The organism is Thioalkalivibrio sp. AKL12 (genome assembly GCF_000377925.1).
In the GTDB taxonomy this organism is placed as follows: Bacteria; Pseudomonadota; Gammaproteobacteria; order Ectothiorhodospirales; family Ectothiorhodospiraceae; genus Thioalkalivibrio; species Thioalkalivibrio versutus.
In genome coordinates this window covers 1-55841 of record NZ_KB898890.1, presented here as the reverse complement: position 1 = coordinate 55841, position 55841 = coordinate 1, and the positions used below count along the sequence as shown (strand labels likewise).

Sequence of the window (55841 nt, the reverse complement as noted above, 5' to 3'; positions counted from 1 at the left end):
AGGCACCGAGGACGGCATGGAATACAGCACCCTGTTGCTCGGCCTTGCAGTGATCTTCGGCCTGTTCATGGCCTGGGGCATCGGCGCCAACGACGTTGCCAATGCCATGGGCACCTCGGTGGGCTCACGCGCGCTGACGATTCGCCAGGCGGTGTTTGTAGCCGCGATCTTCGTGTTCTCCGGGGCCTGGCTGGCCGGCGGCGAGGTCACCCAGACCATTCGAAGCGGGATGGTCGACTCCAGCCTGATGGCCGACAACCCCGAATTGCTCGTTTACGGGATGCTGGCGGCCCTGGCAGCCGCCGGGACCTGGCTGATGGTCGCCTCCTATTTTGGCTGGCCGGTCTCCACGACCCACTCCATCATTGGCGCCATCGTCGGCTTTGCCGTGGTCGGCCTCGGCTTCGAGGTGGTTCGCTGGGAACGTGTCGGCACCATCGCGATGTCCTGGGTGGTCTCGCCGCTCGTCGGCGGGATGATCGCCTTTGCCCTGTTCCGCAGTGTGCAGATCCTGATCCTCGATACCGTCGATCCGCTGAAGAACGCCAAGCGCTGGGCGCCGCTCTATATCTTCCTCACGGCCTTTGTCACGGCACTGGTAACGATGTTCAAGGGCCTGACCCACGTCGGCCTGGACCTCACGCCCGTGCAGGCCTATGGCTTCGCGATCCTGATCAGCGCCATCGTGGTCGTGCTCGGGATGATGGCAATCCGGCGCCTGCGCTTTGACGATCCCACCGGCGTGGGCGAGGAAGGCTCCCATTTCGCCAATGTCGAGAAGGTGTTCGGCATCCAGATGGTGGTGACCGGGTGCGCGATGGCCTTTGCCCTGGGCTCCAACGACGTCGCCAATGCCGTCGGCCCGCTGGCTGCAGTCGTGGACGTGATCCAGACCGGCGATGTGAGCACCGAGACTGTCGTGCCCATGTGGGTGCTGCTGCTGGGTGGGGTCGGCATCGTGTTCGGCCTGTTCACCTACGGCCACAAGGTGATCGCGACCGTGGGCACCGGGATCACCCAGCTCACCCCCAGCCGCGGCTATGCCGCCACCGCCGCGGCGGCGGCCACCGTGGTCCTGGCCTCCGGCACCGGCCTGCCGATCTCCACTACCCATACCCTAGTGGGCGCGATCCTCGGCGTGGGCCTGGCGCGCGGGATTGCCGCGATCAATCTGGGGCTGGTGCGGATGATCTTCCTGTCCTGGATCGTGACCCTGCCGGCCGGCGCGATCCTCGCGGTGGTCTACTTCTACATCCTGCGCGGCATCCTCGGATAAGTTGGCCCCGGTCTCCGGACGTTCCAGTCCGGGGTCCGGCCTGCACGCCCTCTCAGGACGAACAGCTTAGCTGGATCCCGCTCGCCCACTCCGGCGGCAGGTCCGCATAGGCCTCGTATTCCGGCTGTTCAGCGAACGGACGCGCCAGGATCTGCTGCAGACGCAGCACCTCGGATGCATCCCCTGCCTCGGCTTGCTCGATCGCGGCCTGGGCCAGATGGTTGCGCAGGATGTACTTGGGATTGACGGCATTCATCGCCGCGCGCCGCTCTTCAGGGGGCAGCCCCTCCCTCGCCAGCCGCGCCTGATAGCGCGACCACCAAGCCTGCCATGCGGCCCCATCCTCCAGTTCCGATTCCAGTTGCGCCCGGATCTCCGCCTGCTCGAGATCCGGCAGCTGGCGGAAGAAGCGGGTGTAATCCACACCCTCGGCTGCCATGCGCGCGAGCAGATCCTGGATCAATGCCTCGTCGTCCTCCTGTTCCACCTGCAGCCCGAGCTTCGCGCGCATACGCGCCAACCAGGCCTGCCGGTACTGCGGCTGGAAGCCCTGCAGCAGCGCCTTGGCGCGCTCGATCGCCGCCTCGCGAGTGGCGTCGGCGAAATGGATCACCAGGGTCTCGGCCAGGCGGATCAGGTTCCACTGCGCGATCTGCGGCTGCTGGTCGAAGGCATAGCGCCCGCCCTGGTCGGTGTGGTTGCAGATGTAGCCGGGGTCGAAGGCATCCATGAACGCGAACGGGCCGTAGTCGATGGTCAGGCCGGCCAGGCTCATGTTGTCGGTGTTCATCACGCCGTGACAGAAGCCGATGGCCTGCCAGTCGGCGACCATCTCCGCGGTGCGGGCGATCACCGCCTCCAGCATCGCGGCGACGGGATCATCGGCACCCTGGAGTTCCGGGTAGTCATGCGCCAGGGCGTAGTCGATCAGCTCCTGCAGGCGGGCGCTGTAGCCGTTGTAGTGGAAGTATTCGAAATGGCCGAAGCGCAGGAAGCTGGGCGCGGCGCGCAGCACGATGGCCGCCGGCTCGACGCGCTCGCGGTACACCGGCAGGCTGGAGCCAAACAACGCCACCGCGCGGGTAGTCGGCACGCCCAACGCGGCCATCGCCTCCGAGACCAGGTACTCGCGCACCGAGGAACGCATGACCGCACGACCGTCCGCGCCGCGCGAGAAGCGCGTCGGGCCGGCACCCTTGACCTGCAACTCCCAGGTCTCGCCCGTTGGCGTGCGAACCTCGCCCAGGAGCTTCGCGCGACCATCGCCCAGTTGCGGCACGAAGACGCCGAACTGGTGTCCCGCGTACACCGAGGCCCGCGGCTCGGCCCCCGCCAGCTCGCTACCGTGAGTGCAGGCCCCGAGCCACGGGTCGCGGCCCAGGGCCGCAGCCTCCAGGCCCAGACGCTCGCACATGGCCGGGCTGCTCGCCAGGCAGGTCGCATCCGGAAACGGGGCGGGCGCCGGGCTCTCGTGAAAGGCCTCCGGCAGCCGGGCAAAGTGGTTGATCCACTCCAGCTGGCTCTCGGATGCGGTGGCGTTGACGGGCTCGGGGACCGACATGGGGCATTCTCGGCAGGTTGCGGTGTCAGGGGTTATCATGCGCGTCGCATCGACCCGGGTTCAGGAACCCACGGCGGTCGCGCGTTCATTTTCCGGCCGGATGCCCCACGGCAAACGGCACCCTGCATTCCGGAGGCAAACCCCGTGTCCGAACAAGACAACCCCAAGCCGCAGAACCTGAAGACCAACGAACGCCTGGTCTGGCTCGGCTTCATGCTGTTTTTCGTGGTCGTGCTGGCGATCTACATCGCCCGCGGCAACGGGCTCGAACAGGATCTTTCGGAGGCCAACCGCGATCTGCTGCAGGCGCAGATGCAGCTGCAGCAATACACCCGCCACGAGATCCCGCGTCCGGTGGAACTGGGCCTGACCAATGCCCATCTCCAGGACCTGCAGCGTCGCGGCATGGTGCGCCCGAACGAGCGTCTCGCCGATGACCTGATGCAGCAGACCGGCCTGATCCCGCACGAGGCGCCGGAAGGCGACGCATACGCGTTCCGCCGCGACGGCATCCACGTCCTGAACCACCAGTGGGTCCTGGCGAACTTCGAGGGCGACTCGGCGCACGGCCAGCTACTGCTGGCCTACGAGGTCGTCCACGGCAACGTCCACTGGGAAGTGCTGGAGTCCACGCTGGACCGGATCTGAAGGCGGGCCAGGCGGCACACAGACGCGCCCCGCCCCCGGGAACCGGAGTGCGGGGTGAACTAACTCAGCGGTCGGCGCGGGCCAGCGCGGCCAGGTGCTCGCGGGCGGCCGCAGCCTGGCGGCGCACCTGTTCCGGGGCGGTCCCCCCCGTGAGGTTACGCGCGGCGGCCGAGCCCTCGGGCGTCAGCACCGTGAACACGTCCTCGCCCACCGCCGGGCTGATCGCCTGCAGGTCCGCCAGCGGCAGCTCCGCCAGGTCCACCCCGCGCTCCTGCGCAATACGCACCGCGCGCCCGACGACCTCGTGGGCATCGCGAAAGGCCACACCGCGCCCGACCAGGTAGTCGGCCAGATCGGTCGCCGTGGCGAAGCCCTTGCGGGTTGCCGCCAGGGTGTTCTCCCGCCGCACCTCAAGGTTCGGCACCATGTCGCCGAACGCACGCAGCGAGCCCAGCAGGGTGTCGACGGTGTCGAACAGCGGTTCCTTGTCTTCCTGATTATCCTTGTTGTACGCCAGCGGCTGGCTCTTCATCAGGGTCAGCAGCGACATCAGGTGGCCGTAGACCCGGCCGGTCTTGCCCCGCACCAGTTCGGGTACGTCCGGGTTCTTCTTTTGCGGCATGATCGAGGAGCCGGTGCAGTAGCGATCCGGCAGCTCGATGAAGGCGAACTGGGCGCTGGTCCACAGCACCAGCTCCTCGGCCTGACGCGACAGGTGCATCATCAGGGTCGCGGCGGCTGCGGTGAATTCGATGGCGAAATCACGATCGGAGACCGCGTCCAGGGAGTTGCGGGTGACACTGTCGAAACCCAGCAGTTCGGCGGTGTATTCACGATCCAGCGGATACGGCGTACCAGCCAGCGCGGCTGCGCCCAGCGGCAGGATGTTCACCCGGCGCCGCGTATCACGCAGACGCTCGGCATCGCGCTCCAGCATCTCGTACCAGGCCAGCATGTGATGGCCGAAGGTGACCGGCTGGGCGGTCTGCAGGTGGGTAAAGCCGGGCATCACGGTATCCGCCTCACGCTCGGCCAGGGCCACCAGGCCATCCTGATAGCCGCGGATCAGGCGCAGGACATCGTCGATGGCCGCGCGCAGCCACAGGCGGATGTCGGTCGCGATCTGGTCGTTGCGCGAACGCCCGGTGTGCAGCTTCTTGCCGACGTCGCCGATGCGCTCGATCAGCCGCGCCTCGATGTTCATGTGGACGTCCTCGCGCCCGACCTGCCAGTCGAACTCGCCGGCGGCAATCTCATCGCGGATCGCGTCCAGCCCCGCGAGGATCTCCCCGGCCTCGGCCTCTGTCAGCACCCCGACCTTGGCCAGCATGCGCGCATGCGCCTGCGAGCCCTGGATGTCCTCGCGGTACAGACGCCGGTCGAAATCCACCGACGCGGTGAAGCGCTCGACGAAGGCATCGGTCGGCTCGGAAAAGCGCCCGCCCCACAGCTTGGCCTCACCGGAGGCGGCAGGCGTGGCGGCTGGCTTGTCGTGCGGGGAATCCTGCGTCATGGTGCATCCTGAAGCGGGTGGGGAAAGACACGGAAGTATACGGGCACAGCCGGGGAGTGAACATGGCGCGGTCCTGCGCCCGTTTGTGCACGGCAACAGGGGAGAGTGTTACGCATGGCCCAGGGGGAAACCACCAGGGACACCACCGGGGAGCTCTCGCCGCTGCCCGATTTCTGCAGTGCGGAGACGTTGCTGCGTGTGCTCATGGTGGCCGTGCTGCTGGCACTGGCCGTAGCCCTGTTGCGCGGCGGCGGCCAGGACTGGCTGTCGGCCCTGGCGCTGCACGCGCTGTTCATCTTCTGGGTGGCGCTGACCAGCCTGTTGATCCTGTGCGGGCTCAAGAGATCGCTGCACCGACTGCCGCTGACCGCGCAGATCGTGCTGCCGCCCCTGGTTCCCATCGCCAACACCGCCATCGTCTATCGCCTCGCGGAGGAACTGGTGCTGGCCGACCCGGCGCTGCGCTGGCCGGTGATCGGCGTCGCCACCATCCTCAGCCTGATGGCCATGCACTACCTGTACCTGCAGGCGGCCTGGCAACGCGAAACCCGGGCCGTGGCAGCGGCCCGGGAACAGGCCATGCGCGCCCGCCTGCGCCCGCATTTTCTCTACAACAGCATGAACACCATCGCCGGGCTGTGTCGCAGTGATCCTGCGCGTGCGGAACAGGTCACCCTGGATCTGGCGGATCTGTTCCGTGCGACCTTCGCCACCGGGGATCGCCACTCGCTGCGCGAGGAGCTGGACCTGGTCCGCGCGTTCCTCGAGATCGAACAGACCCGTTTCGGCGAACGCCTGGTACTCGACTGGGACTGCCCCGACCATCCGGGCCTGGATCTCGATGTGCCCACGCTGATCCTGCAACCGCTGGCGGAGAACGCGATCCAGCACGGGATCGCACCCGCACGCGGCGCAGGGCGCATATGGGTGCGCTGCCGCATGGATTCCGGACGGGTCACGGTGACCATCGGCAACACCGTGGATCCACACGCACGCGGCGAGGGGACCGGCACCGCCACCGATGCGGTACGCCTGCGGCTGCAGCACGCCTTCGGCGGGCAGGTACACTTCGAGGCCGAGGCCGAGGTCGAGCGGTTCGAGGTCCGGATCCGTTTGCCGCTCGCGAACCGGGGGGAAACCACATGAACACCGCTCGACTGGAGTTATTGATTGCCGACGACGAGCCGATTGCCCGTCAACGGCTGACCGCGCTCGCGCAGGAGTTGGGGCATCGGGTGGTGGCGCAAGCTGCGCATGCCGGCGAGGTCGAGATGCAATTGCAGGACCACGCGCCGGATGCCCTGCTGCTGGATATCGACATGCCCGGGGAAACCGGGCTGGAACTCGCGCGGCGTCTGCATGCAGAAGATCCCGCGCTGACGGTGATCCTGGTCACCGCCCACGACCGCTTTCCGCTGGAGGCGTTCGAGGCCGGGGTGCGCGACTACGTGCTGAAGCCGGTGCGCCGCGAACGGCTGGAACAGGCGTTGCAGCGTGCGGTGCAGCAAAAACAGGACCGGCCCGAGACCTTCCCGAACGAGGTCCACATCACCGTCGGCCGGCGCGAGGAACGCGTACCGCTGGAACAGGTGGACATCTTCATCGCGGAGGGCGGTTACGTCATGGCGCGTTCGGCACGCCTGGCCGGCTTCGTCGACGCCCGCCTGCGCGAACTGGAGGGCCGGTACGGCCCCGCCCTGTTGCGGGTGCACCGCGGCTGCCTGGCGGTGAAGGCCTCGATCAAGGGCGTCGAAAGCCTCGGCCAGACCGACCACCGCCTGCTGTTCCACGATGACCTGGACCCCATCCCCATCAGCCGCCGCCAGCTGCCACGAGTGCGCGATTACCTGCGCAACGGGACCTGAGAGGGCCGCACACCCCTGCGGGATTCGGGGCGCGAAGCATTCGCCGTTATACTAGTCCGTTTGAACGCCCGGCCGCTCGCGCCGTGGCTCGCCCGGACAATCCATGAAGCCTGTACGCATCGCCACCCGAAAGAGCCCGCTTGCCATGTGGCAGGCCGAACACGTCGCCGCCCGTCTGCGCGCCCGTGATCCGGAACGCCCGGTTGAACTGGTGGGCATGACCACCCAGGGCGACCGTGTCCTGGACTCCCCGCTGGCGCGGATCGGCGGCAAGGGCCTGTTCGTGAAGGAGCTGGAGATCGCGCTGCTGGAGGACCGCGCCGACATCGCGGTGCACTCGGTGAAGGACGTGCCGATGGAGCTGCCCGAGCAGCTCGAACTGCCGGTGATCCTCGACCGCGAGGACCCGCTGGATGCGTTCGTGTCCAACCAGTACGCACATGTCGACGAGCTGCCGCAGGGGGCCCGGGTTGGCTCCTCTAGCCTGCGCCGGCAGTGCCAGCTGCGCGCGCGGCGACCGGACCTGGAGGTCCGTGACCTGCGCGGCAACGTGAATACCCGCCTGGGCAAGCTGGATGCCGGCGAATACGACGCTATCCTGCTCGCTGCAGCCGGGCTCAAGCGCCTCGGGTTCCATGAGCGGATTCGCAGCTGCCTGGAGCCAGACGTCAGCCTGCCGGCGGTTGGTCAGGGTGCCATCGCCATCGAGTGTCGCGCCGGCGATACCGCCATCGGCGCGCTGATCGCACCATTGAACGATGCGGATACCGCCGACCGCGTGCGCGCCGAGCGGGCCTTCAACCGTCGCCTGGAAGGCGGCTGTCAGGTCCCACTGGCTGCCCATGCGACGCTGGTCGGGGATCAGCTGCACCTGGACGGCCTGGTCGGCGCGGTGGATGGCAGTCGCCTGTTGCGCCGCCAGGTCGAGGGGCCGCGCAGCGACGCCCAGGCCCTCGGGATCCGCCTGGCGGACATGCTGCTGGAACTCGGGGCAGGCGAACTGCTCGCGGCCGCACATCGCGAACACGGCCAGGACACGAAGGGGTAGACGCATGACCGCATCCGCAGACGACAACACGGTGGTCGACGAGGCCTGCGGCCCGCTGGCCGGCCTTGGCATCCTGGTCACCCGCCCGGCCGCCCAGGCGGAGCCGTTCTGTACCGCCTTGACGGCCGAGGGCGCGAGCGTGATCCGCTTTCCCGTGCTGGAGATCCTGGCCCCCAGTGATCCCACCAACCTGCGCGAGGTGCTGGACCGGCTGGCGGACTTCGATATCGCCGTGTTCATCAGCCCGAACGCCGTCCAGCGCGTGCTCAATCTGGCCCTGGCGGAACATTCATGGCCCGCCACCACAAAGATCGCGGCGATCGGCAACCGCACGGCGCAGGAATTGAAGGGCTTCGGGCGCCCGGCGGACATCCTGCCGCCGCGACGCTTCGACAGCGAGGCCCTGCTGGCGCAGGAGGCGATGCAGGAGGTGGCCGGCAAGCGCGTGGTGATCTTCCGCGGCGATGGCGGCCGCGAATTGCTGGGCGACACCCTGAAGGCCCGCGGCGCCGAGGTGACCTTTGCCGAAGCCTACCGCCGCGGGCGCCCCGAGGGCGATACCGGCGAGCTGATGTACGCCTTCTCGCGCGGGCAGATCGGCGTGATCACCATCACCAGTGGCGAGGGGCTGCGCAACCTGTACGAGATGGTCGGCAAGCTGGGGCGCATGTGGCTGCGCAAGACCCCGCTGGTGGTCGGCAGCGAACGCATCGCGGAGATCGCGCAGGAGCTGGGCTTCAAGGCCGCCGTCGAGACCGCCGAGGACCCGACCGACGCGGCCATGCTGGCGGCAGTCCATCAACTCGCGGAACGCCTGCGCGCCGATGGGGCTTAGGTTTTTTCTGGCACGAAGAAGGGCGGTTACACCACAAGTGTTGGCCCGTCGTCCCCGTGCGGGGCTGTGGTGAGCAGACCCATCGGGCATCGAGGTCGGGGATCAGCGGTTCGCAGAGGGACTGATGCGATTCGCTGCGCTCATCCGCATCCTACCGTCCTTATGACGCCATCCCCGGTTTTCTCCGTGACCTCAGTCTCCTCTGTGGTTCAACCGATTGTGACCTTGCCTTTCTTCGTGTCTTCGCGCCCTTCGTGGTGAACAAGCGACGCGGGCGCCGCGGTGTTACTCGGCCGGGGTGGCCGGTTCGAAGCTGTCGTAGTACAGCTGCTCCGGCGGCAGACCGGCCGCCTGGAAGGCCTCGCGCGCGGCGTGGATCATCGCCGGTGGCCCGGCCATGTAGACATCAAAGCCGGACAGGTCCGGGTACTCCGACAGCACCGCATCTTGAGGCCAGCCGCTGACGGCGGCAAAGCCGGCGGCGGTCTCGGCCGGGGCATCCGACAGCACCGGCGTGAAACGGAACGGTCCGGCGTGCTCGGCGGCCATCTGCTGCAGCCAGTCCGGGGCATAGATGCCATCGGCGCTGCGGGCGCCCCAGAACAGGTGGTGCGGTCGATCCAGTCCTTCGGCGGCCAGATGGTCCAGCATGCCTTTCAACGGACCAAAACCGGTGCCCCCACCAACGAACAGGCGCGGGCGCGGGGATTCCTCGTCGACGAAAAAGCTGCCCAGCGGCCCCTCGATACGCAGCAGCGCCTTGGTCTTGAGCTCCTCGAACACCATGGTGGAGAAACGCCCGCCCGGCATGTGCCGGACATGCAGGGACAGCTGCGCGTCATCGTGCGGGGCGTTGGCCAGGGAATAGCTGCGGCGCTCGCCCCCCTTGAGCAGGATGTCCAGGTACTGCCCTGCGAGGAACTGGAGGCGTTCGGCGGCCGGGAGCTGCAGACGCAGCTCCATCACGTCGTCGGCCAGGCGGTTCAGGGCCGCCACGCGACACGGCAGGGTCTTGACCACGATGTCCCTGGCCGCGCCGATCTCTTTCACCTCGATCTCGAGGTCGTCCACCGGGACCGCCTGGCAGAACAAGGCCATGCCGTCGGCCAGTTCCGCCTCGCTGATGCCTGGTGGCTTGTTCGGCCCGTGATCAACCTCGCCCTGCAGCACCCGCCCCTTGCAGGAGCCACAGGCGCCATTGCGGCAGCCGTAAGGAAAGGCGAAGCCCTGGCGCAGGCCGGCCTCGAGGACGGTCTCGTCGTCTTCGACCTCGAATACATGGCCACTGGGCTGAATGGTGACATCGAACGCCATCGGAAACCCTCGGTCGCGGAAAGGCCGTTATTCTCGCCGCTGCCGCCCCGAACGCAAGCAACCGCAGTCCGGCCGGGTCGTCGGCGTAGGGGTTCCCTCGCGCGGACGGGTTCGGCAGAATCGGGACCGAACCATAAAAACGACAAGGGAATGCCATGCGTCATCTACTGATTGCCGCCGGGGCCGGGCTGCTGCTTGCAAGCGGCTGCGCCTCGAACGAGACCCGGTCCACCGATTCCGGGGATGCGGCGGCCACGCCGACGGACACGCCGGCCGCTACCGTCGAGGTCGCGGCGGATGCGCCGGTGATCCGGGTTGCGCACGCGGTGCCCTACAGCGCCGATGCCACCATCGCCAACAACATCCGCCAGGAGTGCAACCTGGAGGAACAGTTCTCCGAGTTCATCGAGCACTACGGGGCCGATCAGGGCATCCGCTTCCAGCGCAGCCAGGATCTCGAGCCAGCGTCCAGTGGCCAGGTGCTGATGGTCGAGCTGACCGACGCGGTCAGCGGTGGCAATGCCTGGATCGGCCACCGCAAGGTAACCGAGGCAGCGGGAACGCTGTACGCGGACGGCGAGGAGCAGGCCAGCTTTACCTCGCGGCGTTTCTCGGGCGGCGGCGCGTTCGGCGGCTTCAAGGGCTCGTGTTCGGTGCTGGGACGTACCGTGCAGGTGATGGGCCGTGACATCGCGGCCTGGTTGGCGGCGCCGGAGGACGGTGCCCACCTGGGCGACTAATCGTCGCAGGGGTCGGGCCTTCGCGCCGTGCGGGCGCCGACCTCGTCGCCTGCCAACCGCTGCATCCAGTCGACCAGGCGGGCGGCCGTGGTCTGCCAGTCGGGGGCGTGCAGAATGAGATGCGGCCAGTCGGCGTCGGTCCAGACCTCGGCCTGGCCCCGTGGATGGGCACGGGCGGCCATGCAGACCGACTCGCGCTGGATCGTCCCGTCCTGCTCGCCCCACAGGTACACCACCGGGGCTGCGACGTGGCCGATATGATCCGTGGCGTACTGGGCCAGCCAGACCACGCCGGCATAGGTATCCATGCGCACGCGGCGAATGATGCGCGGATCCGTGGAGAAGCGTTCGACCGCGGCGGGCGCGAGGCTGTCGGAGTAGTCGGGGTCGATGGTCAGCGTGAGCCCGCCGGCAAGGACCTCGCCGGTGCGTACGGCAGCATCCCAGAAACCGCGTGCGGGGATCCCGCCACGCAGGCCCGGGGCAATGGCCATCACCCCGGCGACCTCCAGCTCTGGGTGGGTGGCGAGGCTCGCCAGCGCGGCGGAGCCGCCCATGCTCTCGCCCAGCAGGAAGATCGGCCGGTCGGGGTCCTCCGCTTGCGCCGCGCGGACCATTGCAGCCACGTCGCTGATCAGGGGTTCGGCACCCGGCCAGCGGCCGTGCGGCTCGCTGGTGCCATGGCCGCGCTGATCCAGCGCCTGGACACTGTAGCCGCGATCGGCCAGCCAGGGGCCCAGGGCGTCATAGGCACCGGCGTGATCGCGGAAGCTGTGCAGGGCGATCACCACGGCGACGGGTTCTGCGGCCGACCAGCGGCGGACGCGATCGGGGGCAATCGCTGCGCCCGCGGGAACTTCCTTCACTGGGGTCCCCGCCGCGCGCACGGTTTCACGCTCCGGGGCGGCCGCACAGGCGGTCAAGGCCAGCAGCAGTACAGCCAGGAGCCCGACCGCGCCCGGGATTCGGCGGCGCGTCACGCCTCATATCCCCAGTTCATCCCAGATCTCGTCCACGCGGCGCTTGACCGCCTCGTCCATGGCGATCGGCCGGCCCCACTCGCGATCGGTCTCGCCCGGCCATTTGGAGGTCGCGTCCATGCCCATCTTGGACCCCAGACCCGAGACCGGCGAGGCAAAGTCGAGATAGTCGATGGGGGTGTTTTCCACGAGGGTGGTGTCGCGGGCCGGATCCATGCGCGTAGTGAGTGCCCAGATCACGTCATTCCAGTCCCGGGTGTTCACGTCGTCGTCGACCACAATCACGAACTTGGTGTACATGAACTGACGCAGGAAGGACCACACCCCCATCATCACGCGCTTGGCGTGGCCCGGGTACTGCTTGCGCATGGAGACGACGGCCAGACGGTAGGAACAACCCTCGGGCGGCAGGTAGAAGTCCACGATCTCCGGGAACTGCTTCTGCAGGATGGGAATGAACACCTCGTTCAGGGCCACCCCGAGCACGGCGGGCTCATCCGGCGGGCGACCGGTGTAGGTGGAATGGTAGATCGGCTGATCACGATGGGTGATGCGGTCGATGGTGAAGACCGGGAATTCGTCCACCTCGTTGTAGTAACCCGTGTGGTCCCCGAACGGACCTTCCGGCGCGGTGTCGCCCGGGTGGATGTGCCCCTCGAGCACGAACTCGGCGGAGGCCGGGACCTCCAGGTCGGAACCGATGCAGCGGGTGACCTCGGTTCGACTGCCACGCAGCAATCCGGCGAAGGCATATTCGGACAGGGTGTCCGGCACCGGGGTCACGGCGCCGAGGATGGTGGCCGGATCGGCACCCAGGGCGACCGCGATGGGAAACGGCTCGCCGGGGTGGGCCTGGCACCACTCGCGAAAATCGAGGGCCCCGCCACGATGGGACAGCCAGCGCATGATCACGCGATTGCGCCCAATGACCTGCTGGCGATAGATCCCGAGGTTCTGACGCGACTTCTCCGGGCCACGGGTGACCACCAGGCCCCAGGTAATCAGGGGGCCGGCGTCTTCCGGCCAGCAGGTCTGGACCGGGAGTTGGTCGAGATCAACCGCATCGCCTTCCAGCACATGGCGCTGGCAGGGCGCCCCGCGGATCTTCTTGGGCGCCATGTCCAGCACCTTGCGAAAGATCGGCAGCTGTTCCCAGGCGGCCTTGAGCCCCTTGGGTGGGTCCGGCTGCTTGAGGAAGGCGAGCAGGCGCCCGACCTCGCGCAGGGCTTCGACCGAGTCCTCGCCCATGCCCATGGCCACCCGCTCCGGGGTACCAAACAGGTTGGCGAGCACCGGGATGTCGGAACCGGTAGGGTTTTCGAACAGCAGGGCCGGGCCGCCGGCGCGCAGGACGCGGTCGGCGATCTCGGTCATCTCCAGGTTCGGGTCCACCTCGCGGGTGATGCGGCGCAGCTCGCCGCGCTGTTCGAGGCCATCAATGAAATCGCGCAGATCCTTGTACTTCACGGGGTCTCCCTCGGGAATGGCCGGTTGGTGCGACCCGGGCCAGGGTTAGGCGGAGAATTCCGCCCAGACCGGCGCATGGTCGGACGGACGCTCCCAGGCACGCGGGTCGCGGTCGATGCCAGCGGCCTGCAGACGGGCCTGCAAGGGAGCGCTGGCGAAGACCAGGTCGATGCGCAGGCCCCGATTGCGACGGAAGGACGCAGCCCGATAATCGAACCAGGAATACTCCTCCGCGGGCTGCTCGAAGGTGCGGAAGGTATCCGTGAGGCCGAGATCGGTCAGCGCGGCCAGGGCCTCGCGTTCCGGCGTGGAGCACAGGATGCGCTCGTGCCAGGCCTCGGGGTCGTGCACGTCGCGATCATCCGGGGCGATGTTGAAGTCACCGAGGACCACGAGATTCGGGTGCTGCGCAATCTCGTCGGCCAGCCAAGCGTGCAGCCGCGCCAGCCAGTCCAGCTTGTAGGCGTATTTCTCGGTTCCGACGTTCTCGCCGTTCACGACATACAGGTTGACCACGCGAACCTCGCCGATGGTGGCGGCGAGGATACGGCGCTGGGCGTCCTCGAGCCCGGGCGGGTCGGTGACCACGTCGGTGGCCTCGGTGCGGGAGATGATGGCCACGCCGTTGTAGGTCTTCTGCCCGGAGAACACGACCTGATAGCCCGCATCGCGGATGGCCGCCGCCGGAAAGTTCTCGTCGGTCAGCTTGGTCTCCTGCAGGGCCAGGACGTCGGTCCGCGAGCTCCCCAGCCAATCGAGGACCTGCGGCAGACGCACCTTTAGCGAATTGACGTTCCAGCTGGCGATCTTCACGCGGCTTTCTCCTCCAAGCCGCTATGGCGCAACAGGGCGTCGATCTGCGGATCGCGCCCGCGGAAGGCACGGAAGGAATCCGCGGCCGGGCGCGAGGCGCCGGCCTCGAGAATCTCGCGCAGGTAGGCCGCCCCCACCTCGGACGAAAACAGACCTTCCTCTTCGAAGCGCCCGAATGCGTCAGCCGACAGGACCTCGGCCCACTTGTAGCTGTAGTACCCCGCGGCGTAGCCGCCGGCGAAGATGTGGCCGAAGCCGTGGGCGAAGCGATTGAACGCCGGCGGATGGACCACCGCGATCTCCTGACGCACGGTCTCCAGGAGCTGCTGGATGTCCGCGGCCTTCGCAGGGGCGGGCCCGGCATGCAGGCGCATGTCGAAGAGGGAGAACTCGACCTGGCGCAATAGCTGTAACGCCGCGTGGAAGTGGCGCGTGCCCTGCAGGCGCTGGAACAGGTCCTCGGGCATCGCCTCGCCGGTCTCGTGATGGCGCGCGAACAGATCCAGCGCCTCGCGTTCCCAGCACCAGTTCTCCATGAACTGACTGGGCAGTTCGACCGCATCCCATTCCACGCCGTTGATGCCGGCGATATCGGGTTCGTCCACCCGGGTCAGCATGTGATGCAGGCCGTGACCGAACTCATGGAACAGCGTAATCACTTCGTCATGAGTGAAAAGGGCCGCCTTGCCGTCCACCGGCGGGGTGGAGTTGCAGGTCATGTAGGCGACCGGCAGCTGGGCGCGGTCCTCGGAGATGAAACGGTTGCGGCATACATCCATCCAGGCGCCGCCGCGCTTGTTCTTGCGGGCGTAGAGATCGAAGTAAAAGCCAGCGCGTTCGGTACCATTCGCGTCAAAGATGCGATAGAACCGGACGTCGTCGTGCCAGGTCTCGATGCTGTCATCGGGCTCGAAGCGGACCTGGAACAGGCGCTGGACCAGGCCGAACAAGCCGTTGACTGCCTGGTCAGCGGGGAAATAGGGCTTCAACATCTCCTGGCTGAGACCCAGGCGCCGCTCACGCATCTTCTCGGCCGCGAAGGCCATGTCCCAGGCCTCCAGGGTTCCGAGGTCGAGCTCGTCGCGGGCAAAGGCGCGCAACTCGTCCAGGTCGCGCTCGGCCCGGGGGCGCGCGCGGTGCGCCAGATCCTGGAGGAAGCCTTCGACCTGCTCGGCGCTATCGGCCATCTTGGTCGCGAGCGAACGCTCGGCGTAGTGGCGAAAGCCCGTCAGATGCGCCTTCTCCTCCCGCAACTGGAGGATCTCGACCATGATCTCGCTGTTGTCGTGATTGCCGGCGCCGGGCCCGAGGTCAGACGCACGCGTGGTGAAGGCCTCGTACACACGGAAACGCAGGTCGCGATCCTCGGCGTGGGTCATGACTGCGAGGTAGCTGGGGATATCCAGGGTCACGACAAAACCCGTCTGGTCGTGATCGCGAGCGTTCTGCGCGAGCATGGCCCGATCGGACTCGGAGATGCCGGCGAGCGCGGCCGCATCATCGGTCTGCCAGGTCCAGGCCTGAGTGGCGTCCAGCACGTTCTCTTCGAAACGTGCAGTCAGCTCCGAAAGGCGGGCGTTGATGGCGCGCAGGCGGTCACGCTCGGCCTCGGGGAGATCGACGCCGCTCAGATGGAAATCACGCAGCATGTCATCCAGCACCTTGCGCCGCTGGGGCGAAAGCTGCGCGTACTCTTCACTGTCTGCCAGGCGGCGGACCGCCCGGTACAGGCCCTGATGCTGCGAAACCCAGCTGCCGTAATCCGACAACAGGGGAAGGCTGGCGTTGTATGCCTCCCGAATCTCGGGACCGTTCATGACCGCATTGAGGTGCCCCACCGGGGACCAGGCGGCATCCAGGCGCGTGTCCAGCGCCTGCAACGGCTGGATCAGCGTGGCCCAGGTCGGTTGATCCCCGACGGCCGCGACCAGCCGATCAATCTCCGCGCGATTCTCCACCAGGACGGTTTCCACCGCGGGCAGGACATGTTGGGGCTCGATGGCACGAAAGGCGGGCAGCCGGTCGGTCTGCAGCAAGGGGTTGGACACGGTATCTCCAGGGGTCGGGCCAGCAGTGGATTATGCCATTCGGACAGAAAGCCCGGCAGGGTGTTCCCGGCAACGGGGTGGTCGGGGCGAAGCTTATGGGCTCGGCGGGCGAACGGGGTGAAAGACGGCATGGCCAGCGAGACGGGCGAGGAGTCCGTAGGCCCACTTGCAGCGCAGCCCGGCATAGGCATCCACAGCAGCATTGTAGCGGCCGAGGGCCTCAGTAATTGCTTGGTCCAGTGCCGCTACGCGAGGGGGCAGTCGATCAGTCGAACCCTGAAAAGTATGATAGTTATCATGGAGTTGCGTTCGTATATGGTCCCATTCGGCGCGGATGGCGCGTTCGCCCCGGGCCAGACCGGGGAGATCGCCGCAGCGTCGCGCTCGCTCCTGTGCCTGGACCACCTGCTCGAGCGCCCGCAGGTCCAGGGACGGATCGGCCCGGGTCGCGGAACAAGCCCGCTCCAGCAGGCCATTGCGCTGGGTGAGCAGGGTATCGAGTCGATCCCAGGCCGCGACGACGCGGCGTTCATGGACCGCAAGATGGGTGTACAGGCGAAACGCGACCAGCGCCAGAATCACCAGGACCAGGAGTGCGGCCAGGACCTGCATGGTGCCGGCGGGATTCGTCGTACCGTGGCAGCGAGTACGTCAGATATCGACGTTCTCGGCACTGAGGGCTCGCGACTCTATAAATTCGCGACGCGGCTCGACCTGATCGCCCATCAGGGTGGTGAAGATTTCATCGGCCCGGATGGCATCTTCGACCCGGACCTGGAGCAGGCGGCGGGATTCGGGGTTCATCGTAGTGTCCCAAAGCTGGTCGGGATTCATCTCGCCTAGGCCCTTGTAGCGCTGGGTTGCCAGCCCGCGGCGGCCTTCCTGCAGGAGCCATTCCATGGCTTCGGAAAAGCCCTCGATCACGTGGACGCGTTCTCCGCGCTTCATGTACGCACCTTCGTCGAGAAGGGCGTTAAGACGGGCGGACAGGTCGAGTACTGCCTGAAAATCACGCGATGCCAGGGTGTCATCGGTGATGTACTGCGACAGGGCGGCGCCGTGTTCGATGCGGTCCAGGCTCAGCTGTGCAGTGCCTTCATGCTGGGTCACCGGCCCCAGGCTGTAGCGGGTTGCACCCGCCTTGTCGCTGGACAGATTCTCCAGGATGCGGGCAAACCATGCCTGAACCGCAGCGTTGGTCACGCTTCGGGGCTCGGGGATCGCATCGGCCTCGAGCATCGCCCAGAGGATGCGCGAGTCGTACATCCGGCCCAGGCGCTGCACGGCGCGCGCGGCCTTTTGATAGCCCTTCACGAGGTCTTCGAAGGCCTCGCCGGTAATCGGAGGTGCATCCGGGCTGGGATAGAGCGCGGCGCCGTCTAGGGCGAGGGAGATCACGATCTGGCCCATTTCCGCCTCGTCGCGCACGTACTGCTCGCGCTTGCCACGCTTGATCTTGTACAGCGGCGGCTGCGCGATATACACGTGGCCGCGCTCGATCAGTTCCGGCATCTGGCGGAAGAAGAATGTCAGAAGCAGGGTACGGATATGGGAGCCGTCCACGTCCGCGTCAGTCATGATGATAATGCGGTGATAACGCAGCTTGTCCGGATCGTACTCTTCCTTGCCAATACCGCAGCCGAGCGCCGTGATGAGCGTGCCCACCTCGGCCGAACCCAGCATACGGTCAAAGCGCGCCCGCTCGACATTCAGGATCTTGCCCTTGAGCGGCAGGATCGCCTGAAAATGGCGGTCACGGCCCTGCTTGGCCGAACCGCCGGCGGAGTCACCCTCGACCAGGTAGAGCTCGGACTGAGCCGGGTCCTTCTCCTGACAGTCGGCCAGCTTGCCCGGCAGACCGGCAATATCCAGCGCGCCCTTGCGGCGGGTGACCTCACGCGCCTTGCGGGCGGCCTCGCGCGCTCGCGCGGCATCCAGCACCTTCTCGGTGATGGCCTTGGCTTCCTGCGGGTGTTCCAGCAGGAAGTTGTTGAGGGCATCGGACAGCACGCTTTCAACGATCGGCTTGACCTCGGAGGAAACCAGCTTGTCCTTGGTCTGCGAGGAGAACTTGGGGTCCGGCACCTTGACCGAGAGCACGGCCGTGAGGCCTTCGCGCATGTCGTCGCCCGCCGTGGCGACCTTGGCCTTCTTGATCAGGCCCTCGTTCTCCAGGTACTGATTGATCGTGCGCGTCAGCGCGGCGCGAAAGCCCGCCATGTGCGAGCCACCGTCGCGCTGCGGAATGTTGTTGGTGTAGCAGAAGATGTTCTCCTGGTAGGAGTCATTCCACTGCAGGGCAATTTCGACTGCGTAGTCCTCGCGCATCTGGTCGGCGTAGACGACCGTGGGATGCAGCGCGGTTTTCTTCTGGTTCAGGTGTTCGACGAAGGCACGGATACCGCCTTCGAAGACAAAGGTCTCCTCGCGGTTGTCCCGGTGGTCGCGCAGCGTGATGCGCACGCCCGAGTTGAGGAACGACAGCTCCCGCAGACGCTTGGCGAGGATCTCGTAGTGAAAATTGATGTCGGTGAAGATGGTCGGGCTGGGGCGAAACCAGATCTTCGTTCCGTTGCGCTCCGTGGTACCGGTCACCGCCAGCGGCGCATCCGGGACACCGAGGTGATAGGTCTGTTCGTGGCGCTGACCATCCCGGTGGATCTCCAGGCGGAGCTCTTCCGACAGGGCATTCACCACCGAGACACCCACGCCGTGCAGGCCGCCGGAGACCTTGTAGGAGTTGTTGTCGAACTTCCCGCCTGCGTGCAGGACCGTGAGGATGACCTCGGCGGCCGACATACCCTCTTCTTCGTGGATATCCACGGGAATGCCGCGACCGTTGTCCGTAACGGAGACCGCATTGTCCTCGTGGATCGTGACCTCAATACTGTCGCAGTGACCTGCCAGCGCCTCGTCGATCGAGTTATCGACCACCTCGAAGACCATGTGGTGCAGGCCTGTGCCGTCATCGGTGTCACCGATGTACATGCCCGGTCGCTTGCGAACGGCATCCAGGCCCTTGAGGACGCGGATCTGAGAGGAATCGTAGACGGAGGGATCTTGGGCTTCAGTTTCGGACATGCGGGTCAGTCATCCGGCCAGTTGCAGACACGCCAGTATAGCGCAAAGGCGGGGGGCACCGGTGAGGTCACGTGCGGGGGTCCAGGAGGGCCACGAGACCCAAGGCCCGGGCGCATCAGGCTGGGGATTCGGGTGTTACGCGACCATGTTTCACGTGGAACAATTGCCCTGCGGTATCCCCTGCCAGCCCCGGGATGTCATCTCCCACAGCGGTCACCAGGATCTGCCAGCCCGACGCACACAACCCGGACATCAACCCCTCCACTGCCTCGCGATCCAGCTCCGACACTACATCGTCCAGCAACATCACCGGCGCCCGCCCGGTCTCGGCCTCGAGCATCCATGCCTGCCCGCCCACGAGAGCCGTAACCAATCGCTTTTGCTCGCCCCGGGAGGCCTCGGCGGCGAGACGACCCGATAGCCGCAAATCAATGTCGGCCCGCTGCGGCCCGGCCTGCGCGAAGCCCCGTTCTTCGTCGCCCTCCCGACTACGCTCCAGCGCCTCGCTCAGGCTCCTTTCCCGGTCCCAGCCCATACGCGGATTCAAGTTCAAATCGGCTAACCGCTCGCCGAATCCGAACTGCCGGGCGGCCTCCATAGTCGCCGCCTGCCAGGACTCAACGTAACGACGCCGCGCGTCACTGATCGCCTCGCCGAATTCCAGCCAGGGTCGCTCAAACTCGCGAGCCCCCGCGCGGTCCCCCACGCGCAAGGCGGCATTACGTTGGTCATGGGCCCGCTTCCAGCGCTGCCACTGGCCCCGGTACCCCGGGATCGCATGGAAGCACCCCCAGTCCAGCAAGCGCCTGCGCTCTTCCGGTCCACCCGTCAACAATTCGAAGGAGCCCGCATGCAGCGTACGCGCCGGCAACCACTCGGCCACCGCCGCGTGGCCTTCCATCCAGCGGCCATCAAGCCGCGACCGGCGAGTACCATCCCAGCTAATCCCCAGCCGATGGGAGCCCCCGGCCGGATCCTTCACCACTGCCCCAATCCACAACCCGTCGGCTCCGCTCCGCCCAACACGCCGTAATTGCTGAGTACGAAACGAGCGACCAGCCGCGAGGATATGCACTGCTTCGAGTATCGAGGTCTTGCCTGCACCATTCGGGCCGACCAGCCGATTGATTCCCGGCCCCAACGTCAAGGCCTGTTCCTCAAGGTTGCGGACCCCCTGCCACCACAGCGACTCCAGCACGCAGACCCCGGAACTACAGGCGCATCGGCATCACCACGTAGCGCGCCCCGCCCGGTGGTTCCGCCTGAATCAGGATCGACGAATTCCCGTCACGTAGCCCGATCCGGACCTGCTCGGTCTCCAGGACATTCAGCACGTCCGCCAGGTACCCGAGGTTGAAACCGATCTCCATTGGCCCCCCATCGTATTCCGCCTCGACCGACTCCTGGGCCTCTTCACGATCCGCGTTGTGGGTCATCACCTGGCAACCGTTCTCCCCCAGGGCCATGCGTACGCCGCGATACTTGTCACTCGCCACAATCGCGACCCGGCCCAACGCCTGTTTCAGAACTTCCCGGTCGACCCGCAACGTGGAGGGCAGATCCGAAGGGATGACCCGTTCGTAGTCCGGGAAGCGCCCCTCGATCACCTTGCTGCGCAGGACCGCTTTGCCGAGTTCGAATACGACCTGGTCTTCCCCGAAGCCGATCCGGACCGTCGATTCGTCGTCGGCCAGATTTCGTCGCAACTCCGCGACGGCCTTGCGCGGGACAATGCGTTCAACTCGCCCCTCCACCGGGTGCTCGAGTTCCACCTCGGCCAGCGCCAAGCGATGCCCGTCCGTCGCGACCGCCCGCAGACTGGTCCCGCTGGCTACCAGGAGCAAACCCTGGAGGTAGTAACGCACGTCCTGCTGCGCCATCGAAAACATCGTCGCTTCCAGCAGACGCCGCAGCCGGTTCTGGGGTACATCGAGCACGACCTCCGACCCTCGCGCCTCCCAGTCGGGGAAGTCCGCGCCGGGCAGGGTCGCCAGGCTGAAGCGCGAACCGGCGAATCCCACGGTCATGCGTTCGCCTTCCACCCGAGCCCGAATCTCGCTGTCCCCTGGGGCCGCCTTCACGACGTCCAACAGCTTGCGCACCGATACGGTGACATCGCATTCGCCCGGGATGGTGCCTTCCGCACCCGCCTGCCAGGCGAGTTCGAGATCGGTGGTATCCATCCGGATCGCACCGTTGTCGTCCGGTCGCAGACGCACATTCCCGAGGATCGGCATCGTCAATCGTTTTTCGGCCGCGCCCACAATCCGTTGCAGCGCTTCGGTCATCGTCTCGCGATTGAAAGACAGTTCCATGGCGATGTCCTGTATCTAGTGTTTAGATATTTAAATAGTAGTAATAAGGGGCAGGTCGACCTGTGCAGGAAACCCCAATTTCGTTTTAAATTCAGTTATTTGTCGAAACTTTTTGGCTCTCCCGAACCTCTGTGAAGCCTGTTCCCAACCTGTGGACAGTTTCGCGGTCCGTGTTTTCCACCTTTCCATACCGCAGTTGCACCCAGCTTATCCACAGCTTTGCCGAGCAGTGGACAGCCACTTCAGCTACTGAGAGTCCGCAGAAGATTCGAGTAGTCCTCGTCCAGGCTGGCGTCCGCCTCGCGGAGTTCGGCGACCTTCCGGCAGGCATGGATGACCGTGGTGTGATCGCGACCGCCGAAGGCCTGTCCGATCTCCGGCAGGCTGTGCTGGGTCAGTTCCTTTGCCAGGGCCATCGCGATCTGCCGCGGACGGGCAATCGACCGGCTGCGCCGGCTCGACAGCAGATCGGCCACCTTCACGCGATAGTAGTCCGCGACCGTCTTCTGGATATTCTCCAGTGTAATCAGTTTGTTCTGTACCGCGAGAAGGTCGCGCAGCGCGTCCTTGGCAAACTCGACGGTGATCGGTTTCCCGGTAAAGTGCGCGTTGGCGATCACCCGCCGCAGCGAGCCTTCCAGTTCGCGGATGTTGGAACGGATCCGCTTGCCCATGAAGAATGCGACCTCGGAGGGGAGCTCGATCCCCGCCTGCTCGGCCTTGCGCTGGAGGATGGCCACCCGGGTCTCCAGTTCTGGCGGCTCGATCGCGATCGTCAGCCCCCAGCCGAAGCGAGACTTCAGGCGTTCCTCCAGCCCCTCCACCTCTTTCGGGTAGCGATCCGAGGTCAGGATGATCTGCTGCTGGCCCTCCAGCAGCGCGTTGAAGGTGTGGAAGAACTCCTCCTGGGAACGCTCCTTGCCGGCAAAGAACTGAATGTCGTCGATCAGCAGTGCGTCGGCGGAGCGATAGTGCTGCTTGAACTCGTCGATCGCGTTGTGCTGCAGCGCCTTGATCATGTCCGCCACGAAGCGCTCGGAGTGCAGATAGATGATCCGCCCTTCGGGGTGCCGGGCCAGGATGCTGTGACCGATGGCATGCATCAAGTGGGTCTTGCCAAGCCCGACCCCGCCATAGATGAACAACGGGTTGTAGGCCACCCCGGGGTTTTCCGCGACCTGGAGGCTGGCTGCGCGCGCGAGCTGGTTCGACTTGCCCTCGACGAAGCTGTCGAAGGTGAAGGCCGGGTTCAGGTTACTCACGGGCCCCTGCGGGCGTGGCGCAGTGCTGGCGCTCTTGTCTGCAGCACCGCGTTCATGGCGGGACTCGCGACCACTGGGGGTCGGCGGGACCGGAATCTGCGCACCACCAATCCCGAGTCGCACGCGGCGCCCGTCCTGCCCGCCCACCGGCTGCAGCTCGCCCACGGTCTGCTCGATCGATTCCAGCAGGTGATCGCGCACGTGCTCGAACACAAACTGGTTCGGCGCGAGCAGTCGCAGCCCGCCTTCGGACTCTTCGGCATGCAGCGGCCGCAGCCAGGTGTTGAGTTGCTGTTCGCTGACCTTCCCCTGCAGGCGATCCAGACAGGCTGTCCACAGGGCATTGGCTGACACGCGTTCGTCTCCGGGGCGACGGGGGAATTGGAAGCCACCGAGTCTACGCCGATGGGGGTACCCGGTGCCAGCGACTTGCCGACCCTCGAGATTGACTTTGCGTCCGGATGGCGCTAGTTTTCACCGCCCTTTAACCAAGCGTCACGGGAACTCTCATGAAGCGCACTTTTCAACCCAGCCGGCTCGTTCGCGCCCGCACGCACGGCTTCCGGGCCCGCATGGCCACCCGTGGTGGTCGCAAGGTCCTGAACGCCCGTCGCGCCAAGGGCCGCAAGCGCCTCTGCCCGTAGTCCGGGCGGCGCGCCGGCTCCCGTGACCGCGGCGCCAGCTAGCGAGACCTTTCCGCGCCGCGTCCGTCTGTTGACCGGTGCGGATTATCAGCGTGTCTTCAAGGATGCCCGGCGCCAGCGCGGTCGCGATCTGACCCTGCTCTATCGCCATTCGGCATCTGGCGAGGCGCGCCTGGGCCTTGCGATTGGCAAGCGGCATGTCCGCCAGGCAACGGACCGCAACCGGATCAAGCGCATTGTCCGAGAGGCCTTTCGCCAATGTCGGATCTCACTGCCGCCGGTCGACATGATCGTGCTGGCCCGAGGCGGCGCGGCGACCACGGATCGCCGGGCCCTGCGCGCCGAGATCGACAGCCTGCTGGAACGCCTGCAATGAGCCTGCCACGCAAGATCGCCCTGTTGCCCGTCCGGGCCTACCAGTACGGCATCTCGCCGTTCATGGCGCCCCATTGTCGGCATTACCCGACCTGTTCGGCCTATACCGTCGAGGCGGTCGAGACCCACGGGGTCCTGCGCGGCTTCTGGCTGGGCCTGCGGCGCATCCTGCGCTGCCACCCCTGGTCGCCGGGCGGTTATGATCCGGTCCCGGCTCCGCGTTCCGCTTCTCCCAGCACCCGACCCTCAAAGTAGTCGCGCTCATGGATAACCTTCGCCCCCTTCTGTGGCTCACCCTGGCCTTTGTCCTGTTCCTGATGTGGCAGGCCTGGAACCAGGATTACGGCACCCCGAGCCAGCCGGACCGCAGCGCCGAGCAAGCGGCCGAGGACCCGGATGCCCGGCCGGAGGACGTGCCGGACGCCCCGCAGTTCGAATCGGAGGCGGATCCACGGGCGGCTGACGCGCCGCAGGTCAGCACCCTGCAGGAGCCAGACCGCCAGCAGATCACCGTGCGCACCGACACCCACGAGATCCTGATCGATACCCGTGGCGGGACCCTGCTGCGGGCGGACCTGCTGCAGTACCCGCAGGACCTGCAGGACGATCCGCTGGTGCCGGTCCGACTGTTCGACCACCGCGTGCGCGGCTATGTCGCGCAGAGCGGCCTGACCCATGACCGGGTGAACGACCAGTCGATGGAGGCCCGCGCACCTTCGCATCACGCCAACTTCCAGGTCGATCAGGACCGCTTCGAACTCGCCGACGGGCAGGACACGCTCGAGGTCCCGCTGCGCTGGACGTCCGACGATGGCGAAATCGAGGTCACCAAGACCTACACCTTCACGCGTGGCTCGCATCTGATCGAAGTGGACTACGAGGTCCACAACCGCTCGGATTCCACCTGGAGCGGCCGCCAGTACCGACAGCTGCGTCACGGTCCGACCCCCGACCGCGAGTCGTGGTGGCTGTACACCTTCACTGGCGCGGCCTATTTCGATGGCAGCTACGAGCGGGAACGCTTCGAGTCATTGCGTGACGACCCCATCCAGGCGCGCATCCAGGGGGGCTGGGTCGCGATGATCCAGCACTACTTCGTGTCGGCCTGGGTCCCGGGCGAGGACGAGGTGAACGCCCTGTACGCCCGCGCGGTGCCCGGTGAGGTGGGCGATGAGTACCTGATTGGCCTCCATTCCGAGTCCGTTCAGATCCCGGCGGGCTCCAGCGGCGGGTTCTCCACCCGCTTGTGGGTAGGTCCGAAGCTGCAGGACGAGCTGTCCCAGATTGCCCAGGGCCTGGAGCTGACAGTCGACTACGGTATCTTCACCTTCCTGTCCAAGCCGTTGTTCTGGCTGCTGGACAAGATCTACAGCGTGGTCGGGAACTGGGGCTGGGCCATCGTGCTGCTGACCATCCTGATCAAACTGGCCTTCTTCAAGCTGTCCGCGACCAGCTACCGTTCTATGGCGCGCATGCGCAAGGTCGCGCCGAAGCTGCAGGCACTGAAGGAACGCTACAAGGACGACAAGCAGCGCATGAACCAGGCGCTGATGGACCTGTACAAGAAGGAGAAGATCAACCCGCTGGGTGGCTGTCTCCCGATTCTGGTGCAAATCCCGGTGTTCATCGCCCTGTACTGGGTGCTTCTTGAGAGTGTCGAACTGCGCCAGGCGCCCTGGTGGCTGTGGGTGCAGGATCTGTCCTCGCGCGATCCGTACTTCATCCTGCCGATCCTGATGGGCGTGTCGATGTTCGTGCAGTACAAGCTGAACCCGCCGCCGATGGACCCGGTGCAGCAGAAGATCTTCATGGCGCTGCCGTTCGTGTTCACCGTGTTCTTCGCCTTCTTCCCGGCGGGCTTGGTGCTGTACTGGTTCACCAACAACCTGTTCTCCATCGCCCAGCAGTGGTACATCACGCGCAAGATCGAGAGCGGCGAGGACCCGGACAAGCAGAAGAGCTGACGCTCCGTGACCGTGACGGACACCATCGTCGCGGTCGCCACCCCGCCGGGGGTGGGCGGTATCGGTGTGGTCCGTCTGTCGGGTCCGCAGGCCCTGCCCATCGCCCAGCGCCTGACCCGACGCGCGCAGCTGCTTCCACGCCACGCCCACTACGGCAGCTTCATTGATCCGGCGACTGGCGAGTCGCTGGACGACGGTCTGATCCTGTCCTTCCCGGGCCCGCACTCCTACACCGGTGAGGACGTGATCGAGCTGCAGGGCCACGGCAGCCCGGTCTTGCTGGAGGCGATCGTCGCCGCCGCGGTGGATCTCGGCGCGCGTCGTGCCCGACCGGGGGAGTTCACCGAGCAGGCCTTCCTCAACGGCCGACTCGACCTGGCGCAGGCGGAGGCGGTGGCCGATCTGATCCACGCCCAGACCGAGCAGGCCGCCAGGCTTGCGCGATCCAGCCTGGACGGCGCCCTGGCGACCGAACTCGAACCGGTCTCGCGCGCCATCCGCGACCTGCGTGTTGTCATCGAGGCGGAGATCGACTTCGGCGAGACCGATCTCGAGTCGGAGGCTGCCGCCGATATCGCACGCCGTGCCGACACCCTCCACACGACCATCCGCGAACTCCTCGAACGACTGCGTCCGGCGCGTTACTTTGCCCAGGGCTTGCGCCTAGCCCTGGTCGGGGCACCGAATGTCGGCAAGTCCAGCTTGATGAACCGTTTGGCCGAGAGCGAGGTCGCGATTGTCACCGATCGCCCCGGGACCACTCGCGACGTCCTGCGTTCGCCGATTGCGATCCACGGGATACCGGTCGAACTGATCGACACCGCCGGGCTGCACGCGAGTGAGGATCCGGTGGAGAAGATCGGCATGGAGCGGGCGCGGGAGGCGGCCACCGGGGCTGACTTGATCCTGGAGCTGCGCGATCTCACGCGTCCGGATGCGGCCCCCGACTTGGCGGCCCCGGCGGAAATCCCGCGACTGACCGTCTGGAACAAGATGGACTGCGTCGCCGACTCCACCCGAGCGGACCACGGGCTCAGGATCTCTGCACGGACCGGGGCAGGGGTCGACGCGCTCAAACAGGCGATCGTCGAGCGCCTGGGCGTGAGCGAGGGTGGCCAGCAACGCTTCAGCGTGCGCGCGCGTCATCTGGACGGCCTGCGTACGACGGCCACGCATCTCGCCGCGATCGACGCCGCCGCGCCCCCGGACCTGATCGCCGAGGAGTTGCGTCTGGCCGAACGCGCCCTGGACGCGCTCCTCGGTCGCCAGGACCACGAGGCCCTGCTGGGCGAGATCTTCGCCGGCTTCTGCATCGGCAAGTAGTCCCCGTCATTGCGAGGCCCCGAAAGGGGCTGCGGCAATCGCCCGCCGCGACCACCGGATTTCGCGGCCCGACGTCATGCCAGCTTCCGGAGATTGCTTCGCTTTGCTCGCAATGACGGGGGGCGCTGGATGCGGCCTCTGCTGCCCATCACGGCCGAAGCCGCCGCGGCGCAACGAACCAGGCGAACAGGCCGCCGCGGCACGCCCGGAAAACCATTTGGCCCGGGGGCCGCTTCGCGCTCGCGTAACTCCCTGCTAGAATTCCGATTTTCGTGCCCGGACCATACGCGGCGCGAATTGCACTCACAGGCCGGACCGTCGGCCGGGATAGCAGGACCATGGCGAACTCCTTTGATGTCATCGTGATTGGCGGCGGGCACGCCGGCACCGAGGCTGCCTTGGCCGCGGCGCGCGGCGGTGCGCGCACCCTGCTGCTGACCCACAACCTCGAGACCATCGGCCAGATGAGCTGCAACCCGGCCATCGGCGGGATCGGCAAGGGCCACCTGGTCAAGGAGATCGATGCCCTGGGGGGCGTCATGGGCCGCGCAGCGGACGCCGCCGGCATCCATTTCCGCATCCTCAACCGACGCAAGGGCCCGGCCGTGCGCGCCACCCGCGCCCAGTCGGACCGGCAGCTCTACCGCCAGGCCATCCGCCAGTTCGTCGAGGCCGAGCCGAACCTGCAGATCTTTCAGCAGCCGGTGGCCGATATTACCCTGGACGGCGACCGGGTCACCGGCGTGGTCACCGAGGGCGGCATTGCATTCGACGCCCGCGCCGTGGTGCTGACCGTGGGTACCTTCCTCAATGGCCAGATGCACACCGGGCTCACCCAGCAGCCCGGCGGGCGCGCGGGCGATCCGCCGAGCACCCGCCTGGCGGCGCGCCTGCGCGAGATGGCCTTTGCCGTCGGGCGGCTCAAGACCGGCACGCCGCCGCGCATCGACGGGCGCAGCGTGGATTTCTCGCGGCTCGAGCCGCAGCCGGGCGATGACCCGCGCCCGGTCTTTTCCTTCATCGGCTCGACCGACGACTACCCGGCGCAGCGCCCCTGCCATATCGCGCGCACCAGCGAGAAGACCCACGACCTGATCCGGGCGAACCTCGACCAGGCGCCGATGTACTCCGGCCAGATCGACAGCACCGGCCCGCGCTATTGCCCCTCGATCGAGGACAAGGTGGTGCGCTTTGCCGACAAGACCAGTCACCAGGTCTTTGTCGAGCCGGAAGGCCTCACCACCCACGAGCTGTACCCCAACGGGATCTCCACCTCGTTGCCGTATGCGATCCAGGTCCCCCTGGTGCAGAGCATTGCCGGCTTCGAGAACGCGCGCATCACACGCCCCGGCTACGCGATCGAATACGACTACTTCGATCCCCGCGGCCTGCGCCCGACGCTGGCCACGCGCGAGCTCGGAAACCTGTTCTTTGCCGGCCAGATCAACGGCACCACCGGCTACGAGGAGGCCGCTGCCCAGGGTCTGGTCGCCGGGCTCAATGCCGCGCGGCTGGTGCAGGACGCCGCGCCGTGGATCCCGCAGCGCTCCGAGGCCTACATCGGTGTGCTGATCGACGACCTGGTGACCCGCGGCACCCAGGAGCCCTACCGCATGTTCACCTCGCGCGCCGAGTACCGGCTGTTGCTGCGCGAGGACAATGCCGATCTGCGCCTGACCCCGGTCGGGCGCGAGTACGGGCTGGTCGACGACGCCCGCTGGACGCGCTTCGAGACCCGTGCCGCGGCCATCGAGACCGAGATGACCCGACTCGGACAAACCCGCCCGGACCGCGACCAGCGAACCCGCCCGGCCCTGATCGACTTGCTGGGCAAGGCGCCGGATCCGGATGCCACGCTGCTCGACCTGCTGCGCCGCCCCGAGGCCGATTACGATGGCTTGATGCATGCGCTCCCCGACCTGGATGTCGGCTGCACGCCCGACGTGCGCGAGCAGGCGGAGATCCAGGCCAAGTACGCCGGCTACATCGAGCGTCAGCAGGCCGAGATCGACCGCCAGGCGAAGGCCGAGCAGACCGCACTCCCGGACAGCCTCGACTATGCCCGGGTCCACGGGCTGTCGAACGAGATCCGGCAGAAGCTGGCGGAATTCCGCCCCCATACCCTGGCCCAGGCGCAGCGCATCCCGGGCGTGACCCCGGCCGCGCTGTCGGCGTTGGCCGTGCACCTGAAGCAGCGCGCCAGTGGCGAGTAACGACTGGCGCGCGGCCCTGGCCGCCGTGGCCGGGGACTGGGCGCTGGACCCACCGGCCATCGAGGCCCTGGCGATTTATTTGGAACAGCTCGGGCGCTGGAACCGCGTGCACAACCTGACCGCGGTGCGTGACCCCGCGCAGTGGATTCGCCGCCATATCCTCGACAGCCTGACGTTGCGCCCGTATCTTCACGGGGACCGGGTGCTGGATGTCGGGACCGGCGCCGGGCTGCCTGGTTTCGTGCTCGCGGCCACCGAGCGCGAACGCGAATTTTGCCTGCTCGACAGCGCGGCCAAGCGCATCCGCTTCCTGCGGAACGTAATCGGACTCGCTCGGCTGTCCGGGGTCGAGGCCGTGCATGTGCGGATCGAGGATTTCCAGCCCTCCGCGCCCTACACCACGGTCCTGGCGCGGGCGTTCAAGGCCCCGGCCGACATGGTCTCGCGGGTCGCGCCACAGGTGGCCGAGGGGGGCCGCGTGCTGGCCATGCTGGGTCAGCGCTCGGTCGTCGCCGAACCGCTCCCGGCCCCGTGGTCGTACCGAAGCGTGGACCCGGTTACCATTCCCGGCGAGACCGCCGAGCGGCACATCGCCATTATCGAGAGAGCCGACCCGTGACCGATACGCTGGCTATCACCAATCAGAAGGGCGGAGTGGGCAAGACCACTACCTGCGTGAACCTTGCCGCCTCGCTCGCCCGTCTGGGCAAGCGCGTGCTGGTGGTCGACATGGACCCGCAGGGCAACGCGACCACCGGTTCGGGCGTCGACAAGCACGCCGATGACCCAACCTCCTGCGAGGTCCTGCTGGGCCAGGCCACGGTGGCCGAGGCCGCCCACCGAGTGGAGGCCGGCTATGACCTGGTCCCGGCCAACGGCGACCTGACCGTGGCCGAGGTGCGGCTGATGGAGGCCGAGCGCCGTGAATACCGGTTGCAGGAGGCGCTGGCACCGGCCCGGGCAAACTACGACCACATCCTGGTCGATTGCCCGCCGTCGCTGAACCTTTTGACCGTCAACGGCCTGGTCGCAGCCGATGGTGTGGTGATCCCGATGCAGTGCGAGTACTACGCACTGGAGGGGTTGACCGCCCTGATGCGCACCATCGAGAGCATCCAGCGCGGTCCCAACCCCAAGCTGCGTATCTCGGGCCTGCTGCGCACGATGTTCGATCCACGCAATCGTCTTTCCGGGGATGTCTCGGCACAGCTCACCGGCCACTTCGGCGATCGCGTGTTCCGAACCGTAATCCCGCGCAACATCCGCCTGGCCGAGGCACCCAGTTTTGGCCAGCCGGCCTTGTTGTATGATGCCTCCTCGCGCGGGGCCGTGGCGTACCTGGCCCTGGCCGGCGAGATGTTGCGGCGCTGACCGCCGCCTGTTACCCCCTTACCGACTGCCTGCAGGAACGATCAACCATGGCGAAACGAGGACTGGGCCGAGGCCTGGATGCCCTGCTCTCCGGCGCCCAGGCCGGTGGTGACGACAGCGACAGTTTGGAGCAGCTCCCGATCGAGCAGATCCGGCGTGGCAAGTATCAGCCCCGGGTCCACATGGCGGAGGCGGCGCTGGCCGAGCTGGCAGACTCGATCCGAGCCCAGGGCATCGTGCAGCCGGTCGTCGTGCGGCGCCTGGACGAGGGCTATGAGCTGATCGCCGGCGAGCGCCGCTGGCGTGCAGCCCAGATCGCGGGCCTGGAGACCGTCCCGGCGGTGGTCCGCGACATCCCCGATCAGGCCGCCGCGGCGATGGCACTGATCGAGAACATCCAGCGCGAGGATCTGAACCCGCTGGAAGAGGCGCAGGCCATCCGCCGCCTGATCGGCGAATTCGAGATGACGCACCAGGCCGCGGCCGACGCGGTCGGCCGCTCGCGCACTGCGGTCACCAACCTGCTGCGCCTGCTGGAACTCCACGACACGGTGAAGGACCACGTCAACGAGGGGCGCCTGGAGATGGGCCACGCCCGCTGCCTGCTGGCGGTGCCTCTGGACGACCAGCCCGGGGTGGCCGCGACCGTGGTCAAGCGCGGGCTCTCGGTCCGCGCGACCGAGCAGCTGGTCAAGAAGATCCTCGCAGCCACCCCGGAGCCCAAGAAGGATGCCGGACCCTCGCCCGAGGTGCGACAACTGGAGAGCCGCCTCTCCGACCAGCTGGGCGCCGCGGTCCAGGTTCGCTACAACCGCCAGGGCAAAGGCCGTCTGGTCATCGAATACAACAGCCTCGACGAGCTCGATGGCATCCTCGCCCACATCCAGTAACTCTCCGAGCGGCCTGGCCGATGGCCCTGAACGCCGTTTGACGCAGTACAAGGGCGCTCTTATACTACGCGCACTTTTTGGGAGAGGGGTGGGTGTGCCCATCCGCTGAATGACACCGCGACGCTTCAGACACGCCTTACAATCGCTAGGTCTGCAGCTCGCCTTAACGCTGATACTGTCGGGCCTGCTTCTGGCCCTGTTCCCCCCGATCGTGGCGATCTCGGCTGCGGTGGGCGGCATCACCGCGACGCTCGGCAACGCCGTGGCCGCGGTTGTTGTGTTTCGGGCCTACCGTTCCGATCAGGTGGGCTCGCTGACCGCCCGCATGATGGGCGCCCAGATGGGACGACTGGCAATCATCGCGGTGGCATTCGGGGTGGCGTTCGCTTACCTGGACGAGCCGGATTTACTGGCGTTGTTCGGCATCTTCCTCCTGGTGCACCTGGCCCCCTTGTGGTGGCTGCACCGGGTTTCTGATCAAGCAATGACGAGATAACTGCATGGCTTCAGAAAGCGGACTGCCCACGATGGAAGAGCACATTGCTCACCATCTGACGAATCTTACCTTCGGACTCCACCCCGAGAAGGGGATGAGCTTCGCCACCACCAGCACCGAAGCCGCCGAAATGGGCTTCTGGGCGATCCACGTCGACTCCATGCTGTGGTCGATCGCCCTCGGGCTGCTGTTCATCCTCACGTTCCGCGCCGCGGCCAAGAAGGTCACCGCCGGCGTCCCGGGTGGCTGGCAGAATTTCGTCGAAATGATGATGGACTTTGTGAACGACAACGTCCGTGGCTCGTTCAAGCACAAGAACGACATGGTCGCGCCGCTCGCGCTGACCATCTTCGTCTGGATATTCCTGCTCAACCTGATGGACCTCGTGCCGGTCGACCTGATCCCGCACATCGCCTATCTGCTGGGTATCCCGTACTTCAAGATCGTGCCGACTACGGATATCAACGTGACCGCGGGCCTGGCGCTCGGTGTGTTCATCCTGATCATCTACTACTCGCTCAAGATCAAGGGTCCGGTGGGTTTCATCAAGGAACTGACGGGCATCCCGTTCCAGACCAACATCGTGTACATCAAGCCGTTCTTCTGGGTGATCAACTTCGTGCTGGAGTTCATCAACCTGCTGGCCAAGCCGGCCTCGCTCGCCCTGCGACTGTTCGGCAACCTGTACGCCGCGGAGATGATCTTCATCCTGATCGGTGTCATGTACTCTGCGGGCCTGATCCTGGGTCTGGCCGGCGGTGTACTGCACGTGGGCTGGGCGATCTTCCACATCCTCGTGGTGCCGCTGCAGGCCTTCATCTTCATGGTGCTGACCGTCGTCTACATCGACATGGCGTACAGCGAAGACCACTGATTTCGACTTCCCTACTCAACTGACTGTTTCAACACTCGACTGGAGATACAAAAATGGAAATGGCTAACGCTCTGATCGTCCTGGCTGGCTCGCTGCTTCTGGGTCTGGCCGCTGTCGGCGCCGCCATCGGCGTGGGTACCCTCGGTGGTCGCTTCCTGGAAGGCGCCGCGCGTCAGCCGGAACTGATCCCGATGCTGCGCACCCAGTTCTTCATCGTGATGGGTCTGACCGACGCCGTGCCGATGATCGGCGTGGGTATCGGCCTGTACGTCCTGTTCGCCCTGGGTTAATAAGGCTGAGCGAGTCCCGAGGTCCCCTCCACTCGTCCAACCTGAGGTAGCAGGATGAATATCAATCTGACCATCATTGGCCAGCTGCTCGCGTTCAGCGTCTTCGTGTGGTTCACGATGCGCTACGTCTGGCCGCCCATGTCCGCCGCCCTGGAAGAACGTCGCAAGAAAATTGCCGACGGCCTGGCAGCCGCGGAACGTGGCGAGAAAGAGCAGGAGCTCGCCCAGGAGCGTGCGACCGAGGTCCTCAAGGAGGCCAAGCAGCAGGCCAACGAGATCGTGGCCTCTGCACAGAAGCGCGCCAACGACGTGGTTGAGGAAAGCAAGTCCACGGCCCACGAAGAAGGCGAACGCATCAAGCAGGCGGCGCACGCCGAGATCGAGCAGGAGATCAACCGCGCCAAGGAAGAGCTGCGCAAGCAGGTCTCCGAGCTAGCGGTTGCCGGTGCCGAGCAGATCCTGGCCAAGGAAATCGACGCCAAGGCGCACGGCGATCTGCTCAAGAAGCTCTCGGCCAAGCTGTAAGGAGACGTTATGTCAGACCTGATTTCGGTCGCCCGACCCTACGCTCGCGCAGCTTTCGAGCGGGCCCGCGAGGCCAAGGATCTCGCCGGCTGGGCCGAGCAGCTCGAATTGCTGGCGGCGATCGCCCGCGATTCGCAGATGCACAGTCTCCTCTCCAACCCGCGGGTCCCGCGGCCGGACCGGGCACAGCTCGTGCTCGACGTGGCCGGTGACAAGGTGGGGCCCGAGGCGGGGAACCTGGTTCGCCTGCTGGCCGAAAACGGCCGGCTGCCCGCCCTCCCTGCCGTGAGCGATGCCTTTGCCGAATTGAAGGCCGCGGCCGAGCACCGCGTCCATGCCGACGTGATTGCCTTTCGCAAGCTCACCCAGGCGCAGGAGAAAGAGATCCACGACGCCCTGGCCAAGGGGTTGGGCTGCGAAGTCGATCTCGAGCATTCGGTCGACAGCGCCCTTCTTGGAGGGGCCATCATCCGCGCCGGCGACCTGGTAATCGACGGCTCCGTGCGAGGCCAGCTGAACCGCCTGGCTGCCAATTTGAGTCGCTAAGAGGATATTTAACATGCAACTGAATCCCTCCGAGATCAGTGATCTGATCAAACAGCGCATCGAGAAATTCGATGCCTCGTCCGAGGCCTCCAACGAGGGCACCGTGGTCAGCGTGACCGACGGTATCGCCCGCGTACACGGTCTCGGTGACGTCATGCAGGGCGAGATGCTCGAGTTCCCGGGCGACACCTTCGGTATGGCGCTCAACCTTGAACGCGACTCTGTGGGTGTCGTGATCCTGGGCGACTACAAGCACATCTCCGAGGGCCAGACGGTCAAGTGCACCGGCCGCATCCTCGAAGTGCCGGTTGGCGAAGCGCTGCTGGGTCGGGTAGTCGATTCCCTGGGTCGTCCGATCGACGGCAAGGGTCCGATCGAAAGCGATATCACCAGCCCGATCGAAAAGATCGCGCCGGGTGTTATCGAGCGCAAGTCGGTCGACCAGCCGCTGCAGTCCGGCATCAAGGCGATCGACGCCATGGTCCCGGTCGGTCGTGGCCAGCGTGAGCTGATCATCGGCGACCGCCAGACCGGCAAGACCGCCGTCGCGATCGATGCGATCATTAACCAGAAGGACTCCGGCGTTAAGTGCGTCTACGTCGCGGTTGGCCAGAAGGCCTCCTCGGTCGCCTCCGTGGTGGCCAAGCTGGAAGAAGCCGGCGCGATGCAGAACACCATCATCGTGGCGGCCAATGCGTCGGAGTCGGCGGCGATGCAGTTCATCGCCCCGTACGCCGGCTGTGCGATGGGCGAGTACTTCCGCGATCGCGGCGAAGACGCGCTGATCGTCTACGATGACCTCACCAAACAGGCCTGGGCCTACCGTCAGGTCTCCCTGCTCCTGCGTCGTCCGCCGGGCCGTGAAGCCTACCCGGGCGATGTCTTCTACCTGCATTCGCGTCTGCTGGAGCGTGCCTCGCGTGTGAACGCCGAGTACGTCGAAGAGAAGACCAACGGTGAAGTGAAGGGCAAGACCGGTTCGCTGACGGCGTTGCCGATCATCGAGACCCAGGCGGGTGACGTCTCCGCGTTCGTTCCGACCAACGTGATCTCGATCACCGACGGACAGATCTTCCTCGAGACCGACCTGTTCAACTCCGGTATTCGCCCGGCGATCAACGCCGGTCTGTCGGTGTCCCGCGTCGGTGGTGCCGCCCAGACCAAGATCATCAAGAAGCTGGGTGGCGGCGTGCGTCTGGCGCTGGCGCAGTATCGTGAGCTGGCGGCGTTCTCGCAGTTTGCCTCCGATCTGGACGAACTGACCCGCAAGCAGCTGGATCGCGGCAAGCGCGTGACCGAGCTGATGAAGCAGGGTCAGTACCAGCCGATGTCCATCGGCGAGATGGCCTTTTCGCTGTACGCCGCGAACGAAGGCTTCCTCGACGACGTCGAGGCCGACAAGATCGTGAGCTTCGAGAAGGAACTGATCGCCTACGCGCGTTCCTCCCAGAAGGAGCTCCTGGACGAAATCAACAGCACTGGCGACTACAACGACTCCATTCAGGAAAAGCTGAAAAGCGCCCTGGAAGAGTTCAAGGCCAAGCACAGCTGGTAACGGGAGCACGCAATGGCGGGCACTAAGGAGATCCGGACGCAGATCAAGAGTATCAAGAATACTCAGAAGATCACCAAGGCGATGGAAATGGTCGCCGCGTCCAAGATGCGCAAGGCCCAGGACCGCATGCAGGAGTCCCGGCCTTACGCACAGAAGATCCACGACGTGATCGGTCACGTCGCGATGGCGAATGCGGAGTACAAGCATCCGTTCATGGTGGAACGCGAGGTCAAGCGCGTCGCGCTGATCATCGTGTCGACGGACCGCGGTCTTTGCGGCGGGTTGAACACCAACCTGTTCAAGAAGGCCGTGATCGAGATGCGTCGCTACCGCGACGAGGGCGTCGAGGTCGATCTGTGCGTGATCGGGAGCAAGGCGCTGCAGTTCTTCAAGCGCCTGGGCGGCAACATCGTGGCCGAGTCCAAGGATCTCGGGGACCGTCCGCACATCAATGACCTGATCGGTTCGATCAAGGTGGTGCTGGACAACTTCCGCGACGGCAAGGTCGATCGCGTGGTGCTGCTCGAGAACAAGTTCGTCAACACCATGACGCAGCAGGCCGAGGCCACGCAGTTGCTGCCGACGGCGCCTAGCCGCGACGAATCGCTCAAGCACCACTGGGATTACATCTACGAGCCCGACACGCATCCGGTGATGGATACGCTGCTCGAGCGCTATGTCGAGTCCCTGATCTATCAGGCGGTGGTCGAGAACGTGGCCTGCGAGATGGCCGCACGCATGGTCGCGATGAAGTCGGCCTCCGACAACGCCGGCACGATGATCAAGGACCTGCAGCTCGTCTACAACAAGGCGCGCCAGGCTGCGATCACCCAGGAGATCTCCGAGATCGTCGGCGGCGCGGCTGCGGTCTAGCGCCCACCGGCACGAATCGGTCGACTCGGCACGAATTACGACTTACGAGGATGAACAAATGAGTTCTGGAAAGATTGTCGAAATCATCGGCGCCGTCGTGGACGTGGAATTCCCCCACGGCGAAGTGCCCAAGATCTACGACGCGCTGACCCTGGAAAACGGTCTGACCCTGGAAGTCCAGCAGCAGCTGGGCGACGGCGTGGTACGGACCATTGCCATGGGTACGACCGAGGGCGTGAAGCGTCAGACCGCGGTTACCGCCACGGGCAAGCCGATCTCCGTGCCGGTCGGCAAGGGGACCCTGGGTCGGGTGATGGATGTCCTCGGTCGGCCGGTGGACAACGCCGGTGATGTGGAGGCCCAGGAAACCTGGTCGATCCACCGCGCCGCCCCGACCTTTGACGAGCAGGCGGGCTCGACCGAGCTGCTGGAAACCGGCATCAAGGTCATCGACCTGCTGTGTCCCTTCGCGAAGGGCGGCAAGGTCGGCCTGTTTGGTGGGGCCGGCGTGGGCAAGACCGTCAACATGATGGAGCTGATCCGTAATATCGCGATCGAGCACTCCGGTTATTCGGTGTTTGCGGGTGTCGGGGAGCGTACTCGTGAGGGTAACGACTTCTACCACGAGATGAAGGACTCCAACGTCCTCGACAAGGTGGCCCTGGTCTATGGCCAGATGAACGAGCCGCCGGGTAACCGTCTGCGCGTAGCGCTGACCGGTCTGACCATGGCCGAGTTCTTCCGTGACGAAGGCCGTGACGTGCTGATGTTCATTGACAACATCTACCGTTACACCCTGGCCGGTACCGAGGTCTCGGCGCTGCTGGGTCGTATGCCCTCCGCGGTGGGTTACCAGCCGACCCTGGCGGAAGAGATGGGTGTGCTGCAGGAGCGCATCACCTCGACCAAGAAAGGCTCGATCACTTCTATCCAGGCCGTCTACGTGCCAGCGGATGACTTGACCGACCCGTCCCCCGCCACCACCTTCGCGCACCTGGATGCCACGGTCGTGCTGTCGCGCCAGATCGCCGAGCTGGGCATCTACCCGGCCGTGGACCCGCTGGACTCGACCTCGCGTCAGCTGGATCCGCAGATCATCGGGCAGGAACACTACGACACCGCGCGGGCGGTGCAGGGCACCCTGCAGCGCTACAAGGAGCTGAAGGACATCATCGCGATCCTCGGCATGGACGAGCTGTCGGAAGATGACAAGCTGGCCGTGGCCCGTGCGCGAAAGATCCAGCGCTACCTGTCGCAGCCGTTCTTCGTTGCGGAAGTCTTCACCGGAGCCCCGGGCAAGTACGTCTCCCTGAAGGACACCATCCGGGCGTTCAAGGCCATCGTGGACGGCGAGTACGATCACCTGCCGGAACAGGCCTTCTACATGGTCGGCACGATCGAAGAAGCTGTCGAGAAGGCCGAGAAGCTCGGCTAAGGAGCAAGGCGTTATGCCCATGAATATGCATGTGGATGTGGTCAGTGCGGAGGAGTCGATCTACTCCGGGACGGCCCTGATGATCGCCGCACCCGCCGAAGGGGGCGAGGTCGGCGTGTATGCCGGGCATACGCAGATGCTCGCCCGGCTGAATCCGGGTGAACTGCGCATCCTGGAAAAGGAAGGCGCGGAGCCGCAGCCGGTGTTCGTGTCCGGCGGCATCCTCGAGGTGCAGCCGTACCATGTGACCGTTCTGGCGGACACTGCGGTGCGCGCGAAGGACCTTGACGAGGCCGAGGCCATCGAGGCGAAAAAGCGCGCGGAGGAGGCCCTGGCCAATTCCAAGGCCGATTTCGACTACGCCAAGGCCCAGGCCGAGCTGGTCGAGGCGGCGGCACGCCTGCAGATGATCCAGAAGCTGCGCCGGAAATAATCCGGCAACGTTCCACGGATGACTTACGCTAAGGGCCAACCATCTCGGTTGGCCCTTTATCATTGTGCCCATGCCTGAATCGAAGCCCCTTCATATCGCGGTACTTGCAGCCGGCAAGGGCACGCGCATGCGCTCGCGCCATCCGAAAGTCCTGCAAGCCCTCGCCGGCCGTCCGCTGCTGGCTCATGTCCTGGAAAGAGTAGCGGCGCTGGAAGCCGCTGCCTGCCACGTGGTGGTCGGTCACGAACAGGAGCGGGTGCGGGCAGCGTTCGCCGACTCCCCGCAAGCCTTGACCTGGGTCGACCAGGGGGAACCCCGCGGGACCGGCCACGCGGTGTTTCGAGCGCTTGAAGCCATCCCGGATTCCGCACGGGTGCTGGTGACCTATGGCGATGTGCCGCGCATTCCGATTGCCGACCTGGTGGCCTGTGCGGACGGCGACGGTGTCACCGTGCTTGCCGCCCGGGTCGTGGATCCGAGCGGCTATGGGCGCTTGGTTCTGGATTCGTCGGGGCAACTTGAGCGGATTGTCGAGGACAAGGAGGCCAGTGCACGGGAACGTGCCGTGGACCTGATCAATACCGGTGTCCTGGCTGCCCCCGCGGGTGAGCTGCGCCGGTGGCTGGCCGCCTGTGAGCCACGGGTGACCGGACCCCGCGAGTGGTACCTTACCGATGTCGTAGCGGCAGCCCGCGCCGACGGATGTGCCGTCAGCGTTGTGGAAGGCGGGGACGCCGCGGCAGTCCTCGGGGTAAACGACCGCGAGCAACTGGCGGTTCAGGAACGGCTGTACCAGGCGGCGCTGGGTGCGGGAATGATGCGCGAGGGTCTGGGCCTTGCCGACCCCGCGCGCCTGGATGTGCGCGGGGTTCTCACCTTCGGACGCGACTGCCAGATCGATGTGAACGTCGTGATCGAGGGCACGGTGACGCTCGCGGACGATGTTTATATTGGACCCGGTTGCGTGCTGCGGGACTGCGACATCGGTTCCGGCACGCAGATCGCGGCGCATAGTGTCCTCGAGGGGGTGCGGGTTCATGCCGATGCGCGGATTGGACCGTTCGCCCGCCTGCGGCCCGGCACCGAACTGGGGACCGGGGCGCGCGTCGGCAACTTCGTCGAGATCAAGAATGCCACCCTGGGTGCCGGGGCCAAGGCGAACCACCTGACCTACGTCGGCGACGCCCGGATTGGCGCTGGCGCCAATCTGGGCGCGGGCACCATTACGTGCAACTATGATGGCGCCAACAAGCATCGCACCGAGATCGGCGAGCGCGCCTTTATCGGTTCCAATACGGCATTGGTGGCTCCGATACGCATCGGGGACGACTCGACCGTGGGCGCAGGGTCAACCCTGTCCGACGACGTCGAGCCGGGCGCTCTCGCGCTGACTCGCGCCCGAACCCGCACGATTCGTGACTGGCCGCGCCCGAAGAAGAGCGGTAACGACAAGGAGAAGTAAACGATGTGCGGTCTGGTTGCAGGCATTGGCGAACGAAACCTGGTCCCTGTCCTGGTCGAGGGCCTGCATCGCCTGGAATACCGGGGCTATGACTCCGCTGGCGTGGCCGTGGTCAACGACCGCGCCCTTTCGGACCTGCGTGCCATCGGCAAGGTTGCGGCCCTGGAGCAACGGATCGAGGCCGCTGGGCTGGAGGGGCCGGTGGGCATCGCCCACACGCGCTGGGCCACGCACGGGGCTCCGACCGAAGAGAATGCCCATCCCCACCGTTCGCGCGACGGCCGCGTGGCCATCGTGCATAACGGCATCATCGAGAATCACGGCGACCTGCGTTCCCGGCTCGACGCCGCCGGCTGGCCCTGCGTATCCGCGACCGACAGCGAGGTGATCGCCCATCGTCTCGAGCAGGCCCTGGCACTGGGTTCGTCGCCGCTGGATGCGATGCGCAGCGCCTGTGCCGAACTTCAAGGCGCCTACGCGATCGCGGCGGTGTTCGCCGACTTCCCCGACGAATTGATTGTTGCCCGTTCCGGGAGCCCGGTCCTGCTGGGCCTGGGCATTGGCGAGACCTTCGCCGCCTCCGACGTGCAGGCGCTGCTTCCGGTCACCCAGCGTTTCGTCGACCTGGAAGATGGCGACATTGCCCGGCTCACGCGCGACGGCGTCGAGATCCGCGACGCCGCCGGAGAACGGGTCGAGCGCGGCATCCGCGAGAGTCGTTGCCAGGCGAGCATCGCGGACCGGGGCGAGTACCGCCATTTCATGCTCAAGGAGATCTACGAGCAACCCCATGCCCTGGAACAAACCCTGTCGGGCCGCCTGGGCGAAGCCGGTATCCTCGAGAACATCCTCGGACCGGGCAGCGACGAGCGCTTGGCCGATGTCGCCGCCGTCCAGATCGTTGCCTGCGGAACGAGTTATCACGCCGGCATGGTCGCGGCGCACTGGATCGAGGAGCACCTGGGTCTTCCGGCGCGGGTCGAAGTCGCCAGCGAATATCGCTACCGGCGCCACGTCCTCGCCCCGGGCACCCTGCTAGTGGTGATCTCGCAGTCCGGCGAGACCGCCGATACCCTGGCGGTCCTGCGGCAGTCCCAGGATGAGCCGTTCCTGGCGCGGCTGGCGATCTGCAACGTGCCCGAGAGCACGATGGCACGGGCGGCCGACCTGGTCCTGATGACCCGTGCCGGACCCGAGATTGGCGTCGCATCCACCAAGGCGTTTACCACCCAATTGGCGGCCCTGGCCATCCTGGTCCTGCTGCTGGGTCAGGTCGCCAGCGCCGCCCGTATGCCCGCCGCCGAGCGGGCCGATGCGGTCGCGGCCCTGCGCAGTCTCCCCGATCAGGTGGCCCGTATCCTCGCGCTCGATACGCCTATTGCGCGGATCGCCGAGGATCTCATGGAGCGCCAGCATGCGCTGTTTCTGGGGCGTGGGGCCTATTTCCCGATTGCCCTGGAAGGCGCGCTGAAGCTGAAGGAAATCTCCTATATCCACGCCGAGGCCTACCCCTCCGGCGAGCTGAAACACGGTCCGTTGGCTCTCGTGGACACCGAGATGCCGGTCGTGGCCGTCGCCCCGGACGATGCCCAGCTGGAGAAACTTTCCAGCAACCTCCAGGAGGTACGGGCCCGGGGCGGGCAGCTGATCGTCATTGGCGAATCCAACGCCGCGCGCGCGCTGGAACCCGAGGACACCTGGGTCGGTCTGCCGCAGAACGAGGCGCTCAGCCCCTGGCTGGCCCCGGTTCTGTTCACGGTCCCGCTACAGTTGCTCGCTTACCATACGGCCGTGCTGAAGGGCACCGATGTGGATCAGCCGCGCAACCTCGCCAAATCGGTGACCGTCGAATAGTGGGCAGCGCCCAAGCCGCTCAGTCCATCAGGAAACGCTTGTATTCGTGCCCCGGGTTCGCTAGATTTTGGTGCGCTTGAATAACCTGTCACAGGAGCACCTTATGGATCAGCAAGAGCTCAACAACCGCTGCGTCACCCTGTTCCAGTCCCCGCGAATCCAGACCAAGCTTTGGAACCCCCGCATGTTCTGGGAAGTCGGCCGCAAGCTGAACACGAATCCGGACGAGCTCACAGAGCCGAAGGTCGACCTGTGCGAGCTGGAGGTCATGCTCTCCGCCGCAGCCTACGAGCCGTCGAAATGCGCCGACAACCTGAACCAGCGCGAGGCCGGCCGCGCCGACTTCATCCGTCGCGCGGTCCAGTCCGGCCAGCGTCCGTTCCTGCGCCGCGCGGCCTGATCCACGTACGGATCATCGCCCGCCAGGACCCGGCCTCGCGCCGGGTCTTTTCGTTTGGGGTCGCGAAACTGTGTTTGTTCGTCACCGAGGACACGGGGCAGACAGACATCCACTGAGGTGCACGTCATGGCAGTGGCCATGCCCGGCAATCAAATGAACGGCAACTAGCGGTGCATCCGGCCCCGGCCAGTTTCGTGGGTCGGTCCCAAATAGAGGGTCAGGCCATGTGCGTCACCATGGCCTTTGTCCGTGTCCTTTGCGCTTCGCCCGTCTTGAGCCTCATCGCGGGTGTCCACGAGATCGTCCCTTACTGGCCCCTGGCCTCCAGCCAGAAGGTCACCGGGCCGTCGTTGGTCAGACTGACCTGCATGTCCGCCCCGAAACGCCCGCTGGCCACGGGTTTATGGCGTTGGCCTGCCCGCCGTACCAGCCAATCGAACAGCGCTGCGCCGTGCTCGGGGCTCGCCGATCCGGAAAAGCTCGGTCGCATCCCCTTGCGCGTATCGGCTGCCAGGGTGAACTGGGGCACCAGCAGCAGCCCGCCACCGGTCTCGCCCAGGCTCCGGTTCATTCGGCCCGCCGAGTCCGCGAATACCCGGTAGCCCAATAGCCGGTCGAGCATCCGTTCCGCGCTCGCCTCGGTATCGTTCGGCTCCACGGCCACCAGAGCCACCAGGCCGCTCCCGATCGCCCCGACGTCCTCCCCGTCGATGGTGACCCGCGCCGCGCTTGCGCGCTGGATCAGTGCGATCACGCCTGCCCCCGTCCAGTGCCGGGCTCGATGTGCCCGGACAGTTCCTTTGCCAGTCGGTCCGTGGCTGCGACCAGTCGGCGCACGATGCCCGGCTCCGCCGCCGAATGGCCGGCGTCCGGTACGATCTCCAGCTGCGCCTGCGGCCAGGCCTCGTGCAGCGCCACCGCCTGATTCACCGGACACACCACGTCGTAGCGGCCGTGCACAATGGTGCCGGGAATCCCCTGCAGCCGGCCGGCATCGCGCAGCAGCTGGTCGGGTTCCAGGAACGTCTCGTGAACGAAGTAGTGGCACTCCAGCCGGGCCAGGCTCACGGCCACATCCGGCTCCTCGAAGTGCGCGATCACGTCGTGGTTCGGGATCAGACAGGAGGTGCGCCCTTCCCAGCTGGACCAGGCCCGGGCCGCGGCCTCGCGCACTGCACGGTCGTGGGCGGTCAGCCGCCGGTAGTAGGCACCTACCATGTCCGCCCGCTCGCCATCCGGGATCTGTGCCTCGTAGTCGGCCCAGGCCTCAGGAAACAACCGGTCCGCGCCCGACTGGTAAAACCATTGGATATCCTGCGGGCGGCACAGGAAGATCCCCCGTAGCACCAGGCCCAGGACCCGCTCCGGGTGTTTCTGGGCATACGCCAGCCCGAGGGTCGAGCCCCAGGACCCGCCAAATACCACCCAGCGTTCAACCCCCAGGTGCTCGCGCAGGCGCTCGATGTCCGCGACCGCGTGCCAGGTCGTGTTCGCCTCGAGGCTTGCGTGCGGGGTCGAGCGTCCGCAGCCGCGCTGGTCGAACAGCACGATGCGGTAGCGTTCCGGATCGTAGAAGCGGCGGTGCCAGCTTTCACAACCCGAGCCGGGCCCGCCATGCAGAAACACGACGGGTATCCCCTCCGGATTGCCGCATTCCTCGAAGTACAGCTCGTGGCCGTCGCCAACCTGCAGGCGCCCCATACCGTGGGGCTCGATCTCGGGATACAGCGCGTCCATGGAAGCCCTCCGGGCAAAACCCCGAGTGTCGCCAAAACGCAGCCTGGGCGAAACCCTTCGGGCTCTTCCCGCAACCGCCGATCCGGCCCTACTCCGGGTCCTCGATTACCCGCCCGCGATAGACACGCCGCTTGTGCGCAGACCGGTGTTCTCCCTGCGCCTCGTCTTCTGGTTGCGTCTTCGCGGGTGAGGGTGTTCGCAGATACCCCGTTCCCTCCAGCTGACTGCGCAGGGTCAGCGCCGCCGCCTCGACCATGCTCGACTGCGAGCGGGCAGCGTAATCAAGGATGGCCTCCATGAAATCCGGGTCGCTGACCGACAGCCGTGCTACCGCGGGGAATTCGGCGCGCAGGTTTCGCCGAAGTTCGGCGGCCAGGCTGAGGCTCTTGCGGTCGTGCATCGGGTCCCCCGGGTGGGCGTAGGTTTCTCCGTCTTCATGCAAGCGGGGTGCCACGGCGAGACGCCCGCCATTCGCCGCCCCGGTGCCCCCACGGTCGAAAGCCCTGCCCTGTGCGAGAGCGACGGGTGTTCATCTCTGGTGCACGGGAGGCGCGGTGTGCACCGAAATCCTGCGCCACCATTGCGGGTTGGGCTTGCGTGCAGCCGACCGCCGGCCTATGTTGCGGGCCCATGGAGACACCCGCCGTTCCCGCCTCGATTCGCCGCCTCGCCGGGCGCGCCATCGCCGACTTCGACATGGTCCGCGAGGGCGACCGCATCCTGGTGGGCCTGTCCGGTGGCAAGGATTCGCTGACCCTGCTGTGGCTGCTGCACAACCTCGCTCGGCGGGCCCCGGTGCGCTTCGAGGTGGGGGCGGTCACTATCAACCCCGAGATCGAGGGATTCGAGCCGCAGCGGCTGATGGATTACCTGGGCAGCTACGGCATCTCCTATTACTTCGTGTCCGAGCCCATCGCCGAGCTGGCCGATGCGCACATGGACAACGACTCGTTCTGCTCCTTCTGCTCGCGCATGAAGCGCGGCTTGATGTATCGCACGGCGCGCGAACACGGCTACAACGTACTGGCGCTGGGCCAGCACCTCGATGATCTCGCGGAGAGCTTTATGATGAGCGCCTTCCATGGCGGCCAGCTGCGCACCATGAAGGCCCACTACGCGATCGACGCCGGCGACCTGCGGGTCATTCGCCCGCTGGTCTACGTGCGTGAACGCCAGACCCGCGACTTTGCCGACGCCGCGGGGCTCCCGGTGATCCTCGACAACTGCCCCGCCTGCTTCGCCATGCCCACCCAGCGCGAGCACATGAAACAGCTGCTGGCGCAGGAGGAGGCGCAGCACCCGCGACTGTTCCGCAACCTGCGCACCACACTCAAGCCCCTGATGACCGAGGGTGGCATTCCTCCGCGCGATCCACCGCCGAGCGCGTCCGCAACCACCGACCCCGCAGTGTCCGAACATGGCCCGACGTCGGCATCTGCGTGATCGCCTGATCGGGATGGGCCTGCGCTTGCTGGCGCGCCTCCCGCTGCGCGTGAACCACGCCCTGGGCGGCGCGGTCGGGGCGCTGGTGTGGTACCTGCCCACCCGCGCGGCCCGTATCACCCGCATCAATCTGGCGCTGTGCTTTCCGGAAAAGGACCCGGCGTGGCGGCGGCGGGTGGGGCGGCGCTCCCTGATGGCGATGGGCCGCGCCCTGACCGAGTCCCCCTGGCTGTGGCAGTCGCCTCCGGAGAGCCTCGAGACCCTGGCCGTCCAGCCGCCGCAGTACGCGCGCCTGCGCGAGCGCTCCGCCGGTCGGGCGTTGTTCCTGTGCGCCCCGCATCTCGGTTCCTGGGAATTCGCCGGACTGCATGCCGCTTGCCACGGGCCGATGGCCACGCTGTACAGCCCGTTCAAGACCCCGGAGGTGGACCGCTGGGTGCGCGAGGCCCGTGCCTCCACCGGGGCCGAGCTGGCACCGGCCGATCGCAGTGGCCTGCGCATCCTGCAACAGGCCCGCGACCGCGGCGAGATCATCGGCATCCTTCCGGACCAGAGCCCCAAGGGCGCCTCGGGCCAGCACGCCTCGTTTTTCGGGCGTCCGGCCCTGACCATGACCCTGCTCCCGCGTCTGCTGCGCGGGCGCGCGGATCACGTGGTATTCCTGTTTGCCGAGCGTCTGCCCGGGGGACGGGGCTATCGCTATCACGAGGTCGTGGCCGGCCCGGAGGTGGCCGATCGCGATTTTGTCCGGGCGGCCGCGGCGATCAACCTCCACGTGGAGACCCTGGTCCGGCGCTGTCCCGAGCAGTACAACTGGGCCTACAAGCGCTTCAACCCACCGCCCGCGGGCTGGCCCGATCCCTATCGCCGGGGGGCGCCCGAGTAACCTCCCGCGCGGTACCTCCCCGCGCATGGCTGACCCGCTGAGCGGGTCGCGTCAGAGGATGTAGCGGGACAGGTCCTCGTCTTCCGCCAGGTCGCCGAGGCGTTCGTCGACGAAGGCGCGGTCCACGATCACCGGGCCTTCGACATCCGGGGCGCGGTAGGCGACGTCCTGCAGCAGGCGCTCCAGCACGGTATGCAGACGGCGGGCGCCGATATTCTCGGTGCGTGCGTTCACGTCAAAGGCGATCTCGGCCAGACGGCGCACGCCCTCTTCCTCGAAGCGCAGCTCCACGCCCTCGGTCTTCATCAGCGCGGTGTACTGCTCGGTCAGCGAGGCGGTGGGCTCGGTCAGGATGCGCACGAAGGCATCGGCCGACAGGGCGTCCAGCTCCACACGGATGGGCAGCCGGCCCTGCAGCTCCGGCACCAGGTCGGACGGCTTGGACAGGTGGAAGGCGCCGGAGGCGATGAACAGGATGTGGTCGGTGCGCACCATGCCCAGCTTGGTGGAGACGGTGGTGCCCTCGATCAGCGGCAGCAGGTCGCGCTGCACGCCCTCGCGGGAGACCTCGCCACCGCCGGTCTTCTCGCTGCCCTTGGCGACCTTGTCGATCTCGTCGAGGAACACGATGCCGCTTTGTTCCACGCGCTCGATCGCCTTCAGCTTCAGCTCTTCTTCATTGACCAGGCGCGCGGCCTCTTCCTCGATCAGCAGCTTGCGGGCCTCGGCGATCTTCAGCCGCCGCGAGCGGGTCTTCTGCCCGCCGAGGTTCTGGAACATCGACTGCAGCTGGCTGGCCATCTCTTCCATGCCCGGGGGCGTCATGATCTCCACGCCCTGCGGGTTCTGCGAGACCTCGATGTCGATCTCGCGTTCGTCCATGTCCCCCTCGCGCAGGCGCTTGCGCAGCTTCTGGCGGGTCTCGCTGTTGCCGTGGTCCGGCTCGGACTCGGTGAAGCCGGCATTGCGCGGGCTTGGCAGCAGGGCATCCAGGATGCGCTCCTCGGCGGCGTCCTCGGCCTTCAGGCGGTTTTCCTTGATCGCCTCGTCGCGCAGCTGCTTCACCGCGGCCTCGGCAAGATCGCGGATGATCGACTCGACATCGCGCCCGACATAACCGACTTCGGTGAACTTGGTCGCCTCGATCTTGATGAACGGGGCGTGGGCCAGCTTCGCCAGACGCCGGGCGATCTCGGTCTTGCCCACACCGGTCGGGCCGATCATCAGGATGTTCTTGGGTGTGACCTCCGGTTGCAGCTCCGGCGGCAGCTGGCGGCGGCGCCAGCGGTTGCGCAGGGCAACGGCGACGGAGCGCTTGGCGTCGTCCTGGCCGATGATGTAGCGGTCCAGTTCCTGGACGATCTCGCGGGGGGTCATGTCGGTCATGGTAAATGGGCCTTGGTCGAATCGCTTGGCGCCGGGTCGCGTTACTCCGCGTCCAGGCTCTCCAGGGTGATGTTGTGATTGGTGTACACGCAGATATCGGCAGCGATGTTCAGGGACTTTTCCACGATATCGCGGGCTGGCAGATCCGTGTTCTGCAGCAGGGCCTGGGCGGAGGCCTGGGCGTAGGGGCCGCCGGACCCGATTGCGATCAGTGCATGCTCGGGCTCGATCACGTCGCCATTGCCGGAGATCACGAAGGAGTTCTCGCGGTCGGAGACCGCCAGCAATGCCTCCAGCTTGCGCAGGGCGCGGTCGGTACGCCAGTCCTTGGCCAGCTCGACGGCGGCGCGGGTAATGTTGCCGGAGTGTTTCTCCAGCATCCCTTCGAAGCGTTCGAACAGGGTGAAGGCATCGGCGGTGCCGCCGGCAAAACCGGCGAGGATGCGATCATGGTAGACGCGGCGCACCTTGCGCGCGTTGCCCTTCATCACGGTGTTGCCAAGGGAAACCTGGCCGTCGCCCCCGAGGGTGACGGCGCCGCCCTTGCGGACGCATACGATGGTGGTGCCGCGAAACTGTTCCACGGATCTCTCCTGTTACGGCTGAGTGTCATGGGGCACGGTGTTGGGTTGCGATGGCCCGGGATCGTTCACCTGGTGGGTGCGATCGTCGCCGAATCAGTCTCTCCGGCGGGCCCGCGGATGGGCGGCATCATACACCTGTGCCAGGTGCTGATAGTCGAGATGGGTATAGATCTGGGTGGTTTCAAGGTTGGCGTGGCCGAGAAGTTCCTGGATCGCCCGCAGATCGCCACTCGACTCCAGCAGGTGACTGGCGAAGGCATGGCGCAGACGGTGCGGGTGCAGGCGCACATCCAGCCCGGCGCGACGGCCGGCCTCGGCGACCCGGCGTTGCACCGCGCGGTTGCCGAGGCGCTGGCCTCGGCGGCTGACGAACACGGCGCGCTCGTCCGCTGTGGCCCAGTCGCCCCGGCATTTCAGCCAGGTGCGCAGCGCATCGCGTGCCACACGCCCCACCGGGACGCTGCGCTCGCGCCGGCCCTTGCCGAGCACGCGCACCAGCCCGGAATCCAGGTCAAGGTCCGTCAGATCCAGTCCGGTCAGTTCCGACAGGCGCAGCCCGGACGAATACAGCAGCTCCAGCATCGCCTGGTCGCGTGCCGCCAGGTTGGGTTCGATGCCCTCCGCCGGGGTCAGCGCCCGCTGGGTCTGGTCGACATCGAGATCGCGCGGCAGGGGGCGCCCGGCACGCGGGCCGCGCATGCCGGCGGCCGGATTGGCCGGCATGCGCCGCTGTTCGACCTGATAGGCGAAGAAGCCGCGCACGGCGGACAGGAAGCGCTGGATCGAGCGCGGGTGGCGGCCCTGGCGGGCCAGCTGTCCGGCGATGCGCCGCATGTCGGCTGCCTTGAGGGCATCCCAGGGGCCGTTATGCAGCCCGCGCAGGCGGGCCAGGTCGCGCCGATAGGCCTGTACGGTATGCGGCGAATGGCCGCGAATATCGCTCAAATGGGCCAGAAAGGCCGCGATATCCGCATCCTGCTCGGGTGCGTCAGGCAGCGGCGTGGGCCCGCTCGACATGGCAGCGGATCGATTCGGCCAGCAGGTCGCCGATGTGGGTGACGAAGTATGTGCCCATGTCGGGCTCGAAGCGGTCCGCGGATTCGCTGGCCAGGCCAAGTACCCCGATATGGTCGGATTCATTGCCCAACGGCATCAGGATGGCCGAACCGATCTCCTCGGCGTCATCGAACAGCACGTCCAGCATCTCGGCCGGGACGCGACCGCATTGGGCCTTGCCGCGGCTGAACAGCGGGTCGAAGGTGGCCAGCTCGCTGGTGGTCAGCGCATGCAGGTCGTCGACCTCGCGGTGGGCCAGGCGGATGCTGACGCGTTCCGCGCCCAGCTCGTTGCGCAGGGCGTCCTGGGTCAGCGCCAGCACGGCGTCCAGGTTCTCGGCGCGCATCAGGGTCTTGGCCAGTTCGTGCAGGTGCTGGCCCATGCGCTCGTTGTCGCGGGCACGCTCGACCAGCTCGCCCATGTGCTGTTCCATGGCGCGGTGCTTCTCGCGCAGCAGGGCGACCTGGCGTTCCAGCAGGGACACCGCGCCACCGGTCGGGTGCGGCAGGCGCAGGATGTCCAGCAGCGGCAGGTGGTCCTGGAAGAAGTCGGGATGCTCGCGCAGGTAGGCCTCGACGTCGGCCGCGCTGATCGTGCGGTCTTCCGGAGCCCGGATCTTGGGGGTCTTGGTTTTTGCCGCAGAGGCGTTGGAGGATTGCTGCCCAGTCATAGATCGATCCAGCCGTTGAATACCGTGGTGGCCGGCCCGGTCAGCCAAACCGGAGCCTCGGCCTGTCCGGTCCAGCTTAGCACAAGGGTCCCGCCCGGCAGGGTCACTTCGAGGTTGTCGTCGACCAGTCCGCGGCGTCGCAATACGGCCATCGCGGCGGCCGCGCCGCTGCCACAGGCGAGTGTCTCGCCGACCCCGCGTTCGAACACCCGCAGGTCGACATGCCCGCGGTCGCGCAGTGCGGCGAACCCGACATTGACGCGGCGCGGGAAGCTTGCGTGGCGTTCGATGATCGGGCCGATCTCGTGGACCGGTGCGCTGGCCACGTCGTCGACCAGGATCACCGCATGCGGGTTGCCCATGGAGACCGCGCCCAGGGTGATCGAGTGGCCCTGCACATCCAGCGTGTAGGCATCGGCCTCGGCCTCGGCGAGCAGCGGGATGCGCGCCGGTGCGAACTCCGGCCGCCCCATATCCACGCGCACCTGCTCGTCGTCCTCGACATGCAGCACGATGCGCCCGCCGAGGGTCTCGACCGGGATCTCGCGGGCCTCGGTCAGGCCCTGCTCGCGGACGAAGCGGGCGAAGCAGCGCGCGCCGTTGCCGCACTGCTCCACCTCGGAGCCATCGGCATTGAAGATGCGGTAGCGGAACAGCGCCTGCGCCGGATCGCCCGGTGGCTCCACCAGCAGGATCTGATCGCAGCCGATGCCGAAGTGGCGATCGGCCAGGTGACGCAGCGTTGGCTCGTCGAGCCGCACGTTCTGACGTATGCCGTCGATGACCACGAAGTCATTGCCCAGGCCGTGCATCTTGGTGAAGTCCAGGCGCATCAGGCGGCCTCCGGCAGGTGGCCGACAATGGTCATGTGGCGATCCGAGGTGATGGTCACCGTGAAGCCCTCGATCCCGGCCGCTGCCAGCTGTTCGCGTACCTCGTCGGGCGTGAAGGCGGCATGCAGGGAGTGCTCGAAGTCGTGGCGCAGCACCGGCGGCGCGTCGGCGGCGTACTCCGCGACCAGGGCCCGGACCGTCTCGGTCGTATCCGGCCGTCGCAGGTCCATGATGAACACCGCCGCGCCAGGCGCGCCGTCACGCGCAATGGTTTGCCACAGAGCGGCCGGGTCATGCAGGTGATGCAGCAGGGAGTTGCTGATGATCGTGGCATATGGCGCGCGCGGTCCGCGCGCCTCTGGCAGGCAGCCTTCGGCCAGATGCACACGGTCCGCGGCTGGGTGCCCGGCCATCAGCGCGTCGCCGGCCGCCAGCATCGCCGGGGCGCCGTCGAGGCCGTCGACCTCGCAGTCGGGGTAGCGCGTGGCGAAGCGCAGCGAGACATCGCCCGGGCCGCAGCCCAAGTCCAGCACCGGCCCGGTTACGGGCCCGGGAAAGGCCTCGGCGAAGGCGTCGACGAAACCCTCGTGCGGGGCGGCGAAGTCGGCCTCGGCATAGGCACGGGCCTGCTCCGGCTCCAGCATCAACTCCGGCTCCGGGCGCCGCGGGATCACGGCTCGGTGCTCCCTGACGGGTCCTGGTCCTCCGGATCCCGGGGCAGCATGCTTTCGCGCATCATCAGGTGATCGACCTGCTCGCGGCGGTTGATGATCTGGAAGTGGTCGCCGTCGACCATTACCTCCGGCGGGCGCGGGCGCGAGTTGTAGTTGCCGGACATCACGTAGCCGTAGGCGCCGGCCGAGCGCACCGCGAGCAGGTCGCCGGCGGCCAGCGCAAGCTCGCGTTCGCGGCCGAGGAAGTCGCCGGTCTCGCAGACCGGGCCGACGATGTCGTAGGTGCGGGTCTCGGTGTCGCTGCGCGGTACCACCGGGACGATTTCCTGCCAGGCGCCGTACAGGGCCGGGCGCAGCAGGTCGTTCATCGCGCCGTCGACGATCGCGAAGTCATGGGCCTCGGTGTGTTTCAGGTATTCCACCCGGGTCAGGAACACGCCGGCATTCGCGGCGATCGCGCGCCCCGGTTCCAGCAGGACCTTCAGCGGACGATCGCCCAGAACCTCGCGCAGGGCGCTGGCCCAGGCATCCGGTTCCGGCGGGGTCTCGTCGCGGTAGCGCACGCCCAGCCCGCCGCCGACATCGATATGTTCCAGCTCGACGCCGTCCGCGGCCAGTTGGTCGACCAGTGCCAGTACGCGCTTGAGCGCGTCGGTGAATGGGTCGATGCGGGTCAGCTGCGAGCCGATGTGGAAGTCGACGCCGGTTGCTTCCAGGTGCTGGCTGTCGCGCACCCGGGCATACAGCGCCGGTGCCTCCTCGATGGCGACGCCGAACTTGTTCTCGCGCAGCCCGGTAGCGATATAGGGATGGGTCTCGGCGTCGACGTCCGGGTTTACCCGGATCGACACCGGGGCCTGGACACCCATCTCCATGGCGACGGCCTCCAGCCGGTCCAGCTCCGGGGCGGATTCGACATTGAAACAGTGGATGCCGACCTCCAGCGCCCGGCGCATCTCGGCGGCGGTTTTGCCGACCCCGGAGAACACGACCTTCGCCGGATCGCCCCCGGCGCGCAGCACGCGCTCCAGTTCGCCGCCGGAGACGATGTCGAAACCGGCGCCCATGCGCGCCAGCACATTCAGCACGCCCAGCGCGGAGTTCGCCTTCACGGCGAAGCAGACCTGGTGCGGGGTGCCGATCAGGGCCTCGCTGAACGCGCGGAAGTGGCGCTCCAGCGTGGCGCGGGAATACACGTACGCGGGGGTGCCGACCAGCTCGGCAAGGCGGTCCAGTGCTACGCCTTCGCAGAACAGGGTGCCGCGGTGGTAATCGAAGTAGTCCATTCAGCGGCGCTCCTCGGTTTCGTCGTCATCGGGCAGGTAGAGATCGCCCTTCTGGCCGCAGGCGGAGAGCATCTGCATCGTGCCGAGCACGACGATCACGGCAATCAGGAGCCACTGGGCCTTGCAGGAGAACATGGGTCGGATCCGGGGTTCGTTGCATCAAGAGGCGATAGTGTGCCATTGATACGCCCCTGGCTTCAGGTGCTAGCGGTAGATGCTGCGGTATCTGCCCGCCGAAATTTGCCCGATCGTGAACGGCGATGATTCGTTCATCAATGATTCAGCCAGGTTTGGGACGATGCATCTGCGAGACCAGCAAAAGACCACTGAAGCTGGTCAGGGGGCGGAACCCGAACCGCAGGGAATAGAGACCTGCAGCTCGCCGTCCAAAGCAACAGGCGTCACCGCGGTTCGCCGCCAAGACGTCCCGGATAATCCGGATCTGACCCACAAGATGAGAGGAGATCATCCATGATTAGCACCAAGCGCCGTGTCTTCCTGAAAGGCACTCTCGCCGCCGGTACTGTCGGTGTCGCCGTCGGGGCCGGTCTGCTCGCCCCGAGCAAGCTGCTCGCCGCCTGGCCGTCCGAGGCCTTCGGCGCCGAAGGCCTCGAAGCCTCCTTTGAAGCCGTTACCGGCTCCAGCGACATTGCCGATGGCGACGTCACCCTGAGCGCCCCGGAAATCGCCGAGAACGGCGCCGTGGTTCCGGTGTCGGTCGAATCCAGCCTGGACAACGTGACCGAAATGGCCGTGTTCGTCGAGCTGAACAACCAGCCGCTGACCGCCCACTATGTCCTGGCCGATGGCGCACACGCCAACATCTCGGGCCGTATCCGCATGGGCGAGTCCTCCAACGTGATCGCCGCCGTGAAATCCGGCGACACCTGGTACAAGACGGTTCAAGAAGTGAAGGTCACGGTCGGTGGCTGCGGCGGCTAACGCCGACCCCCAACCGCTGATCCGAACACTACTGGAGGTTTAAGATATGTCTATCCGAGTTCGCGCCCAAGAAAGCAACGGCGTTATCAACATCCGTGCGCTGATGAGCCACGACATGCTCGTCCCCGACGACGACGGTGGCCCGCACTTCATCGAAACCGTGGAAATTGCGCGCAATGGCGACACCGCCATTACCGCCAACTGGAACTACACGGTTTCCCGCAACCCGTTCCTGCAGTGCGAGATCGACGGCGCCGCCGGTGACACCGTGACCGTCTCCTGGACGGACAACAAGGGTGAATCCGACTCGACCGACGTCGAAGTGCGGTAACAAAGAGGGTTCCACTCTCTTAGAAGAAGCCGGGGCTGGTCCCCGGCTTTTTTGTGTCCGGTCATCGGGTTTCTGTGGTCAGAGTCTCTCTGGCGTGGACTACAATCCAGAAAGGTCCATGCCGAGCGCACCGCCATGTCCCCGGATATCCCCGCGCCCCGTGAAGCCGATCCGGCCCTGCGCCCGGCGCTGCTCCTCGAGCCCCACCAGCCCCTGTGGCAACGCCTGCCCCGGCGCGACGCCGAAGGCCGCCGGCTGGCGGACTTCATGATGCTGATCCCCGGGCTGCGCCAGCGCCCGCGCTCCGAACTCCATGCCCGGGCGCGCGCCATCGAGCGGGTGCTGAACGACTATGGGGACGATATCGCGTTCGTGGAGCTGAACCTGAAGCTGAACACACTGTGGATCTCGCTGACCGCGCGGCCAGGGCTTTGCACTGAAGTGCCGGGGGCGATCCAGGCGGTGGTGCCCGAGGCGTTATTGGTGGGGCCGAAGCTGACCTCCGGCATGTAGTGGCGGGGGTGAGGCCGCTGTCCGCCCCGACGCTGCTCTAGTGTCCTTTAACAAAAGTTCATCGACTCCGTGACTGTCCCCCTGTATCCTGATAACAGGCACTCGGGAGGCGACCGGAATGGGACGACCGATCAAGACGTTGACGATCAGTGAAGCCGAACGCGACGAGCTCGAGAGCTGGCTGCGGCGGCGCCAGATGCCCGCGGCGGAACAACAGCGCGCGCGCATGATTCTGCTGAGCACGCGAGGCCTGAAGGCTTCGGAGATTGGCGCGCGGGTTGGCGTCTCGGCGGAGACGGTGAGCAAGTGGCGCAAGCGCTTCGAGCAGGCACGCATCGGAGGGCTCACGGATGCCCCGAGAAGCGGACGTCCCCGTACGATCGATGACGACAAGGTGACCGAAGTCATCAACAAGACGCTGCAGTCGAAGCCGGATAACGCGACGCACTGGTCGACCACGCTGATGGCCAAGGAGACCGGGCTCAATGCGATGGCCATCAGCCGGATTTGGCGGGCCTTCGGTCTCAAGCCGCATCGGCTCGAGACCTTCAAGTTGTCCACGGATCCGCACTTCGTGGCCAAGGTGCACGATATCGTGGGCCTGTACATGCACCCACCGGACCGCGCCCTGGTGCTGTGCGTCGACGAAAAGAGCCAGATCCAGGCCCTGAACCGGTCCCAGCCGGCGTTGCCGTTGTCGTTCGGCCATCCCGAGACCCGCACCCATGACTACCTGCGCCATGGCACGACCACCCTGTTCGCGGCACTGGATGTGGCCACCGGCGAGGTCATCGGCAAACTCCATAGAAGGCATCGCGCCAAGGAGTTCCTGGCGTTTCTCAACGAGATCGATCGCCAGGTCCCCGACGATCTCGACGTCCACCTCATCCTGGACAACTACGGCACCCACAAGACCGAAAAGGTTCGGGCCTGGTTCGCTGCACGACCGCGCTACCACGTGCACTTCACGCCGACCTCGGCGTCCTGGATCAACCTGGTCGAACGCTTCTTCGCGCTCATCTCGCAGCGCTGGATCAAGCGTCAATCGCATCGCAGTACTCGCGAACTCGAAGACTCCATCCGCGAATACCTGAAGACGTACAACGATGAGCCTCGACCGTTCATCTGGCGCAAAACAGCCGATCAAATTATCGCGTCGATCGCCCGTCTAACCGATCGCCTCGATAAAAATACGAACTTTTGTTAAAGGA

General features: G+C 66.3%; 58 protein-coding genes. 35 read left to right on the top strand and 23 right to left on the bottom strand.

Annotated elements, in window-relative coordinates; translation table 11 throughout:
* The first annotated feature begins 16 nt into the window (after window positions 1–16).
* On the top strand, window positions 17–1276 hold the full coding sequence (locus tag D579_RS0101555; RefSeq protein WP_018168816.1) for an inorganic phosphate transporter: 1260 nt from the start codon (window positions 17–19) through the stop codon (window positions 1274–1276).
* 52 nt (window positions 1277–1328) lie between these two features.
* On the opposite strand, the gene D579_RS0101550 is transcribed toward D579_RS0101555, so the two are convergent.
* Window positions 1329–2837 (bottom strand): YdiU family protein, encoded by a 1509-nt coding sequence (locus tag D579_RS0101550; RefSeq protein WP_018950884.1) that lies wholly within the window; start codon window positions 2835–2837, stop codon window positions 1329–1331.
* Between the two features lie 144 nt (window positions 2838–2981).
* On the opposite strand from D579_RS0101550, the gene D579_RS0101545 reads away from it, so the two are divergent.
* Window positions 2982–3485: a hypothetical protein gene (locus D579_RS0101545; RefSeq protein ID WP_018649594.1), complete on the top strand. Its 504-nt coding sequence runs from the start codon at window positions 2982–2984 to the stop codon at window positions 3483–3485.
* 64 nt (window positions 3486–3549) lie between these two features.
* On the opposite strand, the gene argH is transcribed toward D579_RS0101545, so the two are convergent.
* On the bottom strand, window positions 3550–4998 hold the full coding sequence (argH, locus tag D579_RS0101540) for an argininosuccinate lyase (RefSeq protein ID WP_018937497.1): 1449 nt from the start codon (window positions 4996–4998) through the stop codon (window positions 3550–3552).
* 114 nt (window positions 4999–5112) lie between these two features.
* Between argH and D579_RS0101535 the strand changes: the two genes are divergently transcribed.
* From D579_RS0101535 to D579_RS0101520, 4 genes are all read left to right on the top strand, one after another.
* Window positions 5113–6144, top strand: a complete 1032-nt coding sequence (locus D579_RS0101535) for a sensor histidine kinase (protein WP_018950883.1) — start codon at window positions 5113–5115, stop codon at window positions 6142–6144.
* Window positions 6141–6863, top strand: a complete 723-nt coding sequence (locus tag D579_RS0101530) for a LytTR family DNA-binding domain-containing protein (RefSeq protein WP_018937499.1) — start codon at window positions 6141–6143, stop codon at window positions 6861–6863. Before D579_RS0101535 ends, D579_RS0101530 begins: the two co-directional genes overlap by 4 nt.
* A 103-nt stretch (window positions 6864–6966) precedes the next feature.
* Window positions 6967–7911: a hydroxymethylbilane synthase gene (hemC, locus tag D579_RS0101525; RefSeq protein WP_081621416.1), complete on the top strand. Its 945-nt coding sequence runs from the start codon at window positions 6967–6969 to the stop codon at window positions 7909–7911.
* A gap of 4 nt (window positions 7912–7915) precedes the next feature.
* On the top strand, window positions 7916–8746 hold the full coding sequence (locus D579_RS0101520; RefSeq protein WP_018950881.1) for a uroporphyrinogen-III synthase: 831 nt from the start codon (window positions 7916–7918) through the stop codon (window positions 8744–8746).
* A gap of 285 nt (window positions 8747–9031) precedes the next feature.
* On the opposite strand, the gene D579_RS0101515 is transcribed toward D579_RS0101520, so the two are convergent.
* Window positions 9032–10060 (bottom strand): CDP-6-deoxy-delta-3,4-glucoseen reductase, encoded by a 1029-nt coding sequence (locus D579_RS0101515; protein ID WP_018950880.1) that lies wholly within the window; start codon window positions 10058–10060, stop codon window positions 9032–9034.
* Window positions 10061–10215: 155 nt separating this feature from the next.
* On the opposite strand from D579_RS0101515, the gene D579_RS0101510 reads away from it, so the two are divergent.
* Window positions 10216–10800: a hypothetical protein gene (locus D579_RS0101510; RefSeq protein ID WP_018950879.1), complete on the top strand. Its 585-nt coding sequence runs from the start codon at window positions 10216–10218 to the stop codon at window positions 10798–10800.
* On the opposite strand, the gene D579_RS0101505 is transcribed toward D579_RS0101510, so the two are convergent.
* The 9 genes from D579_RS0101505 to dnaA form a co-directional block, all read right to left on the bottom strand.
* Window positions 10797–11780, bottom strand: coding sequence for an alpha/beta fold hydrolase (locus tag D579_RS0101505; RefSeq protein ID WP_018950878.1), 984 nt, complete (start codon window positions 11778–11780; stop codon window positions 10797–10799). The two genes, D579_RS0101510 and D579_RS0101505, sit on opposite strands and share 4 nt — an antisense overlap.
* 3 nt (window positions 11781–11783) lie before the next feature.
* Entirely contained in the window at window positions 11784–13247 is a 1464-nt protein-coding gene (gene ubiD, locus D579_RS0101500; RefSeq protein WP_018950877.1) for a 4-hydroxy-3-polyprenylbenzoate decarboxylase, read from the bottom strand.
* Window positions 13248–13292: 45 nt separating this feature from the next.
* The gene (gene xth / locus D579_RS0101495; protein ID WP_018950876.1) at window positions 13293–14060 is read right to left on the bottom strand and encodes an exodeoxyribonuclease III; all 768 of its coding nucleotides are present in this window, start codon (window positions 14058–14060) and stop codon (window positions 13293–13295) included.
* The gene (locus D579_RS0101490) at window positions 14057–16108 is read right to left on the bottom strand and encodes a M3 family metallopeptidase (protein WP_018950875.1); all 2052 of its coding nucleotides are present in this window, start codon (window positions 16106–16108) and stop codon (window positions 14057–14059) included. The genes xth and D579_RS0101490 overlap by 4 nt, the downstream gene beginning before the upstream one ends.
* 93 nt (window positions 16109–16201) lie before the next feature.
* On the bottom strand, window positions 16202–16720 hold the full coding sequence (locus D579_RS0101485; RefSeq protein ID WP_018950874.1) for a hypothetical protein: 519 nt from the start codon (window positions 16718–16720) through the stop codon (window positions 16202–16204).
* A gap of 39 nt (window positions 16721–16759) precedes the next feature.
* Window positions 16760–19189 carry a DNA topoisomerase (ATP-hydrolyzing) subunit B gene (gene gyrB / locus D579_RS0101480; protein ID WP_018950873.1) on the bottom strand — a complete coding sequence of 810 codons (2430 nt, stop codon included), beginning with the start codon at window positions 19187–19189 and terminating at the stop codon, window positions 16760–16762.
* A 115-nt stretch (window positions 19190–19304) separates the two neighbouring features.
* Entirely contained in the window at window positions 19305–20387 is a 1083-nt protein-coding gene (locus tag D579_RS0101475) for a DNA replication/repair protein RecF (protein WP_081618717.1), read from the bottom strand.
* A 13-nt stretch (window positions 20388–20400) separates the two neighbouring features.
* The gene (gene dnaN / locus D579_RS0101470) at window positions 20401–21504 is read right to left on the bottom strand and encodes a DNA polymerase III subunit beta (protein WP_018937511.1); all 1104 of its coding nucleotides are present in this window, start codon (window positions 21502–21504) and stop codon (window positions 20401–20403) included.
* 242 nt (window positions 21505–21746) lie between these two features.
* Window positions 21747–23120, bottom strand: coding sequence for a chromosomal replication initiator protein DnaA (dnaA, locus tag D579_RS0101465; protein ID WP_018937512.1), 1374 nt, complete (start codon window positions 23118–23120; stop codon window positions 21747–21749).
* Between the two features lie 155 nt (window positions 23121–23275).
* On the opposite strand from dnaA, the gene rpmH reads away from it, so the two are divergent.
* The 21 genes from rpmH to D579_RS0101360 all read left to right on the top strand — a co-directional run bounded on the left by rpmH (window position 23276) and on the right by D579_RS0101360 (window position 42289).
* Window positions 23276–23410, top strand: a complete 135-nt coding sequence (rpmH, locus tag D579_RS0101460; RefSeq protein WP_018141118.1) for a 50S ribosomal protein L34 — start codon at window positions 23276–23278, stop codon at window positions 23408–23410.
* A 22-nt stretch (window positions 23411–23432) separates the two neighbouring features.
* Window positions 23433–23786: a ribonuclease P protein component gene (gene rnpA, locus D579_RS0101455; protein ID WP_026289411.1), complete on the top strand. Its 354-nt coding sequence runs from the start codon at window positions 23433–23435 to the stop codon at window positions 23784–23786.
* A complete protein-coding gene (yidD, locus tag D579_RS0101450; protein ID WP_018937514.1) occupies window positions 23783–24040 on the top strand; it encodes a membrane protein insertion efficiency factor YidD in 258 nt (85 codons plus the stop codon). Before rnpA ends, yidD begins: the two co-directional genes overlap by 4 nt.
* 8 nt (window positions 24041–24048) lie before the next feature.
* Window positions 24049–25749 carry a membrane protein insertase YidC gene (gene yidC / locus D579_RS0101445; RefSeq protein WP_018950871.1) on the top strand — a complete coding sequence of 567 codons (1701 nt, stop codon included), beginning with the start codon at window positions 24049–24051 and terminating at the stop codon, window positions 25747–25749.
* A 6-nt stretch (window positions 25750–25755) separates the two neighbouring features.
* Entirely contained in the window at window positions 25756–27072 is a 1317-nt protein-coding gene (gene mnmE / locus D579_RS0101440) for a tRNA uridine-5-carboxymethylaminomethyl(34) synthesis GTPase MnmE (protein ID WP_018950870.1), read from the top strand.
* 338 nt (window positions 27073–27410) lie between these two features.
* Window positions 27411–29285: a tRNA uridine-5-carboxymethylaminomethyl(34) synthesis enzyme MnmG gene (gene mnmG / locus D579_RS0101435; RefSeq protein WP_018950869.1), complete on the top strand. Its 1875-nt coding sequence runs from the start codon at window positions 27411–27413 to the stop codon at window positions 29283–29285.
* The gene (gene rsmG, locus D579_RS0101430; RefSeq protein ID WP_018168794.1) at window positions 29275–29904 is read left to right on the top strand and encodes a 16S rRNA (guanine(527)-N(7))-methyltransferase RsmG; all 630 of its coding nucleotides are present in this window, start codon (window positions 29275–29277) and stop codon (window positions 29902–29904) included. Before mnmG ends, rsmG begins: the two co-directional genes overlap by 11 nt.
* Window positions 29901–30656, top strand: coding sequence for a ParA family protein (locus tag D579_RS0101425; protein WP_018168793.1), 756 nt, complete (start codon window positions 29901–29903; stop codon window positions 30654–30656). The genes rsmG and D579_RS0101425 overlap by 4 nt, the downstream gene beginning before the upstream one ends.
* A gap of 47 nt (window positions 30657–30703) precedes the next feature.
* A complete protein-coding gene (locus D579_RS0101420) occupies window positions 30704–31546 on the top strand; it encodes a ParB/RepB/Spo0J family partition protein (RefSeq protein ID WP_018168792.1) in 843 nt (280 codons plus the stop codon).
* Window positions 31547–31655: 109 nt separating this feature from the next.
* Entirely contained in the window at window positions 31656–32042 is a 387-nt protein-coding gene (locus D579_RS0101415) for an ATP synthase subunit I (protein ID WP_018144955.1), read from the top strand.
* A gap of 31 nt (window positions 32043–32073) precedes the next feature.
* A complete protein-coding gene (gene atpB, locus D579_RS0101410) occupies window positions 32074–32916 on the top strand; it encodes a F0F1 ATP synthase subunit A (RefSeq protein ID WP_026287973.1) in 843 nt (280 codons plus the stop codon).
* A 53-nt stretch (window positions 32917–32969) separates the two neighbouring features.
* The gene (gene atpE, locus D579_RS0101405; RefSeq protein ID WP_012983953.1) at window positions 32970–33206 is read left to right on the top strand and encodes a F0F1 ATP synthase subunit C; all 237 of its coding nucleotides are present in this window, start codon (window positions 32970–32972) and stop codon (window positions 33204–33206) included.
* Window positions 33207–33260: 54 nt separating this feature from the next.
* Window positions 33261–33731, top strand: coding sequence for a F0F1 ATP synthase subunit B (locus tag D579_RS0101400; protein ID WP_018144953.1), 471 nt, complete (start codon window positions 33261–33263; stop codon window positions 33729–33731).
* Between the two features lie 9 nt (window positions 33732–33740).
* Window positions 33741–34277 carry a F0F1 ATP synthase subunit delta gene (locus D579_RS0101395; protein WP_018938629.1) on the top strand — a complete coding sequence of 179 codons (537 nt, stop codon included), beginning with the start codon at window positions 33741–33743 and terminating at the stop codon, window positions 34275–34277.
* A gap of 13 nt (window positions 34278–34290) precedes the next feature.
* The gene (gene atpA, locus D579_RS0101390; protein WP_018144951.1) at window positions 34291–35832 is read left to right on the top strand and encodes a F0F1 ATP synthase subunit alpha; all 1542 of its coding nucleotides are present in this window, start codon (window positions 34291–34293) and stop codon (window positions 35830–35832) included.
* A gap of 12 nt (window positions 35833–35844) precedes the next feature.
* Complete coding sequence (gene atpG, locus D579_RS0101385) at window positions 35845–36705, top strand: F0F1 ATP synthase subunit gamma (RefSeq protein WP_018938630.1); 861 nt, start codon at window positions 35845–35847, stop codon at window positions 36703–36705.
* A gap of 58 nt (window positions 36706–36763) precedes the next feature.
* On the top strand, window positions 36764–38140 hold the full coding sequence (gene atpD, locus D579_RS0101380) for a F0F1 ATP synthase subunit beta (protein WP_018144949.1): 1377 nt from the start codon (window positions 36764–36766) through the stop codon (window positions 38138–38140).
* Between the two features lie 13 nt (window positions 38141–38153).
* Entirely contained in the window at window positions 38154–38573 is a 420-nt protein-coding gene (locus tag D579_RS0101375; RefSeq protein WP_018144948.1) for a F0F1 ATP synthase subunit epsilon, read from the top strand.
* Window positions 38574–38700: 127 nt separating this feature from the next.
* A complete protein-coding gene (gene glmU, locus D579_RS0101370; protein ID WP_026289409.1) occupies window positions 38701–40035 on the top strand; it encodes a bifunctional UDP-N-acetylglucosamine diphosphorylase/glucosamine-1-phosphate N-acetyltransferase GlmU in 1335 nt (444 codons plus the stop codon).
* A gap of 3 nt (window positions 40036–40038) precedes the next feature.
* Complete coding sequence (gene glmS / locus D579_RS0101365; RefSeq protein WP_018950866.1) at window positions 40039–41889, top strand: glutamine--fructose-6-phosphate transaminase (isomerizing); 1851 nt, start codon at window positions 40039–40041, stop codon at window positions 41887–41889.
* Between the two features lie 103 nt (window positions 41890–41992).
* Complete coding sequence (locus D579_RS0101360) at window positions 41993–42289, top strand: hypothetical protein (protein WP_018144945.1); 297 nt, start codon at window positions 41993–41995, stop codon at window positions 42287–42289.
* A 307-nt stretch (window positions 42290–42596) separates the two neighbouring features.
* Here D579_RS0101360 and dtd read toward each other — a convergent pair whose 3' ends face one another.
* The 3 genes from dtd to D579_RS0101345 form a co-directional block, all read right to left on the bottom strand.
* The gene (gene dtd, locus D579_RS0101355) at window positions 42597–43043 is read right to left on the bottom strand and encodes a D-aminoacyl-tRNA deacylase (RefSeq protein WP_018938634.1); all 447 of its coding nucleotides are present in this window, start codon (window positions 43041–43043) and stop codon (window positions 42597–42599) included.
* On the bottom strand, window positions 43040–44026 hold the full coding sequence (gene pip / locus D579_RS0101350) for a prolyl aminopeptidase (RefSeq protein ID WP_018938635.1): 987 nt from the start codon (window positions 44024–44026) through the stop codon (window positions 43040–43042). The genes dtd and pip overlap by 4 nt, the downstream gene beginning before the upstream one ends.
* An 88-nt stretch (window positions 44027–44114) precedes the next feature.
* Window positions 44115–44426, bottom strand: coding sequence for a hypothetical protein (locus D579_RS0101345; RefSeq protein ID WP_018938636.1), 312 nt, complete (start codon window positions 44424–44426; stop codon window positions 44115–44117).
* Window positions 44427–44656: 230 nt separating this feature from the next.
* Here D579_RS0101345 and D579_RS0101340 point away from each other — a divergent pair, with 230 nt between their 5' ends.
* On the top strand, window positions 44657–45469 hold the full coding sequence (locus D579_RS0101340; RefSeq protein WP_018950865.1) for a tRNA 2-thiocytidine(32) synthetase TtcA: 813 nt from the start codon (window positions 44657–44659) through the stop codon (window positions 45467–45469).
* Window positions 45444–46355 carry a lysophospholipid acyltransferase family protein gene (locus tag D579_RS0101335; protein WP_018950864.1) on the top strand — a complete coding sequence of 304 codons (912 nt, stop codon included), beginning with the start codon at window positions 45444–45446 and terminating at the stop codon, window positions 46353–46355. Before D579_RS0101340 ends, D579_RS0101335 begins: the two co-directional genes overlap by 26 nt.
* Window positions 46356–46406: 51 nt before the next feature.
* Here the strand turns inward: D579_RS0101335 and hslU are convergent, their stop codons facing one another.
* The 8 genes from hslU to D579_RS14480 form a co-directional block, all read right to left on the bottom strand.
* On the bottom strand, window positions 46407–47741 hold the full coding sequence (gene hslU, locus D579_RS0101330) for an ATP-dependent protease ATPase subunit HslU (RefSeq protein ID WP_018144939.1): 1335 nt from the start codon (window positions 47739–47741) through the stop codon (window positions 46407–46409).
* Between the two features lie 41 nt (window positions 47742–47782).
* Window positions 47783–48325 (bottom strand): ATP-dependent protease subunit HslV, encoded by a 543-nt coding sequence (hslV, locus tag D579_RS0101325; RefSeq protein WP_018168781.1) that lies wholly within the window; start codon window positions 48323–48325, stop codon window positions 47783–47785.
* Between the two features lie 93 nt (window positions 48326–48418).
* Entirely contained in the window at window positions 48419–49342 is a 924-nt protein-coding gene (gene xerC / locus D579_RS0101320; RefSeq protein WP_018168780.1) for a tyrosine recombinase XerC, read from the bottom strand.
* On the bottom strand, window positions 49314–50051 hold the full coding sequence (locus tag D579_RS0101315; RefSeq protein ID WP_018950863.1) for a DUF484 family protein: 738 nt from the start codon (window positions 50049–50051) through the stop codon (window positions 49314–49316). Before D579_RS0101315 ends, xerC begins: the two co-directional genes overlap by 29 nt.
* Window positions 50048–50884, bottom strand: coding sequence for a diaminopimelate epimerase (gene dapF / locus D579_RS0101310; protein ID WP_018175914.1), 837 nt, complete (start codon window positions 50882–50884; stop codon window positions 50048–50050). Before dapF ends, D579_RS0101315 begins: the two co-directional genes overlap by 4 nt.
* Window positions 50884–51558, bottom strand: a complete 675-nt coding sequence (locus tag D579_RS0101305; protein ID WP_018950862.1) for a trans-aconitate 2-methyltransferase — start codon at window positions 51556–51558, stop codon at window positions 50884–50886. Before D579_RS0101305 ends, dapF begins: the two co-directional genes overlap by 1 nt.
* Entirely contained in the window at window positions 51555–52844 is a 1290-nt protein-coding gene (gene lysA / locus D579_RS0101300) for a diaminopimelate decarboxylase (protein WP_018950861.1), read from the bottom strand. Before lysA ends, D579_RS0101305 begins: the two co-directional genes overlap by 4 nt.
* Complete coding sequence (locus D579_RS14480; RefSeq protein ID WP_018144932.1) at window positions 52845–52979, bottom strand: lipoprotein; 135 nt, start codon at window positions 52977–52979, stop codon at window positions 52845–52847. It lies immediately after the preceding gene.
* A gap of 79 nt (window positions 52980–53058) precedes the next feature.
* On the opposite strand from D579_RS14480, the gene D579_RS15190 reads away from it, so the two are divergent.
* From D579_RS15190 to D579_RS0101275, 5 genes are all read left to right on the top strand, one after another.
* Window positions 53059–53319 (top strand): hypothetical protein, encoded by a 261-nt coding sequence (locus D579_RS15190; protein WP_196799428.1) that lies wholly within the window; start codon window positions 53059–53061, stop codon window positions 53317–53319.
* A complete protein-coding gene (soxY, locus tag D579_RS0101290) occupies window positions 53316–53786 on the top strand; it encodes a thiosulfate oxidation carrier protein SoxY (RefSeq protein WP_018950860.1) in 471 nt (156 codons plus the stop codon). Before D579_RS15190 ends, soxY begins: the two co-directional genes overlap by 4 nt.
* 46 nt (window positions 53787–53832) lie before the next feature.
* Window positions 53833–54117, top strand: coding sequence for a thiosulfate oxidation carrier complex protein SoxZ (gene soxZ / locus D579_RS14115; protein WP_018168776.1), 285 nt, complete (start codon window positions 53833–53835; stop codon window positions 54115–54117).
* Window positions 54118–54252: 135 nt separating this feature from the next.
* Window positions 54253–54630 carry a hypothetical protein gene (locus D579_RS0101280; RefSeq protein WP_018950859.1) on the top strand — a complete coding sequence of 126 codons (378 nt, stop codon included), beginning with the start codon at window positions 54253–54255 and terminating at the stop codon, window positions 54628–54630.
* A 118-nt stretch (window positions 54631–54748) separates the two neighbouring features.
* The gene (locus D579_RS0101275; protein WP_012981522.1) at window positions 54749–55837 is read left to right on the top strand and encodes an IS630 family transposase; all 1089 of its coding nucleotides are present in this window, start codon (window positions 54749–54751) and stop codon (window positions 55835–55837) included.
* Window positions 55838–55841 lie beyond the last annotated feature (4 nt).

What these genes read in the sequence shown, in the direction of transcription:
- D579_RS0101555 (WP_018168816.1), top strand. Translation starts at nt 17, where the DNA reads ATGGAATACAGCACCCTGTTGCTCGGCCTTGCAGTGATCTTCGGCCTG.
- D579_RS0101550 (WP_018950884.1), bottom strand. Translation starts at nt 2,837, where the DNA reads ATGTCGGTCCCCGAGCCCGTCAACGCCACCGCATCCGAGAGCCAGCTG.
- argH (WP_018937497.1), bottom strand. Translation starts at nt 4,998, where the DNA reads ATGACGCAGGATTCCCCGCACGACAAGCCAGCCGCCACGCCTGCCGCC.
- D579_RS0101535 (WP_018950883.1), top strand. Translation starts at nt 5,113, where the DNA reads ATGGCCCAGGGGGAAACCACCAGGGACACCACCGGGGAGCTCTCGCCG.
- D579_RS0101530 (WP_018937499.1), top strand. Translation starts at nt 6,141, where the DNA reads ATGAACACCGCTCGACTGGAGTTATTGATTGCCGACGACGAGCCGATT.
- hemC (WP_081621416.1), top strand. Translation starts at nt 6,967, where the DNA reads ATGAAGCCTGTACGCATCGCCACCCGAAAGAGCCCGCTTGCCATGTGG.
- D579_RS0101520 (WP_018950881.1), top strand. Translation starts at nt 7,916, where the DNA reads ATGACCGCATCCGCAGACGACAACACGGTGGTCGACGAGGCCTGCGGC.
- D579_RS0101515 (WP_018950880.1), bottom strand. Translation starts at nt 10,060, where the DNA reads ATGGCGTTCGATGTCACCATTCAGCCCAGTGGCCATGTATTCGAGGTC.
- D579_RS0101510 (WP_018950879.1), top strand. Translation starts at nt 10,216, where the DNA reads ATGCGTCATCTACTGATTGCCGCCGGGGCCGGGCTGCTGCTTGCAAGC.
- D579_RS0101485 (WP_018950874.1), bottom strand. Translation starts at nt 16,720, where the DNA reads ATGCAGGTCCTGGCCGCACTCCTGGTCCTGGTGATTCTGGCGCTGGTC.
- gyrB (WP_018950873.1), bottom strand. Translation starts at nt 19,189, where the DNA reads ATGTCCGAAACTGAAGCCCAAGATCCCTCCGTCTACGATTCCTCTCAG.
- dnaN (WP_018937511.1), bottom strand. Translation starts at nt 21,504, where the DNA reads ATGGAACTGTCTTTCAATCGCGAGACGATGACCGAAGCGCTGCAACGG.
- rpmH (WP_018141118.1), top strand. Translation starts at nt 23,276, where the DNA reads ATGAAGCGCACTTTTCAACCCAGCCGGCTCGTTCGCGCCCGCACGCAC.
- yidD (WP_018937514.1), top strand. Translation starts at nt 23,783, where the DNA reads ATGAGCCTGCCACGCAAGATCGCCCTGTTGCCCGTCCGGGCCTACCAG.
- yidC (WP_018950871.1), top strand. Translation starts at nt 24,049, where the DNA reads ATGGATAACCTTCGCCCCCTTCTGTGGCTCACCCTGGCCTTTGTCCTG.
- mnmG (WP_018950869.1), top strand. Translation starts at nt 27,411, where the DNA reads ATGGCGAACTCCTTTGATGTCATCGTGATTGGCGGCGGGCACGCCGGC.
- D579_RS0101420 (WP_018168792.1), top strand. Translation starts at nt 30,704, where the DNA reads ATGGCGAAACGAGGACTGGGCCGAGGCCTGGATGCCCTGCTCTCCGGC.
- D579_RS0101415 (WP_018144955.1), top strand. Translation starts at nt 31,656, where the DNA reads ATGACACCGCGACGCTTCAGACACGCCTTACAATCGCTAGGTCTGCAG.
- atpB (WP_026287973.1), top strand. Translation starts at nt 32,074, where the DNA reads ATGGAAGAGCACATTGCTCACCATCTGACGAATCTTACCTTCGGACTC.
- atpE (WP_012983953.1), top strand. Translation starts at nt 32,970, where the DNA reads ATGGAAATGGCTAACGCTCTGATCGTCCTGGCTGGCTCGCTGCTTCTG.
- D579_RS0101400 (WP_018144953.1), top strand. Translation starts at nt 33,261, where the DNA reads ATGAATATCAATCTGACCATCATTGGCCAGCTGCTCGCGTTCAGCGTC.
- D579_RS0101395 (WP_018938629.1), top strand. Translation starts at nt 33,741, where the DNA reads ATGTCAGACCTGATTTCGGTCGCCCGACCCTACGCTCGCGCAGCTTTC.
- atpA (WP_018144951.1), top strand. Translation starts at nt 34,291, where the DNA reads ATGCAACTGAATCCCTCCGAGATCAGTGATCTGATCAAACAGCGCATC.
- atpG (WP_018938630.1), top strand. Translation starts at nt 35,845, where the DNA reads ATGGCGGGCACTAAGGAGATCCGGACGCAGATCAAGAGTATCAAGAAT.
- atpD (WP_018144949.1), top strand. Translation starts at nt 36,764, where the DNA reads ATGAGTTCTGGAAAGATTGTCGAAATCATCGGCGCCGTCGTGGACGTG.
- D579_RS0101375 (WP_018144948.1), top strand. Translation starts at nt 38,154, where the DNA reads ATGCCCATGAATATGCATGTGGATGTGGTCAGTGCGGAGGAGTCGATC.
- glmU (WP_026289409.1), top strand. Translation starts at nt 38,701, where the DNA reads ATGCGCTCGCGCCATCCGAAAGTCCTGCAAGCCCTCGCCGGCCGTCCG.
- glmS (WP_018950866.1), top strand. Translation starts at nt 40,039, where the DNA reads ATGTGCGGTCTGGTTGCAGGCATTGGCGAACGAAACCTGGTCCCTGTC.
- D579_RS0101360 (WP_018144945.1), top strand. Translation starts at nt 41,993, where the DNA reads ATGGATCAGCAAGAGCTCAACAACCGCTGCGTCACCCTGTTCCAGTCC.
- pip (WP_018938635.1), bottom strand. Translation starts at nt 44,026, where the DNA reads ATGGACGCGCTGTATCCCGAGATCGAGCCCCACGGTATGGGGCGCCTG.
- D579_RS0101345 (WP_018938636.1), bottom strand. Translation starts at nt 44,426, where the DNA reads ATGCACGACCGCAAGAGCCTCAGCCTGGCCGCCGAACTTCGGCGAAAC.
- D579_RS0101340 (WP_018950865.1), top strand. Translation starts at nt 44,657, where the DNA reads ATGGAGACACCCGCCGTTCCCGCCTCGATTCGCCGCCTCGCCGGGCGC.
- D579_RS0101335 (WP_018950864.1), top strand. Translation starts at nt 45,444, where the DNA reads ATGGCCCGACGTCGGCATCTGCGTGATCGCCTGATCGGGATGGGCCTG.
- hslU (WP_018144939.1), bottom strand. Translation starts at nt 47,741, where the DNA reads ATGACCGACATGACCCCCCGCGAGATCGTCCAGGAACTGGACCGCTAC.
- xerC (WP_018168780.1), bottom strand. Translation starts at nt 49,342, where the DNA reads ATGTCGAGCGGGCCCACGCCGCTGCCTGACGCACCCGAGCAGGATGCG.
- D579_RS0101315 (WP_018950863.1), bottom strand. Translation starts at nt 50,051, where the DNA reads ATGACTGGGCAGCAATCCTCCAACGCCTCTGCGGCAAAAACCAAGACC.
- dapF (WP_018175914.1), bottom strand. Translation starts at nt 50,884, where the DNA reads ATGCGCCTGGACTTCACCAAGATGCACGGCCTGGGCAATGACTTCGTG.
- lysA (WP_018950861.1), bottom strand. Translation starts at nt 52,844, where the DNA reads ATGGACTACTTCGATTACCACCGCGGCACCCTGTTCTGCGAAGGCGTA.
- D579_RS14480 (WP_018144932.1), bottom strand. Translation starts at nt 52,979, where the DNA reads ATGTTCTCCTGCAAGGCCCAGTGGCTCCTGATTGCCGTGATCGTCGTG.
- D579_RS15190 (WP_196799428.1), top strand. Translation starts at nt 53,059, where the DNA reads ATGCTGCGGTATCTGCCCGCCGAAATTTGCCCGATCGTGAACGGCGAT.
- soxY (WP_018950860.1), top strand. Translation starts at nt 53,316, where the DNA reads ATGATTAGCACCAAGCGCCGTGTCTTCCTGAAAGGCACTCTCGCCGCC.
- soxZ (WP_018168776.1), top strand. Translation starts at nt 53,833, where the DNA reads ATGTCTATCCGAGTTCGCGCCCAAGAAAGCAACGGCGTTATCAACATC.
- D579_RS0101280 (WP_018950859.1), top strand. Translation starts at nt 54,253, where the DNA reads ATGTCCCCGGATATCCCCGCGCCCCGTGAAGCCGATCCGGCCCTGCGC.
- D579_RS0101275 (WP_012981522.1), top strand. Translation starts at nt 54,749, where the DNA reads ATGGGACGACCGATCAAGACGTTGACGATCAGTGAAGCCGAACGCGAC.